This window comes from Bacillus sp. UNC438CL73TsuS30, assembly GCF_000482325.1.
Classification (GTDB): domain Bacteria; phylum Bacillota; class Bacilli; order Bacillales; family Cytobacillaceae; genus Neobacillus.
Window position 1 is genome coordinate 1 of sequence record NZ_AXVA01000022.1, and the last position, 57671, is coordinate 57671.

Sequence of the window (57671 nt, forward strand, 5' to 3'; positions counted from 1 at the left end):
AGTAATTGTGATAGCGTTGAGCAAAATGAATCTTTAATTTTAAGGAAGGGGCATAAGGACGTTGTCCATTGGGGGAGTACAACGGCTCACAAAGTTTATCTGCAAAGGTAAAGTCAACCACTTGTTCCACTCGGCTCCAAAAAGGATGGGGAGGAACCGAAGAGAAGACTTCATAATCTGATAGGGTTAACTGACCAAATGATTTATATTGAATGTGCGCCATCACGATCACTCCATACGTAAGATATATCTTAATTTTACCGTACATATGGAGTGAGGTGATTAGTAGATTGGAAAATTTGGATAAAGTTTGTGAAAAAGGGGTTTTTTATGAGTTAATCGACGGTCTCGATTTTCCGATTATGCAAAGCAAAATCCCCCATTTTCACGTTTTTCGAGTCAATAGGGGAAATTTCTCCGACTATTTAAAGCTTTTTTTATGGAAATTTCTATATAAGCGAAATTGTTTCGTCTATTTATCTGATCGGGTGGTTAACCTAATCCCCCAACCTATAAACGGTGCTGCAAATGACAGAAGTTTTTGACCATATTTTTTAATTGTACAATACTTATTATCCATTATAATAATGATGCAAAATGCTAGGCCAAAGTAAATGAAATTTCGTAGAAACCTTGATAAATAAAGAAAAAGATGTATGCCAATTCATACGTCCCTTCTTGTGCCTTTAATAAGAATGCCCCCCTTAACGGAACCCTTTAACTTTTTAAAACGGTTTCAATATCATCAGCGTAATAATGATGATAAAAATGAAATTTTCTATGTATTCGGTAAGAAAAAGGCTTCTTGCTAAACGTTTATATTCCTCAGGGATTTCCTCGCCTTTATGTGTTTCCAATAGGGCTTTTATCGGTTTCGATCTTGGTGATAGCGCTAGCGGGCCCATCGCCAAGGAAATTAAAAAGAGAATAAGGCTTGTTACATACCACCCCATCCGAAATAGTGCCGGATTTAGAAATCCCATGGTCAATCCGGTAATTAACAATAACGTGCCGCCCACCATCACAAAAATATGTAATCTATGTCTAATTTTATAGGAATGCCTTAACTCCGTCATGGTATTCCCCATTCTGACCACAGTCGTTAAAATAAAACCTGGCCCCATTCCGAGTATGGCTGAAAATATATGTATGAAAACGATGATTTTGTAGAAAGTAATCACAGTATGCCCCCTCCATTCCCATCTCTAATTTTACCATATTCTTAGGAAAAAACATGTGATAGAAATGGCAGACAGATCGTAAATTAGCGGTGATTGCCCAAATGGCTTCCCATTCGTTATACTATTTTAGCATATATATCCATTGTATTTTGATTGATTTGCAGGAGGGAAAATAAAAAGAAATGGCATCGGTCATTTTCCCCGATGCCTCTTCCTTTCAACCTTTTTTCCGAAGAACATAACAGGTTCCATCCTCCGCAAAATACAAATATTCCCCCTGGTTAATATTAAAATGAACATTCTCTTTGTCGTACAGGAGTTTTGCAACTTTTACAAATTGCTCCACTTGATCACTTGTTGGATTAAAGATGATTTCCCCAGTTTTCTGCGTTGTCACAAATCCTTTCGGGTTACATGTTCGTTCCGGTTTTAATTCGGTGGTCCAGGTTCCATTGAGTAGAACAGAACTTGCGGTTACCCTAGATTTTCTGTTTTGAACGGACCAAATTTTTCGGCAATTACAACGATGGATTTTGCTCTTCATCACCAAATACCTTCTTTCAATAAGAAGATGAAAAAACGTATCATGGTAATTATATTCGGCGAGAGTTTGGCCTATTTTATCAAAAATGAAAAAGCCTGGATCCCTCCAAGCTTGTTTAATCACGCACTAAATTTCATTATTTTTTCTTATTGCCTTTACTAGTTCATCAAGCTTTTCATTTCTTTCCCGATCTAACCTTGTTTTTTCATTCATAAACTTAATAACTTTAATGACGAAAAGAATTCCCAGTACAATCAGCAATAAATAAACAATAATCGGCAAAAAGCTAAATAAGACAAATAGGCCCTCTGATGCAAAAAGTGAATGACCACTAGACACCAAAAATCCCCCCTAATTTCTATATATATGCACATTATACCTTAGTTTCCATTTTAAGTAATTATGATCATTGAAGAGGAATTTATTTTCTAGCTTTAGATTAAAATGGTAGAATAAGATTGGATAAAAAATATTATATATATAAATAAAGATTTATGGGGGATTTAGAATGTCACCTTCGAAAGTTCTTAAATGGGTAACGGGCGGTCTAGAGGCATTACTGGGAATTCCGATTCTAGGCGGAACGATTGTCTTAAGTCTTGCTTGGACACCACTGGGGATCATGCTGGTTTTACATATTATTACACTTGTTTTAGCCAAAAAGGATGGCGGTGCTGCTGCGGGGAGCATCCTCGGAATTGTGACCTCCTGCATTGCTTGGATTCCAATTGTCGGAATGATCATGCATATTGTTACAGCAATTGTCCTAATGGTCGACGCTGCAAAATCTTATCGACAAGCATAATTGCACATCAAAAGCAGTTCTAATAAGGTAGAACTGCTTTTTTAATTTAAGATAGATTCACTTTTTCGAAATGTTCAACTGTAGGAAACGGATCATAAAAATGATGTAAAAGTTTTTTCCATTCCTGATATTCATTTGATTGTCGAAATCCAACAATATGGTCTTCTAATGTCTCCCATTTCACCGTTAACAAATATTTTCCGTCAACCTCCAGACAGCGCTGTAATTCATGGGATATATAGCCGCCCATAGAGGATATTATTTTGGAGGCTTGGCGAAAAGTCTCCTCAAATTCCTGCTCTTTCCCTTGTTTAACTTGAAGCAAAGCCGCTTCTAAAATCATAAAAATCTCCTCCTGTTCAATTTACTTTAGCTATTTCTAAAACGACGAATGTAACATCCATTTTTTGTCAATTATATAGTAAAACGACTTTGAGGAGTTCTTCATGATTGCAATTGCCTACTCGATTATCTGGATTGTCGCTGCCTTTAAGTTAGCAGACCGCAATTGGAAGCCCTATTATCCCACACTACTGTATGCTTCGTTTGGAAATGCTTTATACGAACTCATATGCTATAAATATCAACTATGGCAAATGGAGCCAAATGGGCTGCCTTTTGCGATGATACCGATGTTGTTACTTATTTTACTAGGGATGCCACTATCGACTTGGATTTACCTTTCAAAATATCCCTTTAGAAAAGGGCTCTCCTCCCAAGTGCTTTACATTTCTTTATTTGTCGTCCTTTTTGGTATATTAGAATTTTTATCGATAAAATGGGGTGCCATTACCTATCACCATAACTGGAACTTATTGTGGTCACTATTATTCGTAATTGTTATGTTCATAATGCTCCGGGTTCATTATCAGAGACCATTGCTGGCACTTATCCTATCTGTCATTTTTTCTGTTTTTCTATGTTTGGTGTTTGATGTTTCCCTGGATAAAATGAAGTAATTGTTAAGGCCAGAGGTTTCGCTCTGGCTTTTTCACAAATTTAATGCACTAAGAACGTTTTATCTGCGTTAAAATAGAATTTATCTGCGATTCTAAACCATTTATCTGCTTTCGGATGAATTTTATATGCGATACGATTTTTTAAAATGAAAGCCTGTACGCTTTGACGATGATTCCGTCATTTGCAGGCTCAAAATCGAATTCCGGCAGCCTTTCAAAACCAAGATTTTCATAAAGCCGCATCGCACTTTCCATGAATTCTCCGGTATGGAGCCCAATTGCACTATGTCCAAGCGCCTTTGCACGTGATATACATTCTAAAATCAACGACTTCGCCACACCTTTACCACGGGCTTCCGGCGTGACAGCGAGCATTCTAATTTCGGGATAATCCAGCTCCTCCAACAGCCCTTCGTAAGCATCCGTTTTTGCCGGGAATAACACCACACTGCCTACTATTGCACCATCCCTTTCGGCAACAATCCGAACCGCCCCTGGATGCAAATCCCCTTCTGAGGAAATGCCGTTTTTCAACGTATTCCAATGACCTTCAGGAATACGGGCAGCATGCTCCTGGTAAGCCTGGACTCTCTGTTCACGAATAAAAGGCAATTCCTCCAATCGTGACTCACGTATAATCAATAGCCCCTCATCCCCTTAAAAATTTTTCTTCCTTCTTGCTTAATTCATGGCGGTTATGCTCGGAATATAGACCTGACAGATCTGGACCTTTAGGCAAAATGCTGTTATGGCCTTTTTGGTCATCACTTGCGATATGGTTTGATAAATGATAGTGCCTCTTGATCGCATCAAAATCTGTTGTATCACCAAAGCCAGGTGTTTGATATAAATCACGTAAATAGCCCCATAAGTTTGGAAAATCCACAATACGATTTCGATTACATTTGAATGCTGAATAATAGGCACAATCAAATCGAACCAGCGTTGCATAAAGTCTAACATCTGAGTCGGTAATATAATCACCAAATAGGAACCGCTGCTTCGCAAGGCGCTGCTCTAGTACATCGAGTCGGGCAAAAAGAACATCATACGCCTCTTCATAGGCTTCCTGCGATTGGGCAAAACCGCATTTATACACCCCATTGTTCACTTCATGGAAGATGACGTCGTTTAGAGCATCAATCTCTTCACGTAAGTGTTCCGGATACAAATTCGGTGCATTTTCCTTATGAAACGGTGCCCAAGAAGTTTCAAGATAGTTTGTTAGTTTAAAATAATCATTGTTAACGACCTTTTGTTCCTTCACATCAACAAATACAGGAACCGTTGGCCGTCCCATATAATCGGGGTCAGTTTTTTTGTAGATTTCACTTAGGTAGCGTATTCCTAGAACTGGGTCTACACCGTTCTCATCCAAAGAAAATTCCCAGTCCACATGCGCAAGCTTTGGACGCATTGGACTTGCAGTTCCCAAACTAATAACGTCCTCTAATCCTAGTACTCTTCGAACAATCACCGACCGATGTGCCCAAGGACAAACGGCGGACCATAACAGCCGGTATCTGCCTGCTTCTACCAGAAGCTCACCCTCGTTTGTACCAAAGGGCGTAGTAAATCTATTTTTTTGACGTTTAAAAGAACCATTGGAGCTTATTTCCGTAACAGTTCCTGAAGTCGTTTCGTTTTTTGGCATGGTGGTCACCTCTCAAGAATTAAATATTGGATTTTACATGAGCTACTCAAATATATGGGGATTTTTTCTGTTAAATATAAGTTTTTCAATAGGTTTAATTCATTTTAGACTTTTCTATGTTTTTAAGTCAATCAATACAGGTTGAATATTCTGAAATTACTGAGGCCTGATTAATTGACTTCTTTATTCGAGATACTTACCATAGTACCTAAATTCGTTAGGGAGATGAGCACCTTGCAAGTGAAGGAATTAGGGGATTATTTAGTGAACTTCAGACGAAATCTTCATTTGGAGCCAGAATTGTCAAATGAAGAATTTGAAACGACGAGAAAAATTAAAGAAGCGCTGCTATCGCAAAATATTAGCATCCTTAACCTGCCGCTGAAAACAGGTGTGGTAGCTGAAATTAAGGGAAGTAAACCCGGTCCAACTATTGCGCTTCGTTGCGATATTGATGCATTGCCAATTTTGGAACAATCCGAGGTAAGCTTTACCTCAAAACGTCAAGGCGTAATGCACGCTTGCGGGCATGATTTTCATACCTCTGTCATTTTAGGAACAGCTTTTTTATTAAAAAAGGAAGCGGACGACTTAGCCGGAACCATTCGACTGATTTTTCAACCTGCGGAGGAAACGGGTCATGGTGCTAGAGCAATCCTCGACACCCATGTATTAGATGATGTGGACGTGATTTTCGGACTCCATAATGATCCGACTCTTCAGGTTGGTGAACTAGGGACAAAGCATGGTGCGCTGACTGCCGGAGTCGACCGTTTTGAAATTCAGGTTACCGCAACTGGGGCTCATGCGGCCAAACCGGAAGAAGGAAATGACCCGATTATCATCACCGGGCATATCATTTCCGCTCTGCAAACGATTATCAGCCGGAATGTGCCGCCAAAGGAGACCGCTGTTGTAAGTATTACGCAAATTCATAGCGGCTCAACATGGAATGTAATTCCGGATACTGCCTATCTGGAAGGAACAGTCCGGACATTTAGTAAGACCCAGCGAGCTTTTATTCAGAAACGCATGGAACAAATTTTACACGGAATCGGTGTGACGTTTAATGCGAAGGTAAAGCTTGGTTGGCATCCGGGGCCACCATCCGTGGATAATACGCCTGAATGGGCAGATTTTGCGATTGAGGTTGGGGCTAAAGCCGGCTACAAGACAAAAGTAGTTGAGGCCAGTTCCATTGGCGAGGATTTTGCCTTTTACCAGGGAAAGCTTCCAGGTGCTTTTGTGATGATTGGGTCAGGCGGTCCTTTCGATTTACACCATCCGAAGTTTGTTGTAGATGAAGCGGCCCTTCTACCTGCATCTGAATATTTTCAGCTTTTGGCTATAGAGGCATTGGGGAAATTAAAGCAAGAATAAACTTTTTTTGGTTGGGTTTAGCTTGAACCATTTGTTGTTTGAATACGGGAACTATACCCTTCTAATAGGTCCCGTACCACTTCTTTTTCTTTGATTGCGGACACTATGAGAACCTGAAAGTTCCCAATCTTTTTTGTTTTTCTTCCCCACGGGCACTATGAAATCCTGATGCTTCCCGGAATTACACTTTTTTCTTTCGCTAAGGGCATTATGAAACCTAATAGTTCCCACATGCCCTCTCTTTTTCTATAATCATCGAAACAATCAACTCTTATTGGAGACACTTTTCCTTTTTCTTATCTGATTCCGCTACACCCTCAATGACCTCGACTGTTTTATCTCAAAGATGATTCATTGAAAAAGGTAATTAATTTAGTGATGCCGAATATTATGTACAATGGTAATCCAATATTTTGATAGTGAAAGGGGTATATAAATTGGACAAGACCGCTTTAATTCTAGTTGATATCCAAAACGATTATTTTCCTGGAGGAAAAATGCCACTCCATGAAACAGAAGAAGCTGCGAAAAATGCGAGGGCTATCTTAGATTATTTTCGTGAAAACAATCTCCCTCTTTTTCACATTCAACACATTTTCAAAGATACACAGGCACCATTTTTTGTACCGGACACAGAAGGAGTTCAGATTCATCAAAGTGTTACACCATTAGAAAGTGAAACTGTGATTCAAAAGCATTTCCCAAACAGTTTTCTACATACTTCATTAGAAGCAGAATTAAAAAATCTAGGTATCGAACATGTAATCATTGTTGGCATGATGAGCCATATGTGTATCGATGCAACAAGCCGTGCGGCTGTAGACCTTGGCTTTAGTTGTACAATCCTTGAAGATGCATGTACATGCCCGGATCTTACCTTTAACAATAAAACCATTAAGGCTGTAGATGTCCACGCTGCGTTTATGGCGGCACTTGGAAGCCTATATGCTGCCATCAAAACAACCGATGATTTCCTTGTTAAAACAACATACTGATAACTATTTTTCAATAAGCAATAGGAGAACCTATTTGTTGATTACGGCCACAAAGAACTGTCTCATGGCCGTAATCTTTTTTTGATGAAACACAAATCCACCGTTAATTAATGATTCCAGAATTCAGCAGCTCCAATTGAAGGTTTACCTTTATTGGGATCTCTTTAATTGCTATATTTTTATATTTTTCCTCCCAAAGCCGATGATGATGGACCCTGATTTCCTCTTCTATTCCAAATCCATCACAATTCGCTTTTTGTAACTTTGATATCATTTTTTTGGAAGTATTGGTTAATCCTGCTTTTATTTCGTTATTGAGCTGTTTTAAAAGCAACGGACTGGTTAAATGATTTTTAGGAAATTCTCTAATCCGATATTGGAGCTTTAAGGCTAAATTAGCTGTAACTGCATCATTTTTCACATTTAATTTTGTCTTTGGCCGAGAATTGAGAATTTCAACAATTACATAATTCAATTGGTTTTGTTTATTACGATGATTCGTTTTCACCAAGAAGGAAACCTGCTGTTTTATGCCTCCACTAAGTAGTAAAAATAGCTTTGCTTCCGGAATCGTTATTTTTCCGGTCATTTTTTCATTATTAAATAGGGCCATACCTACAGACTCTGCCCGATGACCCTCACTATGGATTTTGATCAGCGGCAGCAACGGGTCTTTTGTATGCTTTAGTAATAAAGGGCAAACTGATTGAACATTATAGTCAGTATAAAACCCGGTAGCTACCCCACTTTTTAAAAACTCATCGTAATAACGTCCGTTTAAATTAGCCTCTTCCTGTTTTAAGCTAATGGCATCAGTCGCCCTACCTTCAATAATAGCCACTTTTGCACCAAGAGCACCTTTAGGATTCCGATAAATAGAATCAAGTTCCTGATAGAGACCTTTTGCTGCAATCCTCTCTCCGAAAAGAATTACTTGAGTTTTCGAAGTGTCAATTCTTTCAGAAATTTTTAGATCCTCCTGTAACAACGTATCTAATGCAGTTGCTCCATTTGAGGTAAGAATAGTGCTTTTCGAAGAAGTTGTTGAGCTAGAAGTTAAATTTCCTGAACTTCCTAAACCAATTGGGTACGAGGTACTAGCAACTACTTCCCCCTTTAGGCCAACATCATATCCAATCAGTTCAATTATTTTTTGCTCTTTCAAAAGCCGCTGATCCCAACAGCCTGTTAAGAAAAACGGAATACAAACTACCATAAACCATCTAATTGTTATTTGCATTAAATACACCCTTCTGCCTCTTTCTAAATAAAAGGGATATGATTAAAAGAGATATAGGAACAGCCATAAAAAAGATGAAACCAACATAGGTAGTGAACTGCGTTAATTTTTCTATCGCTTTTTGATTATTAAAGAATAGGGCAAAAGTAAAACAAATGATGGCTGATAAATAAACGAAAGACTTTCTATTCCATTTTTTTATTAAAAAAGTGCCTGCTAAAGATGCACCGTAAAGGTAGCTTATAAAGGATGTCCCCACCAAAATAATCCACAGAGAAATAAGGATTAAATCAGGTCTTTCGATAATTTTGAAAGTAAATGACTTTAAAAGATAAAGGACAGGCTCTGGAAGCAGCAGCATTTCGTCATTACTAAAGTAAATTAAGCAGACAAAGGTTAGGAATGAATACAATAGGGTGATAAATAAATTAGCCAATGTAACAGCTTTTACCCGCCCCTTTCCTGTTGCCATTACAAAAGGTGATACAATCAAAAACATTTCCATCCCCTGCCATGCTAATGTGGCATGTGAAGCTCCTTTTATAATGTTCAAAATTCCAGAATGACCAATCGGCATGATATGATGGATATTTCCACTTCCGAAAGCTATTGGAGCAATTAATATAAAAACGAATAAAACAAAAGTAGCGATAAAATAAAACCTGGCAATTACCTTAAGATTTTCGACCGCCATGTAAATTCCGATGGAACACATCAAAATAAGGATCACCCAATAAGGAGTGTAAATGAGCATCCATTTTTTTATAATGTAGACAAATAAAATTAGAATGGTGGAGCCAGTTAGTAAGAAATAAAATGCATAAAAAAGGGTTAAGCATTTTCCCAAAAACTTTCCCAAAATGGATTGCAGGATTTGAAATAAATGCTGCTTAGGGAACCGATTACATAAAATCAGATAGAAAATAGCAAGACCCTCCATCATAATGCCTGTAAGAAGAAGGGATATCCAGCTATCTCCTTTTGCAAATTTATGAATAGCGTATGGTAAAGAAAGAAAAGCCACCCCTATTTGAGTCTGTATTAAAAAGGTAATGAGCTGAAGCTTCGTAATTTGATTTTCATTCTTCATTTTTTTCCCATCTTCTTGGTCGATTTAGTCGTTTTTTATTTTGAACTAATAACTCTCTAGGCCGGAACTTTAAAAGCCAAATTGGAAATCGAATGATGGCATCCTTCATCCCTTGTAGATTAAACGGAGCAACAGGTGTAAAATACGGTGTTCCAAGTGACTCAAGTTTGCAAAGGTGACCAACGATAAACATTAAAGAAAATATGATTCCGACAAAACCAAAAGTAGCGGCAGAAAGCATAATTGGAAAGGTTAACAGCCGGACAGTATTACTCATTTCATAGGATGCAATCGTATAGGATGATATAGACGTAAGGGCAATCACGATAACCATAATATTTGATACTAATCCTGCAGAAACAATTGCATCCCCGATGATGAGACCACCGACAATCCCAATTGTTTGTCCTATTGGCGAAGGAAGGCGAATTCCTGCTTCTCTGATTAATTCAATCGTGAACGCCATAATCATTGCCTCGATTAAAGGTGGAAACGGAATGTTCTCTACCGAGTTTTTTACAAGAACTAAAATTTCATTCGGGATAATTTCAAAATGGAAGCCAATCACTGCAATATATAAAGCTGGTAATAAAAGTGAGAGAAAAAAGCTCGTTACTCTTAAAAGTCGAAAAGCAGAGCCTGTTAGAATCCGGCTGTTGTAATCATCAGACGTTTGAAAGAAGGAGAAAAATGATACTGGAAAAACAAGAACATCACAGCTTCCTTCAGACAATAAGATGATTCTCCCCTCCATTAATTGGGCAATGGTCCGGTCAGGCCTTTCTGTGAAGAGTATATGTGGAAACGGAGAAAATGGCTGATCCTCAATTAACTCTTCTAAATACCCGGGGCTAAAAGTCATATCTGTGGATAGCGTTTTAAGTCTTTCTTCAAGTCTTTTTACCAACGTAAGGTTTGATATACCCTCCATATAGACAACGGCTAATTGGGTGTTCGTATATTGACCGGTACGATAATAATTAATTCTAAGCTGTTTATTCTGAATCCCTTGCCTGATAAAGCCTAAATTTGTAGATAGACTTTCAACAAATCCAACATGTGATCCTCTTACAGTTTTTTCACTATCGGGTTCCTTGGGGGTTCGTGATAAGTCTTTCTTTGTATTAAATGAAAAGAGATCATCCTCTCCTTGAACGATCAAAATTGTATTTCCTTGTAACAATGCATTTATGGTATCTTCAAGCATAATCTTACTTTTTGTTTCAGCAGTATATGGAATGTCACCAAAGTCTAATTCTGGATTTTTACTTAAAGGAACTAAGATACTTTCCTGGATTTTCTCCGAATCTGAAATGGTTTCTAAATAGAAAAGAATTCCTTTCTCCTCATGATATAGAATAGGAAGCATTAACAAATCCTCGGTGTTACCAAAAGCATCCTTAATAAACTCTACACGGCACTCGAATGCAGACTTTCCAATGTCTGAAGGCTTTTTATTTGGTTCATGATTAAATAAAGGTCGTTTCATAAATGAACTCCTATGTCTAAAATGTTCATTTTATGTTCTTCAAATTTTTCCTAACTTATCCCTAGAAATGAAAAAGAACCCTGAAGTAGGTTACTCTGGGTTCTATCGACTGTTATTTATGTTTAGTAAAATAGTAAAGAAACCACACCGCATGGTTTTGCTCGTCTGCTGCAGCTCTCCGAAATACTTCTTTTATATGCTCCGTTGTAGCTGTATCGGCAATTTCCATATAAAAATCAACCGTTTTTTGTTCATCTTTTAGCGCAAATTCTAACCCGTCTAAATAAGCCGCCGGACACTCCTCCACAATCTTCGGCTGCGGTTGTCTCCCCGTGAGACTCACATATATTTGCTGGAATTGTTGAAAATGCTTGACTTCATCTTGACGAATTTCAAGGATTCTCTGCCGTTCTTCCTCATTTTTAGCCATATTTGCTAATTTTGAATAACAATTGATTGCACTATACTCACCGTTGACAGCCTTTTCAACATCACTGATTAAAGTGTTTGGTTGTCTAAAAAGAGCATCATGATAATTTGTATATGGATACATCCCATACCCTCCCCGTTATATTCTTACTATCCTATGGAAAAGTGAGATGCTGGGTGCATATACAAATTTTTTTTGCATAATATCTTGTCCGATTAAATTTAACGATTGATTAGTATATGACTATCCCTTAAAAAGCTCTATTTTAAATAAAGAATTTCGAAACGGGAATACTAAATTTATCTATTTGGCTTTGGGAGGTATAAACTTGAGTACTCGTGAAAATACATTGTCCATTTTCGCTTTAGGCGGCATCAACGAAATCGGTAAAAACATGTATGTGGTCCAATATGCAGATGATATCGTCATTATCGACTGCGGAGGTAAGTTTCCCGATGAAAGTTTATTAGGAATTGACCTAATTATCCCTGACATTACCTACCTTGAGGAAAATCAGGAAAAAATCCGCGGGATGATTGTGACCCATGGACACGAGGACCATATCGGCGGAATCCCATACATTTTACGAAAAATAAATGTTCCTATCTATGCAACTCGATTTACCCTTGGTTTGATTGAACTGAAGTTGGAGGAACACCGCCTCAAAGGTGACACGAAACTCTTACAGATTGACTCTGACTCCATACTAGAACTTGGTAAAATGAAAGTTTCCTTTTTTAAAACGAGCCACAGTATTCCAGATTGTCTGGGGATTGTTTTTCACACACCTGAAGGGAATGTCGTCCATACAGGCGACTTTAAATTTGATTTAACTCCTGCCAATAATGAATCATCCGATATTCATAAAATGGCCAAGATTGGCAGCGAGGGGGTTCTAGCGTTAATCTCTGAAAGCACCAATGCTGAGCGTAAAGGGCTGTCTCCATCCGAGCAAATGGTCGGTGACCATATGGACGAGGCCTTTATGAAAGCCCATGGAAAAATCATTGTATCTACGTTTGCATCGAATGTGAATCGGATTCAGCAGGTTGTCAATGCAGCCATGTTGACGAATCGAAAGCTGGCACTGCTCGGCCGAAGCATGGTAAATGTTGTAGGTGTTGCAATCGAACGTGGGTATTTAACCGTACCTGAAGGGATGTTGATTGAGGCACGTGATGTTGATCCATTGCCGCCTGAAAGAGTAGCAATTTTATGTACCGGGAGCCAGGGAGAACCAATGGCGGCTCTCGCCCGCCTTGCTAGCGGAAGCTATCGGGATGTCGCAATTTATCCAGACGACACCGTTATTTTAGCAGCATCCCCTATACCTGGAAATGAAAAAGATGTATCGCGGATTATTGATAATCTCTTTAAACTAGGCGCAAGAGTCATTTATGGCTCCGGAAGTTCAACCGGAATGCATGTTTCCGGGCATGGGTATCAGGAAGATCTAAAGCTTATGCTTACCTTGATGAAACCAACCTATTTTATTCCGATACATGGTGAATACAGAATGCTCCATCATCACCAGTTGCTGGCGGAATCTGTTGGAGTAGAAAAAGGTAACACCTTTATTATTAAAAATGGTGACGTTGTTGATATTGAAAATTCCGTTGCACGTCAGACTCGCAGTATCCCTGCCGGGGATACGTATGTGGATGGTATGGGGGTTGGAGACATCGGCGAAGTCGTGCTGCGTGATCGCAAGCAGCTTTCTGAAGATGGAATGCTGGTGGTTGTGATTACAATCAGTAAATCAGACCGAAAAATTATTTCCGGTCCGGACACGATTACCCGCGGTTTCGTCTTTGTAAAAAATTCGGACGATCTCCTTAAGGAAGTAAATCGTCTGGTTAAAAAAACCGTCATCGACTTACAAGAAGATAATGTACGGCAATGGAGTGTCATTAAACAAAATATTAAAAAATCAGTTGGACAATATCTATTCACCCAAACAAAGAGAAAGCCGATGATTCTGCCGATCATTATTGAAATCTAAATTCACAAAAATGGCTCAGTTCACTGCACTGAGTCATTTTTCGTATTTTCAGTATCGGTTCTAAACCTTAAAACGACATTCATTCGTTTTTAATAATTTTTTCAGAGACCCTTCATTTTGTCTCTGTAAATATATGTTACGTTTTATAGGTATTAAAATTCGAGAGGAGAAATCTTACCTATGAAAAAGAGAATGGGCTTTTTATTTGCAGCAGTGGCTTTAATGGTAATGATGTTAAGCGCATGTGGAAGCACTAGTAATAATTCTTCAAACACGACGACATCTTCTAGCAAAAAGTCAGATACCACAACACAGACAGCTAAAACCGAGAATACACAAAAGGTTGCCGCAAAAAATGCTTCTACAGGAAATGTAGTTACTATCAAGGTTATGGCAAAGGATTTTGAATACGATAAAAAAGTGATCCATGTTAAAAAGGGTGATAAAGTAAAAATCATTCTCCAAAGTGATGACGGCGGTCATGGCTTTGCACTTCCAGCATTCAATGTTAACATTCAGGGGAATAAAAGTGCTGAATTTATTGCTAATAAAACTGGGACATTTGAATACCACTGTTCTGTAGTATGCGGAGCAGGACATTCTAAAATGACGGGAAAATTAATAGTAGATTAGTATTTTTTCTATAAAAGGGATTTTCTAATAAAGATCCTAAAAAGAAAAGAGTTGGCGAAAAACAATACTAGTTTTCCCAACTCTTTTTTCTCCAAAGTTAAAAATTTGTTGATAATTTCTTTTGTAAAAGTTATGGGTAATTCTTGCGCAATAATTTTGAGAGGGCCGCTTACTCTTTGAGTTAAACTAAGCATAATCCCGTGTTTCACATTAAAATGGAAACTAAGTCTTTTTCGTGGATAATCTCTCCCCATGGACGAGCATATTATTCTTGAGTGGAAGGTGAATGGATTTAAACATAATCCTCAAGATTTGGTTAGCCAACTTGAAGATGAATGTGATTTTTAAATTTAATATGATATGAAAATAAAAAACACGGAGGAGCATAATTTATGAACATCTTATGGGATTTTGACGGAACGCTTTTTGATACGTACCCGGCACTTTTAGAAGGATTTATGCAATTAACTCCCCAAAAACTGGATCGGGGTGAAGTCTTAAAATGGCTGAAAAAGGACTCGAAAACAGCGTTTAAACATTATGGGATTAGTGAAGAACAACGAGGAAAATACGAAGAATTATACAACTACTATTCAAAACTAAATAGTAAACCGTTTGATCACATCGAAAATGTGTTATCAACTGTTAACAGCAATGTCATCGTCACTCACCGAGATAAGGAATCTACCATCTATCTCTTGAAAAAGTTCAATTTAAAAAAGTATTTCAAAGACATTGTTTCTGTTGAAGAAGATGGTTTTATTCGAAAACCCCATCATTCCTCTTATGAAGACGTTCTTAAAAATCACAAAATAGATTTGGTGGTCGGGGACCGGGAACTGGATTTAATTCCAGCGAGAGAATTAAAGATTAAAACGGTTGCTTTTCAAAACAAAGGTATTGAGGCAGATTTTCATATTGAGAGTTATGCAGATTTTATGCCTGTGGTACTTCAAGACGATGTTCGCAGATAAAAGTCGGTTTTACGCAGATAAATCAGTTACTATCGCAGATAAATCGAATCAAAGCTAATTTTAACAGCCAGGCAGATGCCTGGCTCATGGATCTTGATTTTTAATTAATCGTTTGATTAGTATACACTATTTCAGCAAAACCCTGATCTACCAAAGCTTATGCCGTTCAATTAAACGTTTAATTAATATATACTTTTTTTTGGAAACAAGGCTTTTATTGAAATAACAAATCCACTTCCTTACGCAATTCTTCTAATAAAGAAAAGTTCCCCAGGGTTCCCAAGCTTTCTACGACATTCGTGTAATACCACTTTTGCTTTTCCTTGCCGCGGTTAAACCTCTTCCAAACCTCTTCGCCAACTTGTTCGTAGTCATTTCGGATTGATCGAATATTATGTAGTTTATCCGCACAAGCAACAGCACGGATTTCCATCGAAGCGGTTTTTAAAAATTCAATCGTATGTTCCTTTCGTTTCTCCCAAGAGAGCGATTTATCTGGTTCAGAACAGCCCGCAACGATTTCAGCAATTTTTTCGCCAAATTTACGTTTAAGATCTTCCAAAGTTAAATCGGTATCTTCAACCGTATCATGCAGGATTCCTGCTGCCACAACATCATCCATATACCCTGCTTTCAAAAGAAGCATTCCCACTGCCACAGGATGTGTTATGTAAGGGATATCCGTAAGTTTTCGGTACTGACCTTCGTGGGCTTTACTAGCTGTTTGAAGTGCTTTTTCAACAATTTCCATCGTGACCTCCTCCCTTTACCTTTATTTTACCATTGGTTCTCACTGATAAAGTTATCAAAAAAATAGAGCCCGGAGCCGAGCCCTTTGTTTTTCATAAAAAGGTTATCCAACCTGTTGATTATGTTTTAATTGCGCAGCTATTTTTTGATAGGCACTAGCTTCCTTGACCATCCCTTTTTGCTGATACATTTTACTAATTCTTAAAACGGGAATTGGGTTTTGCGGCTGTAATTCCATCTCCCAGAAGAAGCAATCGATGGCCTTATCATATTGCTGAAACTCTGCGTAATAATCCCCCAGTTCCATCATCCGTTCTGGGTCCTCTTCCAACCCGGCCATTTTATTGATTTTTTCAAACACCTTTAAATGGGGGATTGTCTCATTAACAGGGATTAGTTTATTGCGAACCGTTTGGAGGTCATGCTCTTCTAAAAGGAGAATAGCCAGTTGGGACATCTTTTGTTCCATCTGGATTGTTTTCTTATCATCGGGAAGATGTTTCAGCAAGGCAAGGAAATCGTCCAAGTGTGTGAACACAAACTTAGGGTCGGAATTTCCCCAAATGTTGGTTAGAATCGTTTCGTAGGAATGTGGCAGGTCATCTAAAAAGGTGAATAAATATAGGGCAGCTTTCTCGGTGTTACCTTTCGCAACCATTTTTTCAATCAGTTGTTTTGATTCAGGAAGCTCTTTAAACGGGTTAATGTTTGCCTCACTTAAAACGAGCATCCATTGTTCTAACGTTAGAAATTTTAGTGCAAGCGAAGTAGATTTTTCAAGGTTCTCTTCTCTTTGAAGTTTTTCAACTCGTTCCAGCCACAGCAGTAACACTTCAACATTACAATCCTGCTGCGTAAATATTTGTTCTAAAAATTGATGTTCCTTTGGATTTAAACGGTTTTGGAAGCAGTGCATATCTACGTAAAGTGGGTCCTTTTTAAGGATTTCAGACAAACTGGAGGTATTGTAAAAATCGTTGTAAGAAAAATATTCGTGTGATTCTAAGCGTTCCTTTGCCGATTTTAAGGAAGGAGCAAAGTTACGTAAAATTTGAATTACCTGAAAGGATTTCATAAACTTGCCGTTTCTTCTATGATGATAATATATCTTGTCAATCATTTCGATGAGCTGATTTTTTTCAAAAAAGGAGTCAAGTGTTGTGGCAATATAGGCTACTTCTTGCAGTGAAAAATGCAGTTGGAGTTCTGTGAAGAGTTTATTTTTGCTCGGAATTGACACGTTTAAATGGGGGATAAATATGGGTAACATTGGATTGGGAGCCTTAAGAATAATTCCTTCTCGAAACACTTTATCGATAAAAGTATCTTCAATGGTATTAGTGAGTTTGTCACCATAAATAAAAGAGTTTTTATAGTAAACAAGATAATATTTATCCTGTTCTTCTGTGATCACTTCGACTACCTTGGTTCTTGCAAAAAGAGCGGCACGAAGAATATTCCCTTTTATGATTCTCTTTTTATCCTTTATTGATATTTCAGTTGGTATCATCAGTTCTTTATCCATTTAGACCTGCCCCCTATCATCATTTTGACTCATACCTTTGACTTTATTATATCATACGTCTAAAAAAAGAGTGCATCAGGCTATTTTTGCTAAAAAGGAAAGGATCTGGCGCAAAGTGGTTCATTTTCGCCAGATCCTTTTTGGTCTTAAAGGGGGTTATGCCCTTATGCCTTCTCTTTTTTTAGTGGATCCCCCGAATATCCACCAAATTCCATTAAAAGCAAAGGGAGGAATTCTAATAATACAAAAGACATGGGATGGTATATCATAAAAGTGCTAAGGAAATTAATGTGTTAAAAGCCTTTATTGATTTTATAAAAGAAACTGTGGGACCCTCTTCTATATAAAAAGTTGGGCCAGATCGAGATGGCCCTACTACCAATTAAGATAACATTTTGTCTAGATAGGTAATGATTTCTACCTTATTGTTTGATACCTTTTCCGCTCTTTTAATGTCTTTCTCTAATTTTTCTTGTGATTTTTTCAGGATTTCTTCTTCTCTTTCACGCGGTATTACTACAACACCATCCGCATCTCCTACTACAAGATCACCAGAAGAAATGGTTACACCGCCGCATGAAATAGGTCCATTAATACTGCCATTTCCCGTTTTATTGCTTGCAGCTATTGTAGTCCCTTTACAAAACACAGGATAATTTAATTCCTTTGCTCCTATAATGTCACGAATAACACCATCCGCAATAATCCCTTTAATGCCAAGGGTTTGGGCCATCCCGAGAATAAAATCACCTGCAATGGCTCTGCTCGTATCCCCTTTTGCGTCTATAACAATGACCTCCCCTGGCTTTGCTTCGCGTATGGCTTTTAGTACAACAAGATTATCCCCTGCTTGCATGTTCACAGTAAATGCGCGTCCGGCAACCCGGTATTCTTCTTTTAAAGGTTTGATTGATGCATCCAAGTTTGTCATTCCATCTAATGCATCGGAAATACAAGTGGTTGGTATGTCTTGAAATCGATCAACAATATTCATTTTTTCTCCCCCTGATTTTAATTTTTACACCAGATTAATAGCATCAACAAATGTATTTGCTAGTATCTTTACCATACCAATCTTTCACCTATTTGATAAAATCGAAATATTTCATATTGGTTTATTCTTTATTTGAATGAACTTTAACGTGGATGGTTAAAACTTTATTAATCAAACGGTCGACAGAAAGAGTCCCATTCATAATGAAAGACAAATCTAATTAAACGTTTGATTAGTGTATGCTATTTAAGAAAAAGCCTGATTATTCATGGAATCAAATTTTAATTAAACGTTTGATTAGTATACACTAATCATCAGAATCTTTAGTGGAAAGCGAGATGACTTGAGTATGAAAAACATTACAAAATTTATAATAGCAAAACCTGCTCATGAAGTATTTGAAGCATTTGTTGACCCAGCAAAAATTGGTAATTTTTGGTTTTCAACAAGCTCAGAGAGATGGGAATCTGGAAAAACGGTTGCATTAACATATAAAGAATACAATGCGGAACTTGAAATAAAAGTCATAAATGTTGTTGCAGATCAGAAAATTGTGTTTAAATGGGGCCCAGTTGAAGATGAGCATCAGGTGACAATCTCACTAAATAAGGTAGACTCGTCCTCTTCGATTATTGAAGTTACAGAAGATGGTTTTGACGAAAATGACCCTGAATTCGTACATAATCTGGTCGACAATAAAGAAGGCTGGGTATATATGTTGACCTGTTTAAAAGGGTATCTAGAAAACGAAGTCAATACGTTGAGGGGCGCTTTAGTTAAAGAGTAGTAGTCAATAACCCCGTTGAACAAGGGAGTCCAACGGGGTTAAACTTTTTAGTGAAATTACTTACCTTTTTTAATCATTTCAAAAATGTTTTTCGCCTGATCTGTATTGTTTATTTTTCCTGTAAAAAGGTCGCTTCCGGGTCCGTAGGCATAAATGTTCACATCATCCCCCGTATGCCCGCTGGTTGTCCAGCCAGTTACGGATCGGTTATCGAAAATCTTTTCAATTGCATTATCAATTTCAGTTACGTTTTTCGATTCGGCCGCTTTTTTTACCAATCGGATTTCTTCGGGTTTCAGTGACAACTCAATATTACTTTTTAACGTTTGTTCTACATCTACACCTTTTGCAATTTGTTCAGCCATAAAGTCAGGAGTATGCTTTGCAGCTAGTATTGGCGCTGCAAACCAGTTATAATTCCCCTTTGCTCCGACTGAAAAACCGCCTGTTGAATGATCTGCAGTAGCAACCACCAATGTATGCTTATCTTTTTTAGCAAAATCAATTGCCGCTTTAAACGCATTTTCGAAGTCTTGCATCTCGCTCATCGCAGCAACGATGTCGTTATCGTGACCTGCCCAGTCGATCTGACTTCCCTCAACCATTAGGAAAAAGCCCTTTTTATTTTTACTTAATTTACTTAAAGCAGTTTCTGTCATCTCTTTCAAGGAAGGTATAGAAGACTCTCGATCCAGCATTTTAGGCAATCCTTCAGGGGCAAACAATCCAAGCACCTTAGTTTGTTTACTTTTAAACATTTCATTCTTATTCGTTACATAATCATAACCATCTTTTTGGAATTCCTTAGTTAAATCACGGTCGGAACGGACCAAGTTGGTTACCCCACCTCCTAGCATTACATCAATTTTGTGGTGGCCATTGATTTTTTCATCAAAATAATTGTCCGCGATGGCATCCATATTTTTTCGGTTTTTTTCATGGGCACCAAAGGCTGCAGGTGTGGCATGCGCAATCTGACAAGTCACAACGAAACCAGTCGATTTACCTTTTTCTTTTGCAGCTTCTAAAACGGATTTTACCGGTGAGCCATTGCGGTCGACTCCAATCGCCGAATTGTAGGTTTTGACCCCTGTCGCCATGGCTGTACCTGCAGCAGCGGAATCCGTTACATTATGCTTTGGGTCATCTGAGTAGGTCATTTGTTGCCCAACCAGGTATGGATCAAACGCTGTGGGCTCAAACTTTTTTGTGGTCGGATTATCCTTAAAATAGCGATATGCAGTCGTATAGGAAACCCCCATTCCGTCTCCGATTAAAAAAATGATATTGTTAACCTCCGCTCGTTCGGCCTGTGCTCCGTCATGTATGGTACCGAGTATGGTTCCAACTGCTGCAATAGAAAGTGTGGCTATGGTTAAAAAATTTTTTCGCAAAATCTTTCCTCCTAAATTTCACTATATAGGTTCAGTTTCCCCTTTTAATTTATAATCATAAGGAATTTGCCTTTTTGGGTAATCTAACATTAAAAAGGGTATGTAAATATAAGAAATTTCTTTTACGATATACACATACAATCAATTATTAATGAGAAATAGTTAAATACCTTTACTGGAGGGAAACCTGTGTTTTTATCCTATCCTATTTTAGCCGCCCTTTTAGGGATGTTGATTGCTCAATTCGTAAAGATCCCCATTCATTTTTTAACAACTGGAGAAGTGAGATGGAATCTGATGTTTAGTACTGGCGGAATGCCAAGCTCCCATACCGCAACGATTATTTCCTTAACAACAGCAATTGGGCTTACCTCAGGGTTTAAATCAAATGAGTTCGCGATTTGTGTAGTGATGTCTGCCATTGTTATGCATGATGCGACGGGTGTCCGCCGGCATGCTGGATATCATGCAGAGGTTTTAAATAAATTGTTGGTTGATTTCAATGCATTGGTCGAGACTCTAAAAGACCCTAATCTTAAAAAAACGGAATCCCGAGCAAAGCTCAAGGAACTTTTAGGACACCAGCCGGCAGAGGTATTTTTTGGTGCCATCACCGGGATTATTATTGGTTTCTTAACCTATTTGGTTTATCCATTTTCTTCCTAACTAAAACCTTTATTGAATATCTTTTTAAGGTATGATATTCTCTAATCAATAAGAAGGAAAATGCAGTGACTGACGACAACCGTGGAATTGACCACATGGAAGCTGCATTTTATACGGTCGGGTCGTCTGGGCAGAGATAGGTTTTTTTTCCTATCTCTTTTATTATTTAGGAGGGTTTTTTTCAATGGAAAAAGTCATTTTAGATGGACAACTCGTAGCAACAAATATTAAAGATGCTTTAAAAGATAAAGTGAACGTATTAAAGGAAAAAGGAGTTACTCCTTGCCTTGCCACAATTTTAGTCGGTGATGATCCATCTTCCGAGACTTATGTAAAAATGAAGGGAAATGCTTGTGAGAAGGTTGGAATTAAATCATTACGGATTCATCTGCCAAAGGAAACACAAACAGATGATTTATTAAAAACGATCGATGAATTAAACCAAGATGATTCTGTTCATGGGATTCTTCTTCAACATCCAGTACCGGCACAGATTGATGAGCGTAAAGCGTTTGAGTCCATTGATATTCGTAAGGATGTCGACGGGGTAACAAGCAGAGGCTATGGGGAAACAGCTTTGGGATTTGGAAAATATCCTTCATGTACACCTGCAGCCATCATGGAAATCATTAATTTTTATAATATACCTGTTGAAGGAAAACATGCGGTTGTTGTGGGGAGAAGTCCGATTTTAGGGAAGCCGGTATCAGCCTTACTTTTAAATGCAGATGCTACCGTAACAACTTGTCATTCACGTACCACGAATTTACCAGAAATCGTTAAACAAGCGGATATTGTGGTAGCTGCTGTGGGTAAACCTAATTTTATTCAAGGGGACTGGATCAAAGAAGGTGCAGTAATCTTGGATGCTGGATATAACAAAGGCAATATCGGTGACGTGGATTACGATGCGTGTTATGAAAAAGCTAGTGCAATTACACCTGTTCCTGGCGGTGTGGGTCCTGTAACAATTTCTATGCTATTAAAGCATACTGTAAAGTCTGCTGAGGAAACTCTTCAAAACTAATATGATTTGAGTTGAGCTGTTTTGGCTCAACTCTTTTTTTGTATTTTCATTAACCTTAAGTATGCATTTATCATCTTCACGGCCAATGCAGCGCCGTTTATAGGTTGGGGGGATTAGGTTAAGCACCCGATCAGATAAATAGACGAACCAATTTTGCTTAATTAGAAATTTTCATTCAAAAAGCTTTAAATAAACGGAGAAATTTCCCCTATTGACTCGAAAAACATGAAAATGGGGGATTTTGCTTTGCATAATCGTAAAATCCTCCCTTATTTACCCCGAAATAAGCTCCATTCTACATTTAATCGAAAAATCTTCGCTTATTTTTTACTTTTGTTAGTTACCATATTTACCCAAGGGTCCATAATTATTACAAACAAAGCTTCCAACAAAATTATTTTGTTTTTGCAGATGGAAGGGCTTGGATTATAATTATTGGTGAAGATGGCATTATTGAAATCGCAATCGTTGCTGGAAAATGTTGAACAAATGGTTGAACATATTGGCAGGGTTTATGATTTTTCCAAATCAGTTGAACCATTTGAAGAATGGTGGTGGCACTTGGACAAAGTTACCTCCGGAGATTTAGAAGTAGAAATAGGATTAAGTCCTAAAGATAAGGTTTTGTGAGCATACGAAGATTCCCTATCTTCGTATGCTTACTTCTACTTTTTCAAACTTTTCCAGTCTCCCGGCGCACAACAGGTGCTACCTCCGTTGCTAACCGCTCAATATTTTCCGCGACCTTCTCAAACGGCATACCTCCAATATCCATCTGGGCAATAAACCGCTGATGACCAAAAAGCTCGTATTGATGAAGGATTTTTTCAATAATCTGCTGCGAACTTCCTACAAATAAAGCCGTTTCCGGAGCAGCCATAATCTCAAAATCAGCTCTCGACATATGGGTACTCATGCCACGCTGGCGATTGAGATATCCCCAATAATTGGAGTGGTACGCATAATACTCATCTTTTGCCTGCTCCGTGGTTTTAGATATATAGGCATGCCCTGTGACTCCCACCTTCAAAGATTCCGGGGCATGCCCAGCTTGACTAGCCGCCTGCCGGTATATATCAACAAGAGGCTTAAATCGGTTGGGCGGACCTCCTAGGATGGCCAAGGCTAAACCAGTACCTAATCTGCCTGCTCGTGCCGCGCTCTCCGGAGTGCCGCCAACTCCAACCCAAATCGGTATTTCTTTTTGTAACGGCCTCGGAGCTATTTCAGCAGCCTGCAATGGCGACCTAAATCTGCCACTCCACGTAACCCTCTCTTCCGCATTCAGCTTCAAAAAGAGCTCAATATGTTCTTCAAACAATTCATCATATTGGTTCACGTCATACCCGAACAGCGGAAACGATTCGATAAATGCTCCACGTCCGGCAATGATTTCAGCCCGCCCGTTTGATAGTAAATCAAGTGTAGCAAAATCCTCAAAAAGACGGACAGGATCTATCGTATTTAAAACAGTAGTAGTAGTGGTTAGTTTGATTCGTTTCGTCACTTGTGACACTGCAGACAACACAATCGCTGGAGCTGATACTGCATAATCCAGACGGTGGTGCTCCCCTACTCCAAATACATCCAGCCCTAATTCATCCGCCATTTTTGCAGCTTGGATAATTTCTTTAAGTCGCTGATGCGCACTAATCGTCTTCCCTGTATTCGGATTCGGGCCTAAATCCGCTAACGTATAAATCCCAATTTCCATTTCTTTCTCTTCCCTTCTTTCTTTATAACTAGTATTCAATAGTTGACAAAAATAATTACATGTAATATGATTATCTCGAATTAAATATATTTTAATTTGAGATTCATGATTTGTAAATATATTTTCACAAAACTACAAGGGGTGTCAAAAATGAGCTTTTTCAGTAATTTATTTGGCAGTGCATCTAAGGAGGAAGAAAAAATGACCAATCCAAAATTAAAAATCGGGATTATTTTAGGAAGTACACGTCAAGGACGTGTTAGTCCACAAGTAGGAGAATGGGTGAAAGGTATTGCTGACAAACGTCAGGATGCAGATTATGAAATCGTTGATATCGCCGACTTCAAATTACCATTCCTAGGAGAAGGTACTGGCCAAGAACCAGGACTTCAAGCATGGAATGAAAAACTTGCTAGTCTTGATGGCTTTGTATTCATTGTTCAAGAATACAACCACAGCATCACAGGCGCATTGAAAAATGCATTGGATTCAGCTCGCGAAGCTTGGAACGATAAAGCAGCAGGTATTGTAAGCTATGGATCAACTGGCGGAGCCCGTGCTGCTGAGCATTTACGCGGCATCTTAGGGGAATTAAAAGTTGCAGATGTTCGCACACATCCGACTCTTTCATTATTTACTGATTTTGAAAACGGATCAGTATTCAAACCAGCTGAATTGCATCTTACAAATGTGAATGCAATGCTTGATGAAGTAATCAGTTGGAGCGGAGCATTAAAAACAGTTAGATAATTGATTTTCCTTTTAAAAATAGAGCTTGGATTCCAAGCTCTATTTTTTACATTCGATTTGTATTAACTAAAACTAACCGTACTATTATCCTCAATCAAAACTTCACTTCCCTCTTCCTTTTTTCTATTTATCCAGCTCATCTCCTGTCAAAATGAGATCCCTTGCTAATAATTTCTAAATTTGATATGATAACTGACGAACGTTCGTTAATTAGGGGTGATTTTATTGAAAAGCAATGAAATTAAGGAAGCAGCTCTAAAATATTTCACCATTCATGGTTATGAAGGAGCATCCCTTTCGCAAATAGCTGAAGAGGTCGGCATGAAAAAGCAATCCATTTACGCTCATTTTAAAGGGAAGGATGACCTTTTTCTTCAAGTTTTGCGTGATGCAAAAGAGACTGAGCTATCTTCAAAGCTCCAATATTTTGAAAAAGTTGATTCACAAAATCCCGAAAGAGATTTATACGGATTCTTACAATTGGTTATCGATCTTTTTCAGAAAAATGAGCATATAAAGTTTTGGCTACGCATGTCCTTTTTTCCGCCAGCCCATCTCGCAAAGGCAATTGAAAAGGAAGTAATCGATATTGAAGAGAAAGTACAGAAGATACTAGAAGGTAAATTTCAGGATTGGATTGATGCTAAGTTAATCACTATAGAATCTGCAAAAACACCCACCTTCGCTTTCTTAGGAGTAGTCGATTCCATTTTGCTAGAACTTGTATACGGCAATGATGATCAACGGCTGAAAGATAAATTAGCAGCCTCATGGACTGTATTTTGGAGAGGGATTTCGCATTAATGATTCATACAGAAAAGAGGTGTTGATTCATGAAGAAAACGATAAAAGAACAAAAAGCTGTATTAATTATTCTTTTAAGCAATATTTTCATTGCCTTTCTGGGAGTGGGTCTCATCATCCCTGTTATGCCAACTTTTATGAATATCATGCATTTATCTGGGAAAACGATGGGCTATCTTGTTGCGGTTTTTGCGGTGTCACAACTGCTAGTGTCACCACTCGCAGGACAATGGGTTGACCGTTATGGCAGAAAGAAAATCATTATCATCGGTTTATTCCTATTTGGTGTTTCAGAACTGATTTTTGGGATAGGCAAAAATGTATCAGTACTTTATCTATCAAGAATACTAGGTGGGTTTAGTGCCGCCTTTATTATGCCCGGAGTTACTGCATATCTTGCAGATATTACATCGGTTCAGGAAAGACCAAAAGCAATGGGCTATATGTCTGCAGCTATAAGCACTGGCTTTATTATAGGGCCCGGCATCGGCGGCTTTATTGCAGAATATGGCGTACGGATGCCCTTCTTCTTTGCTGCAGCCATAGCCTTTTTAGCCTGCTTTATTTCCATATTTATTTTAAAAGAGCCGATAACTAAGGAACAGCTTGCAGAAATTTCGGCTAAAACCAAGCAAACAAACTTGATTAGCGATTTGAAAAAATCACTTAATCCGCATTATTTCATTGCATTTATTATTGTATTTGTGCTCGCATTCGGTTTATCAGCTTATGAAACAGTTTTTAGTCTATTTTCTGATCATAAATTCGGCTTTACACCAAAGGACATTGCATCGATTATTACAATAAGCTCCATCTTTGGCGTTATCGTGCAAGTATTTATGTTTGGGAGAATGGTAGATTTTCTTGGAGAAAAGAAACTGATCCAATTATGTTTGATCATTGGTGCAATTTTGGCAGTGGCATCCACCGTGGTTTCTAGCTTTTTAGTAGTCCTTGTGGTAACTAGCCTTATCTTTCTTGCATTTGACTTGCTTCGTCCGGCATTGACGACCTTTTTATCAAAAGCTGCCAAGAAGGAACAAGGATTTGTTGCTGGAATGAATTCTACTTATACGAGCTTAGGTAATATCGTTGGACCAGCGATGGGCGGGATACTGTTTGACATAAACATCCACTTTCCTTATCTTTTTGCTGCTGTCATCATGATTATTGGTCTCGGTATTACAATTATGTGGAAAGACAAACAATTGTCAGCAAGCATAGCTGAGTAATTAGAAAAGCCCCGGACACCCCAAAACACTTATTGCTGATATTTTTTTGACGGGAATTTCGTGTCCAATCAAACTCAGAAAATGCCAGATTCTATATAAATAAAGAGAGGAACGCTTTCTGTACCTCTCCTTATTTACATTCATTCTTCCTATATGAACCAATCCCTGTTAAGAAAGCATTTCCTCTTTTTCTTTTCCGTATTTTTTAATCCCCTTTTTCTCTTTTTCCTTTAATACATAGCTTAGTAGGTCTAGTACAATACGGGCTGCAACTTGTCCGGTCATGCCCGTTGGATCATACGGCGGTGCAACTTCTACTAAATCAAACCCAATGACTTCTCCTCTTTTGGAAATTCCTTTAAGCAATTCATTAACCTCGTCGTAGAGGAGCCCACCTGGAGAAGGAGTTCCTGTTCCAGGTGCAATTGACGGATCGATTCCGTCAATATCAATCGTTACATAATATTTTTCTCCTGCAGGAATAAGCTCCAATACTTCTTTAAGTCCCATTTTTCTCATCTGACGAGGTGATAGGATCACACTGCCATACTCTCTTGCTGCTTCGACGTCTTCTTTTTTGCTGCTGCTGATCCCGCGAATGCCAAACTGGAATATTTTCTGAACAAAATCCAGCTCAGATAAGCGACGAATGCAATTTCCATGACCATACCTCATTCCTGAGCGATGATCCGCCCAGTCTAGATGGGCATCAATTTGAATCACATGAAACGGACCTATGTCTTCTATTCCCTTTCCAACTGCTGCTGTGATGGAGTGATCGCCTCCTAATACAACCGGCATAGCACCTTTGGAAATAATTTTTCGTATTGCTTCTTCTGTATTTTCATGGCACTGCATAATATCTCCGTGTACCATGTCTACATCACCACAGTCGACGACTTTCCATTCAGGCCCAAGATACATAATATCGTTTTCAATATCATAAGCACCATCCAGACCGAAACTATATAATGTAGAGCCTTCGCGGATTCCTCTAGGGCCCATTCTTGCACCAGATTTCCATTGTGTCCCCATGTCATTAGGCACCCCGATTACAGCTACATCTGCATCAAGCTGGTCCAGGTTCGAACATATTGGGTATTTCCCAAAAGTACAAATTCCTGTAAATGGTAAGTTTAAAAACTGCTTTTCATCACGATTAGACATTCTTGCTGCCTCCTTTTTAATTTTCATCCACGCTTTTTCCTTATGCAAAGTTTTTTATATTGTTTACACAATTAGTTTTCAATTAAAGTTGTTGTTTTCTCCTCATAAGTCTTTTGAAATAAATTCATATAATCTTCTTTTGTCAAATCCCTTGAATTTGCCTGAGTACACAAATGTTTAAAGGCTCCTTCTGCTAGGAATGGGAAATCTTCGGGATTTACATTACTTAATTCTCGAAAGCTAGGAATGCCGATTTTATTTGCCAGCTCTTTTAACAACACAACACCTTCATAAGCCGTTTCTTCAATTGTTTTTCCTTCAGGATTTGCCCCAAGTTTGATTGCTACCATGGCGTGCTTTTCTGGATTTGAAGGAATATTATATTCAAATACATGTGGGAGAAAAATAGAATTCGCCACTCCATGTGGAGTATCATAAAGTCCTCCAAGTGGTTCGGCCATTGCATGTACAGCCCCAAGATCCGTGTTATCAAAGGCGATACCGGCAACCAAACTGCCCAAAAGCATATTTTTCCTAGCCTCTAAATCGTGACCATTTTCTACTGCTAATGGCAGGTACTTTGCAATTAATTCTATGGAATATAGTCCCAAAGCGTCTGTAAGTGGTTGAGCAACTTTGCAGGTGTAAGCTTCGATAGCATGTGTGAGTGCATCCATTCCTGTAGCTGCTGTAATAGATTTAGGCAAAGTTACCGTCAATTCAGGATCAACAAGTGCAAGTTTAGGAGCGATTTTCAAATCTAGTATCGCCTCCTTTTGTTTCGTCACTGTATCGGTAATGACAGAACCTCTTGTAACTTCACTACCGGTACCTGAAGTTGTCGGAATACAAATTAGTGGTGGGATTTCCCGTTCTAGTAAATTTACACCGTAACGTTCTCTTAATTCTCCTCCATGTGTTAAAAGTGTCCCAATTGCTTTGGCTGTATCCATTGAACTTCCGCCGCCAAGACCAATTAAAAGATCGATGTTCTCGTTTTTAAACTGTTGATATGCACTCTCGCAATCTACATCTTTTGGATTAGGTGATATTTCATCATAAACAATATAATTAACACCTTCTTGATCTAAAGATTGTGTGATTTTGTCCAAAATCCCTGTTTGTGCAAGTCCTTTATCTGTAATAATGAGGGCTTTATTTCCCCCTAATTCTTTAGCCCTTTTCCCAATATTCTTTACTTTACCCTTTCCAAACTCTATAGAAGTAGGCAGATTAAAATGAAAATCCCATAACATATTAAATTTCCTCCTTTATTATTCTGAATATTCTGAATTAAAAACTGATGTTTTCTCTATTTAATTAATTGCTAAACCATTCAGTTGGCTTAACATCTAAATTAATATTGATTTGTTTTACCTCAGTAAACGTATCCAAACCAAAGGTTCCTAACCCGCGACCAATCCCGCTCTGCTTGTACCCTCCCCACGGTGCTTCATTATAGGCGAGGTTATAAGCATTAACATAGGTAATTCCGGCTCTTACTTTTTTAATAACCCTCAAAGCTTTGGCGCCATCTTGTGAAAAAACACCTGCTGCAAGCCCGTATGAGGTATCATTTGCCAGCTGGATTGCTTCCGCCTCATCTTTAAACTTTTGAACGACAAGGACTGGTCCAAAAATTTCTTCCTGAACAATTCTCATGTCAGGCTTGGTGTCAACAAATATTGTTGGCTCAATGAAATAACCATTTTCAAGCCCGTCACTTGTGATGCGGTTGCCCCCGCAAACTAATGTAGCCCCTTCGTTTAAGCCAATTTGAATATATTCAAGGATGTGCTTCATATGGTCTTCACTTACAAGCGGACCCATCTCTGTAGACGAATCATCCCCAAGCCCAACCTGAATCTTTTTCGCTCTTTCTATTAATCTAGCAATGAATTCATCATGAATGCTCTCTTCTAATAGTAAACGGGATCCTGCATTACAAACTTGTCCGGCATTGGTAAAAATCCCATTTAATGCATAATCGATGGCTGTCTCAAAATCTGCGTCAGCGAAAACAATATTTGGTGACTTGCCGCCTAGTTCGAGTGAAATGTTTTTAATATTTCCTGTTGCTGAATTCATGATACTTCTACCCGTTGCTGTACTACCTGTAAAAGAAATCAGATCTACCTTTTGACTTTCTGCTATTTCATTTCCTACTGTTGAACCACCTCCCAAAACTAGGTTTGCAACACCAGCTGGTATCCCCACTTCTTCCATAATCTCAAATAATTTGTAAGTGGTGACCGGGGTGATTTCAGCTGGTTTAAATACAAGCGTATTTCCCGCAGCAAGCGCAGGGGCTATTTTCCAAGCTCCCGTCAACAATGGAAAATTCCATGCAGCGATAAGCCCGCATACACCGACAGGTTCCCGAATAACCATGGCTTGTACAGGATCGGCAACAGAATACGTTTGACCATTTGGCTTTGTCACTAACCCAGCATAGTATCGAAAGCAATCCACCGTATCAGCAATATCAAACTCAGATTCTTTAAGGGGTTTTCCCGTATTCTCTGTTTCTAGTTTGCTAAGCTCGGCTGCCCTTTCTTCAATCTTATCCGCTATTTTAAATAAGTAGGATGCACGTTCAGATGCCGGCAAGTCTGACCAAATTCCGGAGTCAAAAGCTGTTCGTGCTGCATTAATCGCCATTTGTGCTTCTTCTCTACTTCCCTGCGGAGCCTCGGCCATGATTTTACCGTTTGCGGGATTCACAGCATGACTCTTCTCTCCGCTTAACGAATCCATCCATTCACCATTAATAAACATTTTCAGCTTCAACATTTTGACAAACCTCCAATATGTTATTTTTATCTTACTTGTTGAGAGATAACCTCTTGATCAATGTCTTGGTCATTTTCTGGAATCATTTCTTTATCAAAATAAAACTCAGGAAGTGGTTTGCGGAACCATTTCGTCATATAGACAAGATAAATCAAGCCGCATGCCATCCAAATGCCCCCGAGAATCAACGCATCCATTTCTAAATGCGACCATAACCACATCGTAAAGGCTGCGCCAATGAGTGGTAATAATAGATACCGAATACAATCCCGAAAAGAACGCTTGTGATTTCTGATAAAATAATGGGCGATAACAGACACATTTACCGATGTAAAGGCAATTAACGCTCCAAAATTAATAAACTTTATAACTTGTTCTAGGGTTAATAAAATTGCAAGTAAAGAAACTGCGCCAATCACAATGATGCCAAGTGACGGTGTTTTAAATTTAGGATGAATATATCCAAATATTTTTTTGGGTAAAACGGAATCTCGACCCATCGCATATAACACTCGAGAAGCGCTTGTGATTGAAGCGATACCTGAAGAGAAATTACCAATAATCACCGCTGTAATAAACATGGATTTAAATAAATTCCCTCCGACGAGCACTGCTATTTCAAGGGCTGCAGAATCAGCATGTTTGAATGAAATGCCCGGATTCACCAATTGTGCTAAGTAAGAAGAACCAATATACAAAACTCCGATAAACAATAACATGATAATAATCGCTTTTGGAATCGTTTTTTCGGGATTGATGGTTTCCTCTGATAAAGTGGTGAGTGAATCAAAACCAAGAAAACTAAAACAAAGAATGGTAGCACCTGCCAAAATATCGGATAAGGAAACATCCGCATCAAACAATGGCTTAATTGAGAACAGACTACCCGTCCCTACTCCTTCTGATAAACTTTTGAAGGTTAATATCCAGAAAAGGCAAACAAAAATGACTTGAGCAATCACAAAAATTTTACTAGTTATTGCTGATATCTCCACACCTAGTATACTTGGAGATACGATGCTTGCAGTCAACACAATTACCCACAGATAATGCGGGATTCCAGGAAATACCGAACTCAAAAAGACAATCGACATTAAGCAGGTAACCATAGGTGTTAACAAATAATCAAGCATAATCGACCAACCCACAATGAACCCAACCTCAGAATTAATAGATTTTTGCGTAAAGGTATAGGCTGAACCTGAAATCGGGAACGCTTTCGCCATCTTGCCATAGCTGAGAGCTGTAAAAAGTATTGCTAAAAAAGCAATACTGTAAGCAGCTGTAATGACACCTTTAGAGGTAACGGCAGCAATTCCATAGGTATTAAAAAACACCATGGGGTTATTCCATGCAATTCCTAAAAAAACAACCTGTGACAAAGTAAGCGTTTTTGCAAGCGCTTTCTGTTTCATAACTCAACTCCCTCCGTGTTAATAAATCCAATTCTTAGATGATTTAGAAGATTTCGTATCCTTATTGTAAACCTTGTTGTTACACAAAGGTCAATAGGTGTATTATAATTTTTAGGGGAGGTGATCTCAGTGAAAGTAAAGGAAAAATTAACCATCGGTGAAATGGCGGGTCTACGAGGGATAACGACGGAGACCTTACGCCACTATGATCGGATTGACCTATTCAAACCTCAATATGTTGATCCCGATTCGGGTTATCGCTACTATTCTATTTTTCAATATGAAGTTTTAGGGACCATCAAAGAGTTGCGGCAACTTGGGATGAGTACAGACGAAATAAAGGAATATTTTAATGAACGTAATTTTAATAAGTCCTTGGATATTCTTAAAGCCAAACATACGGAACTTAAATCAAAACTGAGTGAGTTACATGACTTGGAGGAAAATATTCGCGGGAAAATTGGATACCTGGAGCATGTAGCGAAAGAAAAAGAACTTCAAGAGGTGTTTTTTCGCGAAATTGGAAAAAGGAAGTTAATTACCTTAAATGAAAAAATAAATAATAATTTGGAGCTTTGTTATGGTGTTATAAGGTTAGAGAATATGCTTACCGAGAAGACACCAATTCTGGCTAGTAATAGACTAGGCATTATTATCAAGGAAGCGGATCTTAGAGCGAAACGGTTTGAAGAACCTTCCATTATTTTTGTCGTTGCAAAAAATAAAGAAAAATTACCAAAACAGTGCCAAATGACTGTTCCTGCCGGTTTATTTGCATGTATTCGTTACAACGGGGAATTATTATGGAACCGAAGCGAGAGTTTGAGTAAGATATTGGAATATCTTGATGAAACAGGATATCACATAACCGGAGATGCGCTGCAAATTATGCACGTCGATATTACAATCACAGATAAGCCAAATGAGATTACATTCGAAATTCAGGTTCCAGTTCAAATTTAGGGAAGGGGCAAAAACAATTCCATTTCCATCTGTAATCACTATGTTATCTTTCTAAGCTCTAAGAATTGCATCCAATTCGATTTGAAGAGTTCCAAAGTGTTTTTCCATATAATCAATGCCTTTGCGAACGAATTTCCTTATTATTAGGATAACAATTCATTTTCAAAGTAAAAAGTCTTTTCAATAGAAAAAAAGAGCGCTAAGGAAGCAAAAAGGCTTCCTTAGCACTCTTTAAAGATTACTTATTTGACAGCTTCTTTTAGTTCTTTACCTGGTTTAAAAGCGGGAACTTTAGAAGCAGCAATCTGCATTTCCTCGCCTGTTTGTGGATTACGGCCTGTTCTGGCTGCACGTTCACGTACTTCAAATGTTCCAAATCCAATCAACTGGATTTTCTCTTCTTTAGAAAGTGTATTAGAGATGGTTTCAAACAACGCATCCACCGCTTTTGCAGCATCTTTCTTTGTTAATTCTGTTTGTGTTGCGACAGCGTCGATTAATTCAGTTTTATTCATATTCCAGCACCTCGTCCTTTTATTTTTAGATAGTATGTAGAAGGATATCATAACACATCTATTATAAGGTTTTCCAATTTACAAGATTGATATACATTTATTCAAAAGAAATAGTATCTTTAATTTGTATTATTTAAGAAAACCTATATATCGCCTTTCCAGCGGAAATGATTAGTTCTTACCCCTTTCCTACCATCGATTCTTACATTAATATATAAAATTAATGCTTATGGTTATCATGAGAAAAACCCTTTCCAAGCACCTCGTACACATCATTCACACTCACAAATGCATATGGATCCGTTCCCTCCACCAATAATTTTAGTCGTCCTATTTCATTTCTGTTAACCACACAATATAGCACTTCCTTACTCTCTCCTGTGTATCCTCCTTTACCGTTAAGTAATGTAACACCTCTTTCCATTTCCATCGTGATTTTCTTCGCAATCTCTGCGTTTGTATTCGATATAATCATTACGGCTTTGGCCTTATACGCTGCCTCCTGGACATAATCAATAACTTTTGCTCCAATAAAAACAGCCACAAGGGTATACATAGCACGGGTAAGATCCAAATAAATAAGCGAAATGGCAACGACAATTAAATCAGAAAAAAACAACGTACGTCCAATACTCCATCCAATGTGTTTTTTCAAAAGATAGGCGATGATGTCAATTCCATCTGTGGCTCCGCCAAAACGAAATACAATTCCTAATCCAATACCGACCGAAACTCCAGCATAAAGAGAAGCGAGCAATGAATCATGTAATGGCAAAGAGAAATTTTCGAAAACACTAAGAAAAATAGATAACGATACAGTTCCCACTATCGTATAAATAAAGGCAGTTCTCCCCAGTGTCTTCCAGCCAAGAAACATAAGCGGAATGTTTATCAATAAATTGACTAACCCCGGATCCCAATTAAAAATAAATTTCAGTAATATGGTTATTCCTGTAATACCGCCTTCTGTTAAACCGTTACTTATGTTAAAACAATCAACGCCAAAACCCATAATGGCAGAACCTACAATAATAGCTATAATGGGTTTTATTTCAAGTTTCATTTAACTCAACCCCTCAATGATTAAAGCCTCATATTGATTTAATTAAAACAATAATGCATGTTTTATGCCAAATGATATTACTGGTTTTTAGGGATATTTAACTAACAGAGGTATTTAATTTTGCATAAACTATCTATATTTGAATAGCTGGTTAACAATGGTTTTTAAATATAAAGGCTGCTTCTACAAAGATTGTTGTTTTTAGAATAGATTTAAACGGCCTGTTGATTCAGACTCGTTCATCTTCGAAATCATCAGCCCTGTTCGAATCAAGGTTCCATTCGGACTCCTTTACCTTTGATATCATTAGCCCTGTCCGAATCAGGGGTTCATTCGGACTCCATCGCCTTTGATATCATTAGCCCTGTCCGAATCAGGGGTCCATTCGGACTCCATTGCCTTTGATATCATCAGCCCTGTCCGAATCAGCGATCCATTCGGACTCCATCACCTTTGATATCATCAGCCCTGTCCGAATCAGCGCTCCATTCGGACTCCATTACCTTTGATAACATTAGCCCTGTCCGAATCAGCGCCCCATTCGGACTCCATCACCTTTGATATCATCAGCTTTGTACAATAGTATTTGTGTGAGTAAAAATATTAAAAGAGAAACAAAGTTTACGAAAACATCCAATACAAAAGAGGATTCTACAGTAACGGAATCCTCTTTTGTATATCTATGTTACATTTCAATTAAAGACTTTGAATGGTCATAAACCACTGTACCATCTACAACGGTTAGCTGGACTTTCGTATCCGGAATCTCTTCCACCGGTATTTCAAAAAGATTTCGCTCCAAGACAACAATATCAGCAAGTTTCCCCACTTCCAAAGTCCCTAATTCATCCTCTCGGAATGTCCCTAAAGCAGGTCCAGCTGTATAGGCTTTTAAAGCATCGGCAAGCATAATCCGTTCATCTGGATGCCACACTGTTTTTCCACTGCTATCGATTCTCGTTACTGCACGATAGATTTGTAGAAGCGGATTCAGGATATCAACAGGGAAATCAGTTCCAAATGCCAAGTTTGCACCGGTTTCCATTAATGTACGAATCGGGAATACATGCTTTTCCCTTTCCGAACCAATTCGATCAGTGTAAACCCCCCGTTCTGACATTGCAAAGTGATCCGGCTGCATTGAAGCAGTAACACCCAGCTCCTTAAAACGAGGGATATCATTCGGATGTATTACCTCTACATGCTCGACGGAATGACGTGAATCCCGTTTGCCGTTGACTTTTTGGGCTTCCTGATAAGCATCTAAAGCTAGACGGATGGCTCCATCACCAATCGCATGAAAACGAATACTGAAGCCTTCCTTATCTGCATCCGCCACCCATTTTTTAATCGTCTCAGCAGGAAAAGTCGTCTCACCACGTGAATCCGGTTGATCTGCATAAGGTTCTAATAAATAGGCCGTACGGGCAGTAATAACGCCATCAATAAATTGTTTCAGTCCGGACACACGGAGTTTATCCGATTGATACGTATCTCTCAATTGTTTGGCGCGCTCTATATCGCCATTTAATACTGGCCATAAATGAATGCGTGTTGTTAAGTCCCCTTTATCTTCAAATTCTTTGAAAAGGCCATAATCATTAAGAATATTCATTGACTCCGATGCAAATAAGTCATGGACAGCCGTTACTCCTAAACTAGCAGCATGAGTAAGGAAATTTGTTAAAAGAGCTTTCTTTTCTTCTTTCGTAAAATCATAGGCATGGCGGATGACCGCATCCGTTGCTCCTTCATAGAGGAGGCCATTTGGTTCTCCATCGTCGTCCTTCCCAATCCTGCCGAAAGAAGGGGATTCCGTATGTCGATTAATATTTGCGATCTCTAATGCCTTTGTGTTCACCCAAGCATAATGCATTTCGGCATGAAACATAAGCGCTGGACGATCAGGGAGAATCCGATCCAATGAATGACGGGTCGGTAATTTTTGCGTATCCCAATAACCTGCATCCCATGTAAATCCGATTACCCATGGATTTTCCGGATTAGCTTCAGCGAATTTGCGAATCATTTCCAGTGCTTCCTCTTCCGAACGGGCCGCGAACAGATCGACACCATTAAGGGCAACGGCCCCCTGCATAAGATGAAGATGGAAATCATGGAATCCTGGCATGATGAGTTGGTCAGTAAATTGATAAATTTTCGTATTCTCGCCTGCAAAGTGTTTCATTTCTTCCTCAGAACCAATTGCAACAATTTTGTTATCCTTAATCGCAATCGAAGCGGGTTCAGGCTGGTCGGTAAGACCTGTAAAAACAACATTACTAGAAATAATCATATCGGCTATTTGTTGACTCATAATTAAACAATCCTTTCATTTATATAGATAAAATGCCTCTTTAATGAGCTTCTTCTAAGCCAAGCTCAGGAGGCAGTTGCCTAAACATTTTTGTTAAGTTTAATAGATAGATAAATCCGATGAGAAGCCATGTTCCACCTAATAAAAGGGAATGTTTGTCCAGCTTTGTAATCAACAGTCCAATAAGTGCAGTCCCAATAAGCGGGATAATCAAATATTGAATCGACCCTTTAAAAGATCTCTGTTTGTTTCGGATAAAATAGTGAGCGATAACCGAAAGATTCACAAAGAAAAAGGCGAACAGCGCTCCAAAGTTAATAAGCGAAATGGCAGTGGTTAAATTTAGGAATAGTGCACTTAACGCAACAACACCAATGAGTAAAATATTGAATACCGGTGTACGGTATTTTGCGGATAGATAGCCAAAGATTTTATTCGGCAAAACATTTTCCCTTCCCATCGCATACAGAATACGAGAGGCGCTCGTTCCGGAGGCAATGGCTGAAGCAAAACCGGCCGTTAACCCGATTGCATTAAAAATACTCGTAAAAATAGTTCCACCAACAAACATCGCAATATCTATGTAGGCGGACTCAGGGTTTTTGAAAGACTGAATCGCTGGAAAAATAAGTTGTAATAAATATGAACCAACGATAAAGATCACTCCACCAATCAGCGTGACCAAATAGATGGCCCTTGGCAAAGTTTTCGTTGGTTCCTTCGTCTCTTCTGACAACGCTGTCACGGCATCAAAGCCTAAAAAGGAAAAACATAAAACAGGGATAATAGATAAAAGAGTCGGTAATTGAATGTGAGAATCATAGAAGGGAAGGGTTGAAAATAATGTCCCTGCTCCTTTTCCTGCAAGAAGCCCTTTAATCGACAAAACCATGAACAGGACGATCGATAATATTTGCAAAATAAGCAAGATGGTATTAAGATTCGCCGCTATTTTAATACCAAGGATGTTGACAGTCGTAATAATCACAATAAATAAAATGATCCAAACAAACATCGGTACGGACGGGAACATTGCATGCAGTGCGATGGCATTGAACAGGGAACTGATCATCGGGCTAAATACATAATCAAGAATAATGGTCCAACCAACGATAAACCCTAAATGCGGGCTTATCGATTTTTGCGTAAACGTATAAGCTGCTCCTGCATTTGGGAACGCTTTCACCAATTGCGCATAGCTATAAGCAGTAAATAGCATGACAACTAAAGCAATCGCATATGCGGTGGGGATCATCCCTTTTGTGCTGGTTACAGCTACTCCATAGGTTGAATACAAAGTAGTTGGAGCCATAAAGGTTAAACCAAAGAACACAACATATTTTAATGATAAAGAACGCTTTAGAGTTGGCGTGCTTGTTTGATTCATAGATCAATCCTCCTTATTTGCGTATTAATTGTCCTTATCCCTATTGAAAATGACCTTTTCGCCTATAACATAGAAATCATCCCTCATTTCAGAATAATATGAAAATATCATAAAGTCTTGTCCAACTCTAGAGTCAACTATTCCTAAAAAAAAACAGCCTCGAATTGAAAAAATCATTTCGAAGGCTGTTTTCAATTTATCCTTTTTGAATTGGAATTTGGATTTCATAATAGGCTTCATCATATTGATCCGTTAAAGAGATATCAACCTGCATAATTGCAACAGCATCACCATTTGGAATGTAACCATGAATTTCGCAATGATGGAGCAGCTTTTTAAGCAAGTACAGCAAGTTCTCCCGATCAACTCCCCCATAATAGGAGCATATATAAAGACCCTTTTCTAGTTTTTGAGTTGACTGTTCCGGTCCATCATCTTGAACAAGAATAAATAATTGGCATTGAAAAGCACTTAATTTACTGGAAGAATCAGATGTTTGGCGGATTTCATCAAAATATTCTTTTTTGATAAATTCTCCAAATTTATTGCTGGCCAATACCGGTATGTCCCCACCAATCATATTTTCAAGCTCCAACAGTCCAAAATATATATTTTCTTGATCCTCCCAACCTACTGGTCTGTCGAGCTGAATGTATTCTCGTTCATCAAAATGTTTAATGACAATATCAGAATCCTGATAACTTTTTGTGAAACGTTCGATATTATTTAACCGGGTCTTCAATATTTTATGAATTTTTTGCAGCTCATTAATTTTTTCCTGAATATTGTCTAGTGATTGTTGAAGTAAATGAACTGATTTTTTGACGTTACGATTTGTTAGAAATTGCTTAATTTCCTCTAAAGAAAAACCAATTTTTCTTAATTCCTTGATGGTTCCAAGAACCTCATACTGATAAATCGAATAATACCGATAGCCAGTTTTAGGATCCGTGTAAATCGGCTTTAGCAATCCAATTTTATCGTAATGACGCAATGTATCCACTGTTACATTTCGCAGTTTTGCCATTTCTCCAATACTTAGCTTATTTTGCATGACCTTTTCTCCTTAAACGCAACTAACGGTAGTTAATAATTAGATTACAAGCTTATTATACTATTAAAAAAATTTAGTATACAATCTACGATTTGACCAAGCAGAGATAAAAATATTTTGGGGTCGGGTAGATTACTTAAAAATAATCATTTACACTTACAAACATGCAAATAATGGTGTATAATTACTTAAAATCACTTAAAAAGGAGGCCCAAATCTTGTACCAAGAGGAAAGATTATTATCAATCATGGATTTTCTAAAAGAGAATAACAGGATCTCGGTCGATCAAATTTGTTCACTGTTCGATGTCTCTAGAGATACAGCAAGAAGGGATCTTGTCAGGCTTGAGGAAGAAAAAGCGATTTTACGTACTCGTGGCGGGGCGATTCTTCCGTCTGTCCATGATGAGGTAAAAAACTATACAAAACGTCTTAAAACGGTATCAGAAGAAAAAAAGAAAATCGGTAAAATGGCTGCCTCATTAATTTATCCTAACGACAGAGTAATCTTAGATGCCTCTACAACCGTCCAAGCTTGTGCAGAACAGATTGAAAGCATAGAGTGTACCATTATTACCAATTCAATCAACCAGGCAGAAGTATTATCATCCAATCCTCAAATAAATATTCAGCTTTTAGGGGGCACTCTGCAAAAAGAGCATCGATTTCTTTATGGCTCATCTGTAGTAGAAAAACTGTCTGAATACCATGTTGATAAGGTTTATATCGGAGTTGTCGGCATCTCGGAAAACGGATTAACGATCGCCCATGAGGAGGACGGTGTCGTAAAAAGAAAAATGATTCAGCAAGCAAAACAGGTTATTGTGCTAGCAGACCATACGAAGCTTGGTATTACAGATTTTTTTCGATTCGCTGACTTACAAGATATTGATCTCTTGATTACCGATAAAACCCCTGCGAAAGAGTTTAGGGAATTATTAAGTAAAAACAATGTAGAAATCTTAACAGCGGATTTTGAAGAAGGAGATGTTTAAAGTGGTAAAACTAATTGCCGTGGATTTGGATGGCACATTACTAAATGAAGAAAACCGTATAAGCCAAAGGAATCTGGAAGCAATTAAATTTGCCCAATCCAATGGTGTTGAAGTAGTCATCGCCACAGGCCGTGCCCATTTTGATGTTCAAGCGATTTTTAAAGATACTGGGTTGAAAACTTGGATCATTGCTGCAAATGGGGCAACCATTCATCAACCGAATGAAGAACTGTTCCACTCCATGGCAATCAATCATGAGGATGCCATTACCATTTTGAGCTGGCTGGAGAATGAGAACTTCTATTATGAGGTATTCACTAATCATTCAATTTTTACCCCGCAGAATGGACGGGAACTTTTAGCCATTGAAATGGATCGCGTGTCAAGTGCGAATCCGGATATAAGTATGGAACAGCTGAAATATGCTGCTGAAAAACAGTATAGTCAAACAGGCTTTTCCTATATTAAGTCATATTCAGATCTAGTTGGCAAAGAAATCGAATTGTATAACATCCTTGCATTTTCCTTTCATGAAGAGAGACTGAAAAAAGGAAAGCGTCATTTTGAGCATTTGGAAGATGTAACGATTGTTAGCTCTGCGAACCACAATTTTGAATGTGAACATAAGAATGCTTCTAAAGGCATTGCTTTAGAAATTCTTGCAAACAAGATAGGCATCCCCTTAACTGATACTGCTGCTGTCGGGGATAGCTTTAATGATTTATCCATGCTGCAGGTCGCTGGAAAAAGCTTTGCAATGGGGAATGCCCATGAAGAAATAAAGGATCTATGTGACGAGGTTACCCTATCAAATGTCGAAGATGGGGTTGCGCATTTGATCTATTCATTGATCCCAGTCACCGCAGATTAATTCTACAAGTTACTTAGACTCTCATTGGCGTAACGCATTTGCGGCGTGACAATGATGGTTTGAGCATATATTTTTTGAGTGCGCCGAAAAGGGTTAGCCGTTTTAGGGGGCTCGAAACGAAAAACAATGCAATTCGCATCTGAATTGCATTGTTTTTTTGAGGTGTAAATTTATATGAATTGTTGCTTTTTAGGCTATAATCCCATTTTCAAACAAGTATCGAGCAATTACAAATAATTAGGCTTATATTCATACATTACTTTAAGCCTGATCCAAGAAAAGTTACGATTTTTGCAAATTCCTCAGGTGTTCCATACCGTTTCTTTATTTCGTATACTCGGCCAACAGCTTGTTAATTGACTGATTAATCTCCCCAATATTCACGTTTCCCAATTGTGAATTATTAATTTCATATTTTCTTTTTATTTGAATGATTCGTCTGACACTGTCATTAATTCTTTGTTCGGGAATTTCCCCTTTTTGAACAGCAGTTTTTAAAGATAAAACAGTTTCTATTATACTGTTATAATCGTGGGCCACTAAAATTATGTCGCTGCCAGCCTTGACTGACTCCACTGCCGCCCGGCCAATGGTGAAATGATTTGTAATTGCCTTCATCGTCATATCATCTGTAATGACAACGCCACTGAAATTAAGCTGTTTTCTTAGAATCTCAGTCATAATCTTTTTAGACATGGAGGCTGGAAAATGGTCATCCAGCTTTGGCAACAAGATATGGGCTACCATTACAACATCAGCCCCGTGATTAATGGCACGTTCAAACGGGATTAACTCAAGTTTTTTAAGTTGCGTTAGAGTTTTGTTGACGATGGGAAGTTCTAGATGGGAATCAACATCTGTATCTCCATGTCCGGGAAAATGCTTAATCGTTGAAATAATATTCTGCGACTGAATGCCTTTCATGGTTTGAATCCCAAGCTTGCTTACAATTTCCGGATTATTTCCGAATGACCTATTCCCTATTACTGGGTTGTGAGGATTACTATTGACATCCAGAACAGGCGCAAAATCAAGATTAAAACCAAATCCTTTTAACTCTCTGCCTAAAATGGAACCAACTTTATAGGAAAACTGACTATTATTGATTTCTCCAATAACCTTATTTGTTGGAAAGTTAATAAGTCCCCCTGGCAGCCTAGAAACACTACCGCCTTCTTGGTCAACACTTAACAATAACGGCAATGGGTTCGGAACATTTTCGGACTTAATTCCATTTAGAAGATGAACAGTTTGTTGAGTGTTTACTAAATTATTAGAGTAAAAAATCAATCCGCCAACTTTGTATTTGGATATTAAATTTTTGGTATGGGTATCCACTGTCACTCCGGAAATTCCCCCGATGATCATTTGCCCGATTTTTTCATCTAAACTCATTCCTGAAATAATCTCCGAGATACTCTTTTTATGCGAAGATTTATTTTGGTCATCCGACTGATTTGGAAAATCAGGTCGGTTCGGATCACCGGATTGACTTGAAATCTCCGATTGTTTTTTTACTTCGGTATAAACTGAAATGTGATCTACTTTTGGATTTGGCTCTTGATCAGTTTGTTTTGGAAGAATCCACTTTAAATCGTATTTAGAGGTAACATGATAAACAAAAATCATTTGGTCATGGGTACTGTCTTTGTAGTACCGGACCTCATCTGGTTCACCTCCAATTTTTTTGATCTCATTTAATGGGATGCTTTTCAATCCCGAATCATAGGACCTGATATCATTTACAAGCTCATCATGGTAGCCAACTACCACATGGTGATTTCCATACTCTTCGTAGATACCACTTGCAGTTTCCGTTATTTGATTAGGTTCTCCCCATTTAGTATGGATTTCCTTTATTTCTGTCTTACCGGAAATGAATGGAGTGTGCGCTACTTTTCCTTCCTTAGACAATGAAAAGGTTTCTTTAACTAGTGATCCTAAACTTGAAGTTTTGTCTTGGTCGGATTTGGAGGGTTTCTGACTTGAAGGGGGTGATGTGATCGAGGGATTTTTTACTGTCTTCTTCATATTTCTATCCCCTCCGAAAGCAAAAATGACAGCAGCTAGAACAAGGGCTAGAGAAAGAATCAAAAAAACCAGCAGTTTCAACAGGGACTTTCTTGGTTTTGTCATAAAATATTCCTCTCCTCCTTAATATAGACAAGAGAAAAAGTATTTCTTATACTTAAATTCAACTGCTGAACCTTGCTCCATCTTGCCCGGATTGTTGACTATCTTCCCATTTATATGCACCTATTTTAGAATCATGTTTACCATGGAGTAAACTGCTCCACTTCCCTCTAATCATTTTTCCCTTCATAGATCCCGCATCTTAAATTTTAGATTGGTTTTATTTTTTCAATAACAAATACATAAAATAAGGCGAACCAATTAAAGCAACCATGATCCCGGCCGGTATTCCATCGGGGTCAAGGATATTTCGATCCCACCAGCAGGATTCGCTGCTTTTTAAGTAATAACGGATGAATCATGAGAATTTGTTCCCTCCTTTATGCACAATCACGAGAAAGAAGGGTAAACCGATGAGTGCCACAATCGCGGCAAATGGTGTTTCATAAGGAGCATTGATGGTGCGTCCCAGTGTATCGGCAAAAAGCATAAAGGTTGCCCCTAAAATAGCCGAAAATGGGATAATCAATCGATAATCTGTTCCAACATTTGCACGAACGATATGTGGAACCATTAAGCCAATAAAGGCCATATTGCCAACAAGGGCCACCGAGGCACCGGCAAGCAAAATAATGACAAGAAACAGAACGAATTTAATATAGACCGTTTTTTGTCCTAATCCTACAGCAATTTCCTCGCTTAGACTAAGAATCGTCAGCTGACGGGAGAGAAAGAGCGAAAGCAAGACTCCCATGATTATAAAAGGAACAATAACCCGAAGCTGATGCCAGGTTGTACCAATCATTCCACCCGCTGTCCACATTGAGACATCCTTTGAAATTTTAAAATAAATCCCAACGCCTTCTGATATCGCGTAAAGAAAAGCTGATACAGCCGTACCCGCTAGAACAATCCGAAGTGGTGAAAAACCGCCTTCTTTCATGACTCCGATTCCAAATACCAGAATCGAACCAATCGCGGCACCAATAAAACAGGCGACCATGATTCCAAAATAATTGGTGGACGGAATGAGGGCAATGGTGATCGCCAGCGCTGCATTAGCCCCCGCTGTTAACCCCAGCATGCTTGGATCCGCAAGCGGATTTCTTGTTAATCCTTGCATGATCGCACCGGAAACGGATAACGCCATTCCCACAAAGATGGCGGCGATTTCACGCGGAAGGCGAATCTCACGAATGAGGGAAATCTCTTGACTCTTCACGGTTGTTAGTGCTAACCACATATCTTTGATTATGGTATCGGCTGCCCCCAAGGCAATGGAGAGGAAAAACGTCGCGAAAAATACCAGCAGGGATAAACTTAACTTTATCAGTGAATCCTATGATTTATCTGCGTAGAATTAGGATTTATCTGCGATTCTAAGTCATTTATCTGCGAAAAGGGAACTTTTATCTGCGTACTGAAGTGTTTTATCTGCGAACCAATTAAAATATAAAATTAGTTTCCTAGAAAGTCCTTTTTAAAGGTTTCTAGCTGATAATCTAATGTTAATGGGTCATTGAAATAGAATTCTTTTGCATTCACTTCAAAAACATGTTTGTTTTTGACAGCTGGAATTTCTTTATACGTATCGGTTTCCTGGAACGAATTATCGGTATCCGAATTCTTACTCAAGATAAGATAATCCCCGGCATACTCAGGAAGGGCTTCCTGTGATAAGGCATAGGACCCGTCTTTTTTTCTACCATCTTTTTCACTTTTTCCAGGCGGCAATACGGCGATTGATTGGGCCAATGAGTTGGTGCCAATTGCCAAATAGATTTATCTAACCTACCGGAAGGACAGTTTATCGGGACATGAAGCGCAGGCTTCCCAGTTGTTGAACAGTTCTGCCCATTGTTTCTTCAATACCTCGATTACGAAATTAGTTGCTTCCCCCCAGCATGATGTGATTGAGAAGGTGTGCTTGACCCATCAGGAAACGGGTGAAAGCTTTTCTTTAGAGATTGATGAGGTAATCATCAATCATGGCTATGAACAAGATGCGGCACTATTAGACCATAGTGAATTATCTATTGAACGGACTGAACAATTTTATATTGCCGGGAATGCGACATGTGAGTCATCTGTTGAGGGAATTTATGCGGCTGGGGATATTCTCATGTACGAAGGGAAAGTGAATTTAATTGCAGGTGCTTTCCAAGATGCTGCCAATGCGGTCAACAAGGCAAAGCAATTTATACAGCCGGACGCACCTAAAGTGGCGTTGGTCTCTTCACATATTGAAGTCTTTCAAGAGCGGAATCAAGAATTAGTGAAGCAAATGATAAAGTAGATTTCACCAATATTCCTTCCTCTACTTCATATTTTTTTAAAGAAGGATTAACAGGTTTATAACATCTATGACATATTCTATTAACATTATTTCTCTATAGTATAGGTAGTGGGGGTAGCATGCGTGGCTACCATGGTATTTGGCGTAGGAGGAGCCGATACAAGCGAGCGGGTCAATATATTAGATTTAATAGTAAATTAAAAACCGACGAAATTTTATATGAAGAAGAAGAGAAATTATTGGGGACATTTATCAAGATACTCGCTTGATTTTGTCCCCAATCAAGTTTATTAAAGGCAGTTTTTACGTTTACTCCCTTGATGGCCTCTATCCTACCTGACACTGACCGCCATTTACTCTTTCATTATGATATACTTTAGAAAGTGTATTTTCCTGAAAGGAGTAAATAAATGGAATTAACAAATTCTAATACTCAGACGAAATCGTCTTATCTTTTTTTCCTCGTTACCGGGATAATCCTTGTCGCCTTTAATTTGCGACCCGCGATTACCTCTGTTGGGCCATTAATTGGAATGATTCAGAAAGATGTCGGACTTGCCCATTGGAGCGCAGGCCTATTAATGAGTTTACCGCTCGTCATTTTTGCCGTCATGTCCCCTATTGTTCCGAAATTAGCCAATCGATTTTCAAATGAAAAAACTCTTCTCATGGGTTTGATTTCCCTTTTAATCGGGATAAGTATTCGGGTGATCCCCGTGACATTTTTTCTCTTTGCTGGAACGCTGTTGGCCGGGATGGGTATAGCGATTGGAAATGTGCTTTTGCCAGCTGTTGCAAAAGATAAGTTCCCGCAAAAATTCGGCCTGATGACCAGTGTTTATTCTACTTCTATGGGGTTTGTTGCATCATTAGCATCCGGAGTAAGTGTCCCATTAGCAACGGGATTAAACCTCGGCTGGCAGGGAGCCTTAATCGTTTGGGGAATTCCAGCTATTGTAGCCATCTTGCTTTGGAGCTTTCTTGTCAAATTTAATCAAGGAAGTCAGAATGCGGTCAGAAAAGTAACTCCCAGTTCAAATCAAATTTGGCGTTCAAAACTTGCCTGGCAAATCGCCATTTTTATGGGGTTTCAATCCTTCTTATTTTATGTAACGATTTCTTGGCTGCCTGAAATCCTGCACAGTCACGGCATAAGTGTTGAAACAGCAGGTTGGCTCCTTTCCTTTACCCAACTCGTGGGATTACCGGCCAGTTTCTTCGTCCCTGTTATGGCAGGACGGTTTCGTTCACAAGTCGGTATTTCCTTCGGGTTAGGTCTGAGTGCTTTAGTTGGCTTTACAGGATTACTCTTTGGCTCATCCTATCCGATTTTAATCATCAGTATTATTTTAATCGGAGTTGCCTTAGGAGGAAGCTTTCCATTAGCCCTTAGCTATATCGGCCTCCGTGCACGTAGTGCTGCCCAAGCTGCCGATTTATCGGGAATGGCCCAATCAACCGGTTATATTCTAGCCGCAATCGGACCGTTATTTATTGGGTTTTTATATGACCAAACCCATATGTGGACCATCCCGCTCATCACTCTTATAATTGTTTCTGTCATTCAGATGACATTTGGAATGTTGTCCGGCCGGAATCGGTATGTGTAAGGGTTAAAAGTAAATTTTCTAGTTTGAAATGCAAAAGGTATCTCCAATTTCTTTTTCTGGGGATACCTTTTTAATAATTATAAGCTGAGATCGTCCCCTCACCTTATTCTTCCTTATAAAATCGCTCTCCGGTTTCCGGATTAAAGTAAACAACTAATCTTTTATTTGTAGTTGGATCAATTGAGACCTCATTTGTCCGGACGAAGCCCTTAGGCACTTGCTGTCCATGCTTCGATTTAAAGCGGCGATCCCAGATCAACCAGGAACCAATGATTAAAATAATGAGAATGACAAGCTGGATACCGTAATAACCCAAAATCCATTTCATCGTCTATTCCTTTTCCGCAATAACAGCTGTTCCATACGCAACGATTTCACTCATATTCTGACCGATTTCACCAGAGTCGAAGCGCATCATAATAATTGCATTTGCCCCCATTGCCTGCGCGTTTTTCACCATGCGGTCGATTGCTTGTTTTCTAGCATCTTCGAGCATCTCTGTATACTGATTAATTTCTCCACCCACGAGCCCTTTAAGAGAAGCCATGATATCCTTACCAAGTCCTCTCGCCCTTACGGTTAATCCAAATACTGGTCCAATCACTTCTGTAATTTTATGATTCGCAATATTCTCGGTTGTTACGATGTTCATATAAATTTGCCCCCTTTAAAATTAGTCCTACAAGTTTATTTTACTTTGCAAAGAATAGAAAATGCCATTACTTTTACAATCTCTTGATGAATTTGTCCTAAAACAAGGAAAAGCAACCCCAATATTTATAGGCGAAAGGTTTGTTAAAAATTAACAATTATCTCCTTATAATAAAAAAGTAGGGAAAAATTATTCTTCTTAATGAATATGGATGGAGAATTTTTATGGATAATGAGATAAATTCATTTGATGCAATCCTTGCTACGGCAATTGTTAAACCAGAAATGTGCTTTCACTTTTATAGGGCATTTTTAGAGTTGGATTTATTTGTTCTTGGAACAGCTGCAAATTTCGAGCCTTACCAGGATGATGATGGGCCTTCGCTTTTTCTAAAATATTTTGAAATAGAGAATGAACTCGTCCTCCCTGTCTATTCAACTAACATTCATCGGAGTGATTTTAATGGAAGATTGGGAATACGATGAATTATTTGGGGCAATTAATGAGTACTATAATGATTTTTTAATCCTAAATAGAGGATATGAATATGCAATAGCAAGAACATTTAGTGAATATATAAATCTTGGGAGATTAGAAGATTTTATAGTTGATACAGCTATTGGAGAAATTTTAATCACACATGATAAAGTTTTTATTGGTTATGTTGAAGGTAAAACAAAGAGATTACGCAAATTTAACAGGACTAGATTTTGAGTTATTTTTAGTTTTTAGATTTAAATCCAATATAATATTATCTATTCCGTTTTATGGAATGGATTAAGCCTAACCACTTCTCTACAGTCAACTATGTGGTGTCACGAGTAATAAAAATGACTAACATGTAGCGGTGACCACAATTTCGACTTTTACTTAACTTTTTAGGATGATAGTTGTTTAAAGGAAAAAATTAAAAGGCTAACTCTTAAATTAGCCTTTCTAATTTTTAAATGAATATAATCAGTATGTTTATCCTACATATTTTGTACTCGAGACAGAATCAGATAAATCGATTTCAACTTCATCATCATCAATAATTGCTTTTGGTAAACATGCGGTGGTTCCCCAGTAATAGGCCACAAGGGAAATGATTGCGGTAATGATAAGATCCCAAGGTTGTTGAAGAGTACCATTTCCTCCAAATACCCCTAAACCAGAAACAACCATCATGCTGGCATAATAGAAAATTAGCCATAAAGAAGATTTAATTTGCTGTGCAATACTTACTATATTAGTTGGAGCCCATTTTTTAAAGAATAAATAGATGACAAACATTAGAATCTGGGATCCAAACAGCCAGGAAATAGTGCTCCAGCCTGACCAGTAAACAATCAGCGATGCAATAATAAATGACAGCGGTCCAAGAATACTCATTCCTTTTAAATAGAATGGACGTTTCAGGTCAGGAGCATTTTTACGGAAAGCTCCTGCACAAATTGGTGCTATGGCATAACTGAAAACAAGTGCAGCTGAAACGACACTGATCAAAGTATCCCATGATGGGAATGGCAATGTCCAGAAAATTGACAAGACAAAAGATAACCAAACAGCTGGACGAGGAATCCCCGACTTTTCATCAACCTTTGTAAAAATTTTAAATAATGTTCCACCGCGGGCCCAACCGTAAATAGTACGAGGAGTGGTAGACATATAAATATTTGCCGTTCCACTAGGAGAAATTATGGCATCGGAAACAATGAAAACACCCAGCCACCAAAGCCCTAGAACGGTAGCAATATCTTTGAATGGTAGGCTGAATGCTTTATCAACACCAGACCACCCATTTTTCAACATATCTGTTGGAATACTGCCAAGGAATGCGACTTGCAATAATACGTATACTATAGTTGATAAAATGACGGACAAAATTAATGCAATCGGTATTGTTCGTTGTGGGTTTTTTGCCTCGCTGGCAACAGCCACGATTGGGGTTAAACCTAAATAGGCAAAGATAACACCCCCTATAGAGATAGCACCTTGAATTCCTTGAAAACCTGACGGCGCAAATCCGGCAACCGAAAAGTTGGCTGATTTGAATTGTGTTAACAGAACAATGATTGTAAGGGTAGGGACAAGGAATTTAAAGATTGTGATAATCGTATTTGACTTCGCAAATGTTTTAACACTCCAATAATTTAAGAGGAAAAAGATACATAATAAGGCAAACTGAAATAACCATCCGGTAATGGTTGGTGAACTTGATCCTGCTTTCGTTAAACTTGGGAACCAGGCTGCAGCATATTGGCGCCCAGCTTCTACTTCAATCGCAATCAAACTTGAGTATGCAATAACCGTAATCGAACCAATAAGATACCCGATTAATGGTCCATGGGAATAAGCCGGATAGCGAACAATTCCGCCGGCACGGGGAATGGCCGCACCAAGTTCACAGTAAACCAAACCTAGTAAAAGAATGGCAATTCCGCCAATAATCCAAGAAAGTATTCCTCCAGGGCCGGCAAGTGCACCTACATGGCTCGCGGAAAAAAGCCAACCTGATCCAAAAATCGCCCCAAAACCAATAAATGTAAGATCCGACAAAGTAAGCTGTTTCTTAAATTTACCTTTGCTTGACACCAACTTCACTCTCCCATAATTATTACTTTTAATGATTGTTCCCTTTAATCAGAATGATGTTTTCCAAGAACGAACGTTCGGAATAATGGTTACAGACAAACGTTTCTTGCGAGGTGTTTAAAATGACCAAATACCAACAAATGAGCCTGATTTCTTTCCTAAAAACAGCTTTCAACTGAAAAGGCTTGCCATGACCCTTTATTTTTATTGAAGTGACCATGGTTATTGTTGTCAGAAATGTGATCATGATGCTTATTTCGAGACAAAGACGCGTAAGCATACAAGTAGGCATTTGAAATAACTATAATTTAAGTCTACTAAGTTCCCAATTTATTTTATATTTACCCAAACACTCTTCACTTCTGTATAGTTATTGAGTGCATAAGAACCCATTTCTCGTCCAATCCCGGATTGTTTGTAACCCCCAAATGCTGCGGCAGGATCCTCTAAATTATAGTCATTGATCCAAACGGTTCCCGCTTTTAATTTATTTGATACCTTTAGCGCAGTTTTGATGTCCTTTGTCCAAACACCTGCTGCAAGTCCATAAGGAGTGTTGTTTGCTTTTTCAATCACCTCATCAACGGTATCAAACGGCAAAACGACTACAACTGGTCCAAAAATTTCTTCCTTGGCAATGATCATGTCATCGGTAACATCAGCGAAAACAGTTGGCTGTACAAAATATCCTTTATTAAAAGCTTTTTCGCCGCCGGCTGCTACCCTTGCACCTTCTGCTTTGCCTTTTTCAATGTAACTAAGTACTCGTTCAAGCTGCCTTTTAGAAACGAGTGGACCCATTTCTGATTCTTGATCCATACCTGCGCCAAGTTTTACATCATTAGCCCTTTTGGCGAGCTCTTCGACTACACGATTATAGTGTTTTCTATGGACATACACACGGGATCCCGCACTACAGTTTTGCCCATGGTTATACATGATTCCATTGAAGGCCCCGGTAATGGCTTCTTCAAGGTCGGCATCCTCTAAGATAATATTAGGTGACTTCCCGCCTAGCTCTAAGGTGATATTTTTAATGGTGTCAGCAGCCTGCTTCATAATATATTTACCTGTAACCGTTGAACCGGTAAAGGCAACTTTGTCGACATCTTCATGTTTGACTATGGCAGACCCTGCTGTTTGGCCGAATCCAGGGACAATGTTCACTACCCCATCAGGGAAACCGGCTTCTTGTACTAGATTGGCTAAATATAAGGCTGATAATGGAGTCTGTTCTGCAGGTTTTAATACAATCGTACATCCTGTTGCAAGTGCTGCGCCCATTTTCCAGGATGCCATTGTGAGCGGATAGTTCCAGGGAATAATCTGGCCGACCACCCCAATAGGTTCATGTCTGGTATAGTTTAAATAATCTTTAGAGATTGGAACTGTTTGTCCAAGAATTTTGGTCGCCCAACCGGCATAGTAGCGGAATTGTTCTACCGTTGCCGGAATATCGTCCGAAAGTGCCACCTGGTAAGGCTTGCCGTTATCAAGTGCTTCCACCTGGGCAAGCTCTTCTCGATTTTCTTCTATTAAATCTGCTAATTTATAGATTAACCTTGCTCTTTCTGCCGCACTGAGGTCTGGCCATGGGCCTGCTTCAAATGCTTTCCTAGCGGATTTTACTGCTAAATCAATATCTTCTGCCCGAGCCTCACTCACTACAGCAAGTACTTCTTCTGTCGCCGGATTCAATGTTTCAAAGGTTTTTCCAGTTACTGAAGGTACAAATTTTCCATTTATAAATAGTTCAATTGGTCCCCCTAAAAATTCTTTTACCTTTGGTTTTAGTTCAATTAAAGTGGTTTGCATTAATTGTTTCCCCCTTAAACTTTTTAGAATGCTTGTTGTTATACATGTACAGCAAGACTTAAGTTTGCTAGGATATCTTTCAGCTTTTGATCTTCTTCAGGAGTTAATCCTAAGCGTGGGTGGCGTGCTGGTCCTCCCGCTTGTCCAAGAAGTTCCATTACCCGCTTACAAATTTGTACATATTTTCCTGACCCTTCAAGGTAAGTACATAGCGGTAAAATTTGATCGTTAATAGCCCATGCTTTTTCTACTTCTCCATTTTGGAAATGATTGTACATATCCGTCACGAGTTTTGGCACAATATTTCCAGCAACTGCAATCCACCCCGTTGCCCCGACAAGGTAAGATTCCATGACTAATTCCTCAGAGCCACAGAAGACCTCAAAGTCACCTTTTCCATGTCTTGCCAAGTCTCGTGCCTTAGCAATTTCACCGCTTGATTCTTTAATATGGGTGACATTCTCACAATCTCGTCCGATACGAAGCATTAACTCTGTGCTCATGTTAATACCGGAAGTAAACGGATTATTATAAAGCATAATAGGAATATTCACAGCATCAGACACTTCTTTAAAGTGGAAATAGATTTCTTCTTCCTTTGGTTTACCATAATAAGGATTAATGATTAGTGCACAATCAGCACCATGTGCTTCAGCCTGTTTTGTGTACTCAATCGTTTCTTTTGTTGTTTCGGCAGATGTTCCAACAATCACAGGAACGCGTCCATTTACTTCTTTCATGACGACCTCTACCATTTGATATCTTTCTTCTTTTGTTAAGCTTACGAATTCACCTGTACTACCATTGATGACAAGACCGGCGACACCTTGATTAATAAAGTAGTTTACATTATTTTTTACTCCGGCCCAATCAATTTCCTGTGCCTGAGTCATTGGGGTAATTAATACGGGAAAAGCTCCTTTAATTGTTGTCATGGTAAAATCCTCCCAAAAATTTTTTATTGAACTATTTTAATAGAAACCCTGCTGCTAATGGATCAGTAGGATCTAATAAAAATGTTTGCATGCCCGTAATAAAACCACGGCTAGTAAAAGTGAATTCAAAACTATCCACGCTTTGGTCGGTAACCTGTGCCTTTAATTTGCTGCCGAAAATGCTTTCGTTTACAAAAGGCTGATTTAAATTAAAGGCCTTTTTAGAAAGTAAATTTGTATATATCGCAATAGTTGACCCAAATCCAGGAGAACGAACAATAAATGCGTCATCTCGGAAGGTAATCGATTTGACTATGCCATCTTCAATATTCGAATCATCTACGATAATGGCACTATCGACTGAAAATTCAGAACGCAAATACTGAAAAATATTTTTCCCCCACCTTTTTAGGTCAGACAATGCTTCAGGTTCAATCCTCATATCACAATCATCTTGTTTAAACACAGCATAAAATTGATCAGCTTGCACGAATGAAAAATTGATATTTAAAGATGGTATAGTGAGGTCGGATTCAATTACTCTGCTTGGTTCACTCTTTACTTCCACCGAAACGACCTCATCTTCTTCCACAAGGGCTGTTACCGGAATGATACCATTTAACGTTTCAAGCTTATATTGATTGGATGGCCTTGCTATTAATTGCCCACATTCAAGTAGTGCGGTGATGACTGCAATGATACCACCGTAATGGAGCGGGACTGTTCCTTGATGATTAAAAAATAATACACTAGCATCAGCCTCTTGATTGATAGGTGGAACGACGAGACATCCATTTAAACCAGCAAATCCTCGAGGTTCATTCAATAAAAGATTTATTTCCTCAGCAAATGCTCGTGGAAATCGTTCATATAAATCTCCTATATTTCGATAGCTAATAAAGGGGATATCTTTAATAATCCGAAAAGCTTCTCCCGCTACGTGTACATCGATAGTTGAGTACGATTTTTGAATTTTCATTGCACTTCCTCCATTTCATGTTCCTCCATAGGTGGAATGAGCAAAAATCCCTCTTTTAATGGATCCTCATCGTGATAGAAGAAACGGTGCATTCCCATCAACCAAGCTGATCCAGTGATTCTTGTCAGTACTGCCTCTACGCCTTCTTCATTAGTAGTGCCAAGAACACGGCCGCGAAATAAGGATCCAACAATACTTTCATGAACAAAGTCTTCACCAATCTCAATTTGTTTTTTAGCGTAAAGAACAGATAATTTTGCTGAAGTACCCGTACCACATGGGGAACGGTCGATTCCCCCTGGAGGAACAATTACCGTATTTTTTACATCTGCTTCTTCATGTGTAGGTTCACTAAAGAATTCAACATGACTTAAGCCTTGAATAAATGGATGCTTTGGATGGACAATATCTGTTTTTTCATTAATTGCATTTCTAATTGTAATGGCTTTATCAATAATCACAGAAGCGTTCTCAGGTGTTAATTCCAAACCGACAGATTTTGCATCAATAATGGCGTAAAAGTTTCCTCCATAGGCGATGTCCGCATTTACTTGTCCTATTCCTTCAACATCGATAGATACATTTTTTAATAGAAAAGCAGGTACATTACAAAAAGATACTTCTTTAGCTTTTCCGCTTTCGACGACAATTTCTACTTCAACAAGCCCAGCTGGTGTATCTAGTGTTAATGAGGTTATCGGTTCTTGAATGGGGATTAATCCCGATTCCACTAAAGCCGTGCAAACTCCAATTGTGTCATGGCCGCACATCGGCAAATAGCCGCCTGTTTCAATGTAAATGACGCCGATATCCGCATCCGGATGGCATGGATCAGTAATTAAAGCACCGGACATCACATCGTGGCCGCGAGGTTCGTTCATGAGTAATTTTCTGATCCAATCATATTCCCTTTTCATATGGAGCATTTTTTCTGACATGGTATTTCCCTCTAACTTTGGAAGGCCGCTAATTACCGTCCTCGTCGGATTCCCGCCTGTATGTGTATCAATCGTCGTAAATACCTTATTTGCCCTCACCTTGTTAACACCCTTTCTTTAAAACGATCATAACGAAGCGGCTCAATAGGAATGGAAGTTTCTTTTTCATTTATCAATTCTTCTATCAATTTTCCAGTTACGGCCGCAAGACTGATTCCGTCCCCCTCATGACCGGCAGCAATATAATAATTTGGCACTTCTTCCACCTTTGATATGATTGGCAGATGATCTTCCGTCCAAGGTCTTAAACCTGCGTAAGAGCGAATTACCATCATATCCGCCATTTTTGGATAAAAACGAATTGCCCTGTTTGCAATGCACTTTATGATTTCGTTATTTACCTTTGTATTGAAGCCGACAAATTCCCTGCTCGAACCAATTAAGAAGTTTTGGCTTTCTGTAGGTTCAAATACAAGTGCTACACCATATTTTTCTGTTAGTGGATCTACCTTACGTTCTCCACCGAATTTCGAGATAAGGTAACCAAATTCCATGACTTTACGGCGACCAACAAACTGTTGTCTTGAAGCAACAATAATATGACCCTTTCTTGGTTGAATTGGAATCGAAAGGTCCAGCATCTCTCCGATGTACGGTGCCCAAACACCAGCAGCGTTGACAACGTGATTGGCCGTAAATACCCCATTGGATGTTTGGATGATAAACGAACCGTTTTCCTTTTTCATCTCCTTCACTTCAGTTTGTTTATAAGCCTTTGCCCCCTGTTTTTTTGCTGCTTCAAGTAATGCAAAGGAAAGAAGATAGGGGTTTACGGTAGAATCTGTAGCACATTCCAATCCGCCTAATAAATCATCTGCGAAGAAAGAAGACTCTTGACGAATATCTTCGCGGTCCAGCATCCTGAATGGCAGTCCGGCTGCTTTTTGGCGGTTCACCCATTGCTCAGCCGCTGCTATCTCTTCTTCTGACTCACAAACGAGAATGCTGCCAGGTGCTCGATACTCAAAAGCGTGTTCAAGCTCTTTACTCAGATCATCCACTAACCTCTGACTGAGCAAAGACATTTGACTATCAAAACCGGGATCTTTGTCGATGGCCAAAATATTCCCATCACATCTTGAAGAGGTACCGCTTACAAATTCCCCTTTTTCAAGAATCGTTACATCTCTTCCATACTTAGATGCGTAATAGGCAATCGCACAACCAATGATTCCACCACCTATTACTAGAACGTCACAATTTTTCACATAAGTTTCTCCCTTCATTGAAAAGGTCTCGTTCTTAATAATGCAAATAATGTGCCAAACAAGTTTCGACGTGGATTTACCTGATTTGTATAATTATTTAAAATTTTTATTCAATTCATGTATAATTATTTTTACAGTGTTAATTTTTTTATACATATATTTTGGAGGTTATCATGGTTTTTGACTTACCCATTTTAAATTGTAGGATGTTTGGCAGCACAACCAAATTAAAGTACGTATTTAAGGAAAATGGAGAATTTTTTTATAAACCATCGAATCAAACAAATAAACAACCGTGTCAAACTCTTTTTGAGGATGCCTCCATTGACGAACTGTTTAAAGCCTTTAAACGGTATACAGTTGTTGTGATCCTAAATCATGACAATCAGCCTGTTAATTGTATTACGTCATGGCAAATGATTGATTTTCTTCATCAGTCTTATAAACAATTAATGGCCTTTTATGAAACAGTCATTCAAACCTCGGATGTTTCCATTACAGTAATTGATAAGGACGAACGTGTTCGAACGTGGACAAGAGGTGCTGAGGAAATTTTTTCTGTTAAAGAACAAGAGATTCTCGGCAATCCAATAACGAATTATTTTGACCGCAATAAATTGGAAATCTTGCAAACGCTACATGAAGGGAGAAGAATCCAGGGACAACATCACCAGCCGAGGTCTGATTTATTTGTTCTTATCAACACAAACCCGGTTTACTACAACAACAGGATTATTGGAGCAGTTTGTTCAGAAACAGATATCACGAATCAAGTGGTTTTAAATGAAAAGTTATTTAACATGACCAGTGAAGTACAACGACTAGAGCAAGAAGTTGCCATGTATCGCGACCCGGATGATCCTTTTCTTTCAATTAAAGGAAGAAGTTCTGCACTGCAAAATACTATCCTAC

General features: G+C 38.6%; 54 protein-coding genes, 5 pseudogenes and 1 riboswitch (1 of these 60 running past the window's edge). Of the genes and pseudogenes, 22 read left to right on the forward strand and 37 right to left on the reverse strand.

Annotation, left to right across the window (positions count from 1 at the left end; genetic code table 11):
- The 4 genes and pseudogenes from M028_RS29680 to M028_RS29685 form a co-directional block, all read right to left on the reverse strand.
- Positions 1 to 223, reverse strand: a pseudogene (locus M028_RS29680) (transposase); the annotation flags it as partial.
- A 502-nt stretch (positions 224 to 725) separates the two neighbouring features.
- Positions 726 to 1181 carry a DUF2269 family protein gene (locus tag M028_RS0109115; RefSeq protein WP_081810698.1) on the reverse strand — a complete coding sequence of 152 codons (456 nt, stop codon included), beginning with the start codon at positions 1179 to 1181 and terminating at the stop codon, positions 726 to 728.
- Positions 1182 to 1398: 217 nt separating this feature from the next.
- Entirely contained in the window at positions 1399 to 1725 is a 327-nt protein-coding gene (locus M028_RS0109120; RefSeq protein WP_026573650.1) for a hypothetical protein, read from the reverse strand.
- Between the two features lie 126 nt (positions 1726 to 1851).
- Complete coding sequence (locus M028_RS29685; RefSeq protein ID WP_035424006.1) at positions 1852 to 2064, reverse strand: hypothetical protein; 213 nt, start codon at positions 2062 to 2064, stop codon at positions 1852 to 1854.
- A 169-nt stretch (positions 2065 to 2233) separates the two neighbouring features.
- On the opposite strand from M028_RS29685, the gene M028_RS0109130 reads away from it, so the two are divergent.
- A complete protein-coding gene (locus M028_RS0109130) occupies positions 2234 to 2530 on the forward strand; it encodes a hypothetical protein (protein WP_026573651.1) in 297 nt (98 codons plus the stop codon).
- Positions 2531 to 2576: 46 nt separating this feature from the next.
- On the opposite strand, the gene M028_RS0109135 is transcribed toward M028_RS0109130, so the two are convergent.
- On the reverse strand, positions 2577 to 2873 hold the full coding sequence (locus M028_RS0109135) for an antibiotic biosynthesis monooxygenase family protein (RefSeq protein WP_026573652.1): 297 nt from the start codon (positions 2871 to 2873) through the stop codon (positions 2577 to 2579).
- Between the two features lie 103 nt (positions 2874 to 2976).
- On the opposite strand from M028_RS0109135, the gene M028_RS0109140 reads away from it, so the two are divergent.
- The gene (locus tag M028_RS0109140) at positions 2977 to 3489 is read left to right on the forward strand and encodes a CBO0543 family protein (RefSeq protein ID WP_026573653.1); all 513 of its coding nucleotides are present in this window, start codon (positions 2977 to 2979) and stop codon (positions 3487 to 3489) included.
- Positions 3490 to 3630: 141 nt separating this feature from the next.
- Here the strand turns inward: M028_RS0109140 and M028_RS0109145 are convergent, their stop codons facing one another.
- Positions 3631 to 4131 (reverse strand): GNAT family N-acetyltransferase, encoded by a 501-nt coding sequence (locus tag M028_RS0109145; protein WP_026573654.1) that lies wholly within the window; start codon positions 4129 to 4131, stop codon positions 3631 to 3633.
- 7 nt (positions 4132 to 4138) lie between these two features.
- Positions 4139 to 5143, reverse strand: a complete 1005-nt coding sequence (locus tag M028_RS0109150) for a glutathione S-transferase family protein (RefSeq protein ID WP_035424008.1) — start codon at positions 5141 to 5143, stop codon at positions 4139 to 4141.
- A 225-nt stretch (positions 5144 to 5368) separates the two neighbouring features.
- Between M028_RS0109150 and M028_RS0109155 the strand changes: the two genes are divergently transcribed.
- Entirely contained in the window at positions 5369 to 6523 is a 1155-nt protein-coding gene (locus tag M028_RS0109155; RefSeq protein ID WP_026573656.1) for an amidohydrolase, read from the forward strand.
- Positions 6524 to 6960: 437 nt separating this feature from the next.
- The gene (locus M028_RS0109160; RefSeq protein ID WP_035424010.1) at positions 6961 to 7518 is read left to right on the forward strand and encodes a cysteine hydrolase family protein; all 558 of its coding nucleotides are present in this window, start codon (positions 6961 to 6963) and stop codon (positions 7516 to 7518) included.
- Between the two features lie 103 nt (positions 7519 to 7621).
- On the opposite strand, the gene M028_RS0109165 is transcribed toward M028_RS0109160, so the two are convergent.
- The 4 genes from M028_RS0109165 to M028_RS0109180 form a co-directional block, all read right to left on the reverse strand.
- The gene (locus tag M028_RS0109165; protein ID WP_155925537.1) at positions 7622 to 8758 is read right to left on the reverse strand and encodes a Ger(x)C family spore germination protein; all 1137 of its coding nucleotides are present in this window, start codon (positions 8756 to 8758) and stop codon (positions 7622 to 7624) included.
- Entirely contained in the window at positions 8742 to 9848 is a 1107-nt protein-coding gene (locus tag M028_RS0109170) for a GerAB/ArcD/ProY family transporter (RefSeq protein WP_026573659.1), read from the reverse strand. Before M028_RS0109170 ends, M028_RS0109165 begins: the two co-directional genes overlap by 17 nt.
- On the reverse strand, positions 9838 to 11337 hold the full coding sequence (locus M028_RS0109175) for a spore germination protein (RefSeq protein WP_026573660.1): 1500 nt from the start codon (positions 11335 to 11337) through the stop codon (positions 9838 to 9840). Before M028_RS0109175 ends, M028_RS0109170 begins: the two co-directional genes overlap by 11 nt.
- A 112-nt stretch (positions 11338 to 11449) precedes the next feature.
- Positions 11450 to 11890: a ferritin-like domain-containing protein gene (locus tag M028_RS0109180; protein WP_026573661.1), complete on the reverse strand. Its 441-nt coding sequence runs from the start codon at positions 11888 to 11890 to the stop codon at positions 11450 to 11452.
- Between the two features lie 205 nt (positions 11891 to 12095).
- Between M028_RS0109180 and M028_RS0109185 the strand changes: the two genes are divergently transcribed.
- The 3 genes from M028_RS0109185 to M028_RS0109195 all read left to right on the forward strand — a co-directional run bounded on the left by M028_RS0109185 (position 12096) and on the right by M028_RS0109195 (position 15376).
- Positions 12096 to 13769, forward strand: coding sequence for a ribonuclease J (locus tag M028_RS0109185; protein WP_026573662.1), 1674 nt, complete (start codon positions 12096 to 12098; stop codon positions 13767 to 13769).
- 180 nt (positions 13770 to 13949) lie between these two features.
- On the forward strand, positions 13950 to 14402 hold the full coding sequence (locus M028_RS0109190) for a cupredoxin domain-containing protein (protein ID WP_026573663.1): 453 nt from the start codon (positions 13950 to 13952) through the stop codon (positions 14400 to 14402).
- Positions 14403 to 14794: 392 nt separating this feature from the next.
- Entirely contained in the window at positions 14795 to 15376 is a 582-nt protein-coding gene (locus M028_RS0109195) for an HAD-IA family hydrolase (RefSeq protein WP_026573664.1), read from the forward strand.
- Between the two features lie 214 nt (positions 15377 to 15590).
- Here M028_RS0109195 and M028_RS0109200 read toward each other — a convergent pair whose 3' ends face one another.
- The 3 genes from M028_RS0109200 to M028_RS0109215 all read right to left on the reverse strand — a co-directional run bounded on the left by M028_RS0109200 (position 15591) and on the right by M028_RS0109215 (position 18645).
- The gene (locus tag M028_RS0109200) at positions 15591 to 16127 is read right to left on the reverse strand and encodes an HD domain-containing protein (RefSeq protein WP_026573665.1); all 537 of its coding nucleotides are present in this window, start codon (positions 16125 to 16127) and stop codon (positions 15591 to 15593) included.
- 102 nt (positions 16128 to 16229) lie between these two features.
- On the reverse strand, positions 16230 to 17651 hold the full coding sequence (locus M028_RS0109205; RefSeq protein ID WP_026573666.1) for a tetratricopeptide repeat protein: 1422 nt from the start codon (positions 17649 to 17651) through the stop codon (positions 16230 to 16232).
- Positions 17652 to 18033: 382 nt separating this feature from the next.
- Positions 18034 to 18645, reverse strand: a complete 612-nt coding sequence (locus tag M028_RS0109215; RefSeq protein ID WP_026573667.1) for an RraA family protein — start codon at positions 18643 to 18645, stop codon at positions 18034 to 18036.
- 349 nt (positions 18646 to 18994) lie between these two features.
- Here M028_RS0109215 and M028_RS0109220 point away from each other — a divergent pair, with 349 nt between their 5' ends.
- Complete coding sequence (locus M028_RS0109220; protein ID WP_026573668.1) at positions 18995 to 19432, forward strand: SRPBCC domain-containing protein; 438 nt, start codon at positions 18995 to 18997, stop codon at positions 19430 to 19432.
- Positions 19433 to 19488: 56 nt separating this feature from the next.
- On the opposite strand, the gene M028_RS0109225 is transcribed toward M028_RS0109220, so the two are convergent.
- The gene (locus M028_RS0109225; RefSeq protein ID WP_442852779.1) at positions 19489 to 20772 is read right to left on the reverse strand and encodes an alkaline phosphatase; all 1284 of its coding nucleotides are present in this window, start codon (positions 20770 to 20772) and stop codon (positions 19489 to 19491) included.
- 243 nt (positions 20773 to 21015) lie between these two features.
- Between M028_RS0109225 and M028_RS0109230 the strand changes: the two genes are divergently transcribed.
- The 3 genes from M028_RS0109230 to M028_RS29690 all read left to right on the forward strand — a co-directional run bounded on the left by M028_RS0109230 (position 21016) and on the right by M028_RS29690 (position 23149).
- Positions 21016 to 21492 carry a divergent PAP2 family protein gene (locus M028_RS0109230; protein ID WP_026573670.1) on the forward strand — a complete coding sequence of 159 codons (477 nt, stop codon included), beginning with the start codon at positions 21016 to 21018 and terminating at the stop codon, positions 21490 to 21492.
- Positions 21493 to 21547: 55 nt separating this feature from the next.
- Positions 21548 to 21631, forward strand: a riboswitch (ZMP/ZTP riboswitch).
- Positions 21632 to 21676: 45 nt separating this feature from the next.
- Positions 21677 to 22519 (forward strand): bifunctional 5,10-methylenetetrahydrofolate dehydrogenase/5,10-methenyltetrahydrofolate cyclohydrolase, encoded by an 843-nt coding sequence (locus M028_RS0109235; protein ID WP_026573671.1) that lies wholly within the window; start codon positions 21677 to 21679, stop codon positions 22517 to 22519.
- A gap of 444 nt (positions 22520 to 22963) precedes the next feature.
- Positions 22964 to 23149: a hypothetical protein gene (locus tag M028_RS29690; RefSeq protein WP_051590982.1), complete on the forward strand. Its 186-nt coding sequence runs from the start codon at positions 22964 to 22966 to the stop codon at positions 23147 to 23149.
- Positions 23150 to 23192: 43 nt separating this feature from the next.
- On the opposite strand, the gene M028_RS0109255 is transcribed toward M028_RS29690, so the two are convergent.
- Positions 23193 to 24233: an LLM class flavin-dependent oxidoreductase gene (locus M028_RS0109255; RefSeq protein WP_026573673.1), complete on the reverse strand. Its 1041-nt coding sequence runs from the start codon at positions 24231 to 24233 to the stop codon at positions 23193 to 23195.
- Positions 24234 to 24383: 150 nt separating this feature from the next.
- Here M028_RS0109255 and M028_RS0109260 point away from each other — a divergent pair, with 150 nt between their 5' ends.
- From M028_RS0109260 to M028_RS0109270, 3 genes are all read left to right on the forward strand, one after another.
- Positions 24384 to 24983: an NADPH-dependent FMN reductase gene (locus M028_RS0109260; protein ID WP_026573674.1), complete on the forward strand. Its 600-nt coding sequence runs from the start codon at positions 24384 to 24386 to the stop codon at positions 24981 to 24983.
- A gap of 225 nt (positions 24984 to 25208) precedes the next feature.
- Positions 25209 to 25787: a TetR/AcrR family transcriptional regulator gene (locus tag M028_RS0109265; protein ID WP_026573675.1), complete on the forward strand. Its 579-nt coding sequence runs from the start codon at positions 25209 to 25211 to the stop codon at positions 25785 to 25787.
- Between the two features lie 29 nt (positions 25788 to 25816).
- Entirely contained in the window at positions 25817 to 27019 is a 1203-nt protein-coding gene (locus tag M028_RS0109270; RefSeq protein WP_026573676.1) for an MFS transporter, read from the forward strand.
- 168 nt (positions 27020 to 27187) lie between these two features.
- On the opposite strand, the gene speB is transcribed toward M028_RS0109270, so the two are convergent.
- The 4 genes from speB to M028_RS0109290 form a co-directional block, all read right to left on the reverse strand.
- The gene (speB, locus tag M028_RS0109275) at positions 27188 to 28186 is read right to left on the reverse strand and encodes an agmatinase (protein ID WP_026573677.1); all 999 of its coding nucleotides are present in this window, start codon (positions 28184 to 28186) and stop codon (positions 27188 to 27190) included.
- Between the two features lie 71 nt (positions 28187 to 28257).
- Positions 28258 to 29442, reverse strand: a complete 1185-nt coding sequence (locus M028_RS0109280; protein ID WP_026573678.1) for an iron-containing alcohol dehydrogenase — start codon at positions 29440 to 29442, stop codon at positions 28258 to 28260.
- 64 nt (positions 29443 to 29506) lie between these two features.
- Entirely contained in the window at positions 29507 to 30979 is a 1473-nt protein-coding gene (locus M028_RS0109285) for an aldehyde dehydrogenase family protein (RefSeq protein ID WP_026573679.1), read from the reverse strand.
- A 26-nt stretch (positions 30980 to 31005) separates the two neighbouring features.
- Complete coding sequence (locus tag M028_RS0109290) at positions 31006 to 32394, reverse strand: APC family permease (RefSeq protein WP_026573680.1); 1389 nt, start codon at positions 32392 to 32394, stop codon at positions 31006 to 31008.
- A 129-nt stretch (positions 32395 to 32523) separates the two neighbouring features.
- Here M028_RS0109290 and M028_RS0109295 point away from each other — a divergent pair, with 129 nt between their 5' ends.
- Complete coding sequence (locus tag M028_RS0109295; RefSeq protein WP_197031397.1) at positions 32524 to 33357, forward strand: MerR family transcriptional regulator; 834 nt, start codon at positions 32524 to 32526, stop codon at positions 33355 to 33357.
- Positions 33358 to 33599: 242 nt separating this feature from the next.
- On the opposite strand, the gene M028_RS0109300 is transcribed toward M028_RS0109295, so the two are convergent.
- From M028_RS0109300 to M028_RS0109325, 5 genes are all read right to left on the reverse strand, one after another.
- A complete protein-coding gene (locus M028_RS0109300) occupies positions 33600 to 33872 on the reverse strand; it encodes an HU family DNA-binding protein (protein WP_026573682.1) in 273 nt (90 codons plus the stop codon).
- Between the two features lie 220 nt (positions 33873 to 34092).
- A complete protein-coding gene (locus M028_RS0109305) occupies positions 34093 to 34935 on the reverse strand; it encodes a YitT family protein (protein WP_026573683.1) in 843 nt (280 codons plus the stop codon).
- A 685-nt stretch (positions 34936 to 35620) separates the two neighbouring features.
- Positions 35621 to 37252, reverse strand: coding sequence for an amidohydrolase (locus M028_RS0109310; RefSeq protein ID WP_026573684.1), 1632 nt, complete (start codon positions 37250 to 37252; stop codon positions 35621 to 35623).
- Between the two features lie 40 nt (positions 37253 to 37292).
- Positions 37293 to 38639: an APC family permease gene (locus M028_RS0109315; protein ID WP_026573685.1), complete on the reverse strand. Its 1347-nt coding sequence runs from the start codon at positions 38637 to 38639 to the stop codon at positions 37293 to 37295.
- A gap of 196 nt (positions 38640 to 38835) precedes the next feature.
- Positions 38836 to 39693 (reverse strand): MerR family transcriptional regulator, encoded by an 858-nt coding sequence (locus M028_RS0109325; RefSeq protein ID WP_026573687.1) that lies wholly within the window; start codon positions 39691 to 39693, stop codon positions 38836 to 38838.
- A 218-nt stretch (positions 39694 to 39911) separates the two neighbouring features.
- On the opposite strand from M028_RS0109325, the gene M028_RS0109330 reads away from it, so the two are divergent.
- Complete coding sequence (locus M028_RS0109330; RefSeq protein WP_026573688.1) at positions 39912 to 40688, forward strand: DeoR/GlpR family DNA-binding transcription regulator; 777 nt, start codon at positions 39912 to 39914, stop codon at positions 40686 to 40688.
- Positions 40681 to 41559, forward strand: coding sequence for a Cof-type HAD-IIB family hydrolase (locus M028_RS0109335; RefSeq protein WP_035424013.1), 879 nt, complete (start codon positions 40681 to 40683; stop codon positions 41557 to 41559). The genes M028_RS0109330 and M028_RS0109335 overlap by 8 nt, the downstream gene beginning before the upstream one ends.
- A gap of 324 nt (positions 41560 to 41883) precedes the next feature.
- Here M028_RS0109335 and nagZ read toward each other — a convergent pair whose 3' ends face one another.
- The 4 genes and pseudogenes from nagZ to M028_RS0109355 all read right to left on the reverse strand — a co-directional run.
- Positions 41884 to 43695: a beta-N-acetylhexosaminidase gene (gene nagZ, locus M028_RS0109340; protein ID WP_026573690.1), complete on the reverse strand. Its 1812-nt coding sequence runs from the start codon at positions 43693 to 43695 to the stop codon at positions 41884 to 41886.
- A 217-nt stretch (positions 43696 to 43912) separates the two neighbouring features.
- Positions 43913 to 44005, reverse strand: a pseudogene (locus M028_RS32720) (iron chelate uptake ABC transporter family permease subunit); the annotation flags it as partial.
- A gap of 45 nt (positions 44006 to 44050) precedes the next feature.
- Positions 44051 to 45025, reverse strand: coding sequence for an iron ABC transporter permease (locus M028_RS0109350; protein WP_026573691.1), 975 nt, complete (start codon positions 45023 to 45025; stop codon positions 44051 to 44053).
- A 125-nt stretch (positions 45026 to 45150) separates the two neighbouring features.
- A pseudogene (locus M028_RS0109355) lies at positions 45151 to 45459 on the reverse strand (ABC transporter substrate-binding protein); the annotation flags it as partial.
- Between M028_RS0109355 and M028_RS31465 the strand changes: the two are divergent.
- Positions 45419 to 45988 (forward strand): annotated as a pseudogene (locus M028_RS31465) (NAD(P)/FAD-dependent oxidoreductase); the annotation flags it as partial. The pseudogenes M028_RS0109355 and M028_RS31465 sit on opposite strands and share 41 nt — an antisense overlap.
- Positions 45989 to 46398: 410 nt before the next feature.
- Positions 46399 to 47598, forward strand: coding sequence for a CynX/NimT family MFS transporter (locus M028_RS0109370; protein WP_026573694.1), 1200 nt, complete (start codon positions 46399 to 46401; stop codon positions 47596 to 47598).
- 103 nt (positions 47599 to 47701) lie between these two features.
- Here the strand turns inward: M028_RS0109370 and M028_RS0109375 are convergent, their stop codons facing one another.
- Positions 47702 to 47926 carry a hypothetical protein gene (locus M028_RS0109375; RefSeq protein WP_026573695.1) on the reverse strand — a complete coding sequence of 75 codons (225 nt, stop codon included), beginning with the start codon at positions 47924 to 47926 and terminating at the stop codon, positions 47702 to 47704.
- 3 nt (positions 47927 to 47929) lie between these two features.
- On the reverse strand, positions 47930 to 48250 hold the full coding sequence (locus M028_RS0109380) for a YbjQ family protein (RefSeq protein WP_026573696.1): 321 nt from the start codon (positions 48248 to 48250) through the stop codon (positions 47930 to 47932).
- A 224-nt stretch (positions 48251 to 48474) separates the two neighbouring features.
- Here M028_RS0109380 and M028_RS0109385 point away from each other — a divergent pair, with 224 nt between their 5' ends.
- Both M028_RS0109385 and M028_RS29700 read left to right on the forward strand, forming a co-directional pair.
- Positions 48475 to 48735: a hypothetical protein gene (locus tag M028_RS0109385; protein ID WP_026573697.1), complete on the forward strand. Its 261-nt coding sequence runs from the start codon at positions 48475 to 48477 to the stop codon at positions 48733 to 48735.
- A pseudogene (locus tag M028_RS29700) lies at positions 48713 to 48946 on the forward strand (Imm3 family immunity protein); the annotation flags it as partial. The gene M028_RS0109385 and the pseudogene M028_RS29700, both read left to right, overlap by 23 nt.
- Positions 48947 to 49216: 270 nt before the next feature.
- Here the strand turns inward: M028_RS29700 and M028_RS0109395 are convergent.
- The 6 genes from M028_RS0109395 to M028_RS0109420 all read right to left on the reverse strand — a co-directional run bounded on the left by M028_RS0109395 (position 49217) and on the right by M028_RS0109420 (position 56759).
- The gene (locus M028_RS0109395; RefSeq protein ID WP_026573698.1) at positions 49217 to 50824 is read right to left on the reverse strand and encodes an APC family permease; all 1608 of its coding nucleotides are present in this window, start codon (positions 50822 to 50824) and stop codon (positions 49217 to 49219) included.
- Between the two features lie 330 nt (positions 50825 to 51154).
- On the reverse strand, positions 51155 to 52639 hold the full coding sequence (locus M028_RS0109400; RefSeq protein WP_026573699.1) for an aldehyde dehydrogenase family protein: 1485 nt from the start codon (positions 52637 to 52639) through the stop codon (positions 51155 to 51157).
- 38 nt (positions 52640 to 52677) lie between these two features.
- The gene (gene dapA / locus M028_RS0109405) at positions 52678 to 53574 is read right to left on the reverse strand and encodes a 4-hydroxy-tetrahydrodipicolinate synthase (RefSeq protein WP_026573700.1); all 897 of its coding nucleotides are present in this window, start codon (positions 53572 to 53574) and stop codon (positions 52678 to 52680) included.
- 31 nt (positions 53575 to 53605) lie between these two features.
- Positions 53606 to 54553, reverse strand: a complete 948-nt coding sequence (locus M028_RS0109410) for a proline racemase family protein (protein ID WP_026573701.1) — start codon at positions 54551 to 54553, stop codon at positions 53606 to 53608.
- Positions 54550 to 55590 (reverse strand): proline racemase family protein, encoded by a 1041-nt coding sequence (locus M028_RS0109415; RefSeq protein ID WP_026573702.1) that lies wholly within the window; start codon positions 55588 to 55590, stop codon positions 54550 to 54552. The genes M028_RS0109410 and M028_RS0109415 overlap by 4 nt, the downstream gene beginning before the upstream one ends.
- Entirely contained in the window at positions 55587 to 56759 is a 1173-nt protein-coding gene (locus M028_RS0109420; protein WP_026573703.1) for an NAD(P)/FAD-dependent oxidoreductase, read from the reverse strand. The genes M028_RS0109415 and M028_RS0109420 overlap by 4 nt, the downstream gene beginning before the upstream one ends.
- 206 nt (positions 56760 to 56965) lie before the next feature.
- Between M028_RS0109420 and M028_RS0109425 the strand changes: the two genes are divergently transcribed.
- Positions 56966 to 57671, forward strand: partial view of a sigma-54 interaction domain-containing protein gene (locus M028_RS0109425; protein WP_442852780.1) — the start only. The gene runs 926 nt beyond the window's last position; 706 of the gene's 1632 nt are visible here — the first part of the coding sequence; the start codon lies at positions 56966 to 56968; its stop codon lies beyond the right edge, outside the window.

Bases quoted from the DNA above. Each gene is read 5' to 3' on its own strand.
- M028_RS0109120 (WP_026573650.1), bottom strand. From the start codon at position 1,725: ATGAAGAGCAAAATCCATCGTTGTAATTGCCGAAAAATTTGGTCCGTT.
- M028_RS0109130 (WP_026573651.1), top strand. From the start codon at position 2,234: ATGTCACCTTCGAAAGTTCTTAAATGGGTAACGGGCGGTCTAGAGGCA.
- M028_RS0109135 (WP_026573652.1), bottom strand. From the start codon at position 2,873: ATGATTTTAGAAGCGGCTTTGCTTCAAGTTAAACAAGGGAAAGAGCAG.
- M028_RS0109140 (WP_026573653.1), top strand. From the start codon at position 2,977: ATGATTGCAATTGCCTACTCGATTATCTGGATTGTCGCTGCCTTTAAG.
- M028_RS0109150 (WP_035424008.1), bottom strand. From the start codon at position 5,143: ATGCCAAAAAACGAAACGACTTCAGGAACTGTTACGGAAATAAGCTCC.
- M028_RS0109155 (WP_026573656.1), top strand. From the start codon at position 5,369: ATGAGCACCTTGCAAGTGAAGGAATTAGGGGATTATTTAGTGAACTTC.
- M028_RS0109165 (WP_155925537.1), bottom strand. From the start codon at position 8,758: ATGCAAATAACAATTAGATGGTTTATGGTAGTTTGTATTCCGTTTTTC.
- M028_RS0109170 (WP_026573659.1), bottom strand. From the start codon at position 9,848: ATGAAGAATGAAAATCAAATTACGAAGCTTCAGCTCATTACCTTTTTA.
- M028_RS0109175 (WP_026573660.1), bottom strand. From the start codon at position 11,337: ATGAAACGACCTTTATTTAATCATGAACCAAATAAAAAGCCTTCAGAC.
- M028_RS0109180 (WP_026573661.1), bottom strand. From the start codon at position 11,890: ATGTATCCATATACAAATTATCATGATGCTCTTTTTAGACAACCAAAC.
- M028_RS0109190 (WP_026573663.1), top strand. From the start codon at position 13,950: ATGAAAAAGAGAATGGGCTTTTTATTTGCAGCAGTGGCTTTAATGGTA.
- M028_RS0109195 (WP_026573664.1), top strand. From the start codon at position 14,795: ATGAACATCTTATGGGATTTTGACGGAACGCTTTTTGATACGTACCCG.
- M028_RS0109200 (WP_026573665.1), bottom strand. From the start codon at position 16,127: ATGGAAATTGTTGAAAAAGCACTTCAAACAGCTAGTAAAGCCCACGAA.
- M028_RS0109205 (WP_026573666.1), bottom strand. From the start codon at position 17,651: ATGGATAAAGAACTGATGATACCAACTGAAATATCAATAAAGGATAAA.
- M028_RS0109215 (WP_026573667.1), bottom strand. From the start codon at position 18,645: ATGAATATTGTTGATCGATTTCAAGACATACCAACCACTTGTATTTCC.
- M028_RS0109220 (WP_026573668.1), top strand. From the start codon at position 18,995: ATGAAAAACATTACAAAATTTATAATAGCAAAACCTGCTCATGAAGTA.
- M028_RS0109235 (WP_026573671.1), top strand. From the start codon at position 21,677: ATGGAAAAAGTCATTTTAGATGGACAACTCGTAGCAACAAATATTAAA.
- M028_RS29690 (WP_051590982.1), top strand. From the start codon at position 22,964: ATGGCATTATTGAAATCGCAATCGTTGCTGGAAAATGTTGAACAAATG.
- M028_RS0109255 (WP_026573673.1), bottom strand. From the start codon at position 24,233: ATGGAAATTGGGATTTATACGTTAGCGGATTTAGGCCCGAATCCGAAT.
- M028_RS0109260 (WP_026573674.1), top strand. From the start codon at position 24,384: ATGAGCTTTTTCAGTAATTTATTTGGCAGTGCATCTAAGGAGGAAGAA.
- M028_RS0109270 (WP_026573676.1), top strand. From the start codon at position 25,817: ATGAAGAAAACGATAAAAGAACAAAAAGCTGTATTAATTATTCTTTTA.
- speB (WP_026573677.1), bottom strand. From the start codon at position 28,186: ATGTCTAATCGTGATGAAAAGCAGTTTTTAAACTTACCATTTACAGGA.
- M028_RS0109280 (WP_026573678.1), bottom strand. From the start codon at position 29,442: ATGTTATGGGATTTTCATTTTAATCTGCCTACTTCTATAGAGTTTGGA.
- M028_RS0109285 (WP_026573679.1), bottom strand. From the start codon at position 30,979: ATGTTGAAGCTGAAAATGTTTATTAATGGTGAATGGATGGATTCGTTA.
- M028_RS0109290 (WP_026573680.1), bottom strand. From the start codon at position 32,394: ATGAAACAGAAAGCGCTTGCAAAAACGCTTACTTTGTCACAGGTTGTT.
- M028_RS0109300 (WP_026573682.1), bottom strand. From the start codon at position 33,872: ATGAATAAAACTGAATTAATCGACGCTGTCGCAACACAAACAGAATTA.
- M028_RS0109305 (WP_026573683.1), bottom strand. From the start codon at position 34,935: ATGAAACTTGAAATAAAACCCATTATAGCTATTATTGTAGGTTCTGCC.
- M028_RS0109310 (WP_026573684.1), bottom strand. From the start codon at position 37,252: ATGAGTCAACAAATAGCCGATATGATTATTTCTAGTAATGTTGTTTTT.
- M028_RS0109315 (WP_026573685.1), bottom strand. From the start codon at position 38,639: ATGAATCAAACAAGCACGCCAACTCTAAAGCGTTCTTTATCATTAAAA.
- M028_RS0109325 (WP_026573687.1), bottom strand. From the start codon at position 39,693: ATGCAAAATAAGCTAAGTATTGGAGAAATGGCAAAACTGCGAAATGTA.
- M028_RS0109335 (WP_035424013.1), top strand. From the start codon at position 40,681: ATGTTTAAAGTGGTAAAACTAATTGCCGTGGATTTGGATGGCACATTA.
- nagZ (WP_026573690.1), bottom strand. From the start codon at position 43,695: ATGACAAAACCAAGAAAGTCCCTGTTGAAACTGCTGGTTTTTTTGATT.
- M028_RS0109370 (WP_026573694.1), top strand. From the start codon at position 46,399: ATGGAATTAACAAATTCTAATACTCAGACGAAATCGTCTTATCTTTTT.
- M028_RS0109375 (WP_026573695.1), bottom strand. From the start codon at position 47,926: ATGAAATGGATTTTGGGTTATTACGGTATCCAGCTTGTCATTCTCATT.
- M028_RS0109380 (WP_026573696.1), bottom strand. From the start codon at position 48,250: ATGAACATCGTAACAACCGAGAATATTGCGAATCATAAAATTACAGAA.
- M028_RS0109385 (WP_026573697.1), top strand. From the start codon at position 48,475: ATGGATAATGAGATAAATTCATTTGATGCAATCCTTGCTACGGCAATT.
- M028_RS0109400 (WP_026573699.1), bottom strand. From the start codon at position 52,639: ATGCAAACCACTTTAATTGAACTAAAACCAAAGGTAAAAGAATTTTTA.
- dapA (WP_026573700.1), bottom strand. From the start codon at position 53,574: ATGACAACAATTAAAGGAGCTTTTCCCGTATTAATTACCCCAATGACT.
- M028_RS0109410 (WP_026573701.1), bottom strand. From the start codon at position 54,553: ATGAAAATTCAAAAATCGTACTCAACTATCGATGTACACGTAGCGGGA.